The following is a 55,643-nucleotide window of genomic DNA, read 5'->3' as shown; positions in this document are numbered from 1 at the left end:
TGGGGTGAATCGGCCTGTTCTCGGGCCGTAGGGCGACTTCCACGTCCGAACCCGTCAGCTAACCCGGTAGGCGGCACATGGAAGCAAGGAGCCCCCCTTGAAAGGCAAGCAGAGCAAGCGGTCGCGCGTCCTCCGGCCCGGCCCCTGGGCCACGGTCACGCTGACAGGCCTCGCCGTCTTCGGCGTGACGGCGGCAGTGCCGACGACCTTGCAGCACGCGTCCACCGAGAACGTCGCCGCCGTCCAGACCGTGCCGCAGCAGCGGACCGCGGGGCAGCAGGCCGCGCCGCGGAAGGCGGCACCGCAGGAGCAGGTCAGGGCCCAGGCCGAGGTCCTGAAGGAGTTCAAGGCACCGGCGAAGGCCGAGCCGTCCACGAAGACCAAGACCAAGAAGCAGGCCGCCGAGCCCGTGCCGGACGAGCGGTCCAAGGTCATCAAGCGGGCGGAGACCTGGCATCCGCACTCCGACGAGCGGGTCCCCTACAGCCAGACGAGCACGCACAACGGCTACCGCACCGACTGCTCGGGCTTCGTGTCCATGGCGCTCGGCCTGCCCAAGCCCGGGACGAACACCGTCGGCCTCACCTCGTCGCGGTACACCGAGCGCATCGAGATGTCCGGGCTGAAGAAGGGCGACCTCGTCATGGACGCCCTCGGCAGCAACACCACGCGGCACGTCGTCATCTTCGAGAAGTGGGCCGACAAGGAGCACTCGTCGTACTGGGCCTACGAGCAGCGCGGCCGGTACGGAACCGACCACCGGACGCTCGACTACGGGCTGTCCTCGGACGACGAGTACAAGGCGTACCGGCCGACGTCCCTCAAGTAGGCCGGCGGGAGATGCCCGGCATCGGCTCATCGCCGGTGCCGGGCGGAACGGGCCGAGGAGCGGGACGGGTCAGACCGAGCGGACGGCCCGCAGGGACTCCTTCAGGGAACCGAGGGTCGAGAAGACGGCCGTGGGTTCGTAGCCGCAGTGGGCCATGCAGTTGGCGCAGCGGGAGTCGCGTCCCCGTCCGTAGGAGTCCCAGTCGGTCTCGTCCAGGAGTTCCTGGTAGGTCTGCGCGTAGCCGTCCGACATCAAATAGCAGGGACGCTGCCAGCCGAAGAGCGAGTAGGACGGGATCGCCCAGGCCGTGCAGGGGAAGTCGACCTTGCCTTCCAGGAAGTCCAGGAACAGGGGCGAGTGGTTGAAGCGCCACCGCTTGCGGTTGCCGCCCCCGAACGCCTTGCGGAACAGCTCCCGCGTCTCCTGGACGCCGAGGAAGTGGTCCTGGTCGGGCGCCTTGTCGTAGGCGTAGCCGGGCGAGATCATCATCTCGTCGACCCGGAGGTCGTCGTTGAGGTAGTTCATGACGTCGATGACGGTCTGCGGCGTGTCCGTATTGAAGATCGTCGTGTTGGTCGTGACGCGGAACCCGCGCCGCTTGCATTCCTTGACGGCCGCGACGGCCTCGTCGAACACTCCCTCCTTGCAGACGGACTCGTCGTGGCGTTCCCGCAGGCCGTCGATGTGCACCGCCCAGGCGAAGTACGGCGACGGCGTGAACTTGTCGAGCTTCTTGGGGATGAGCAAGGCGTTCGTGCACAGGAAGACGAACTTCTTGCGCCGGACGAGTTCCTTCACCAGCTCGTCGATCTGCGGGTGCATGAGCGGCTCGCCGCCCGCGATGGAGACCATCGGCGCCCCGCACTCCTCGATGGCGGCGAGGGCCTGCTCCACCGGCATGCGTTTCTTCAGCACGTCGTGCGGGTGCTGGATCTTCCCGCAGCCGGCGCAGGCGAGGTTGCAGGCGAACAGGGGCTCCAGCTCGACGATGAGCGGGAACTTCTCCCGGCCGCGCAGCTTGTTGCGCAGAATGTAGCCCCCGATGCGAAGGCTCTGGCGGAGCGGCATGCTCATGGTGTCCGGACCTCCTTGTGCAGGGTGGACCCGGCGGCCTTCACCGGACCGCGCGCCCGCCTCACGCCGCACCGTCCAGGTAGCGGCCGAGGGCGCTCACGGGGAAGACCAGCCGGTACAGGTGGTAGTTGATGTAGAAGTCGCCGGGGAAGCCGGTGCCGGTGAACAGGTCCTCGTCCCAGGTGCCGTCCGGCCGCTGGTGGTCGACGAGCCACCGCACGCCCGCCTCCACGGCCGGGGTGCGCTCGCCCGCGGCCAGCAGCGCCAGCAGCGCCCAGGCCGTCTGCGACGGGGTGGACTCTCCCCGCCCGATCCACGCGGGGTCGTCGTAGGAGCGCAGGTCCTCGCCCCAGCCGCCGTCCGGGTTCTGGTGGTCCTCCAGCCAGACGACGGCGCGCCGGATCGCGGGCTTGCCGGGGCCGACCCCGGCCGCGACGAGCGCGGGCACCACGCCGCCCGTCCCGTAGACGTGGTTCGCGCCCCAGCGCCCGAACCACGAGCCGTCCGCCTCCTGCGCCCTGAGCAGCCACACGACGGCGCGCCTGACCACGGCCGACTCCGCGAGGCCCTCCTTCGACAGCGCCTCGACGACATGGGCGGTGACGTCGGCGGACGGCGGGTCGATGACGGCGCCGAAGTCGCAGAAGGGCAGCTTCGTGCACAGCTCGCGGGTGTTGTCGGCGTCGAAGGCGCCGAAGCCCCCGTCGCGCGACGCCATCCCCTCCAGCCAGCGAACGGCCCGCCTGATCGGCTCCTCCGCCTCCGGTAAGGCGACCCTGCGCAGCGCGAGGATCGCCTCGGCGGTGTCGTCGGTGTCGGGGTAGACGTCATTGTCGAACTCGAACGCCCAGCCGCCCGGCGGGACGTCCGGCCGCTTCACCGCCCAGTCCCCCGGACCGCGGACCTCCTCGCCGGCGACCCATCCGGCCGCCCGCAGCAGGGCGGGGTGGTCGGCGGCCACGCCCGCGTCGGCGAGCGCGTTCATGGCGAGCACCGTGTCCCAGACGGGCGACTGGCACGCCTCGAGGCGCCGCCCCCTCCCGTCGCGGATCGTGAAGCGTTCGAGCCCGTCCAGGCCGCGCCTGATGACCGGATGGTCGAGGCCGTAGCCGAGCTCGTGCAGCGCCATCAGCGAGTACACCCACGGCGGCTGGATCCCGCCCCAGCAGCCGTCGGCCTCCTGCCTGGCGATGATCCAGTCGGCCGCCCGGCGCAGCGCCGCCCGGCGCAGCGGGCGCACCGGCCGCTTCTCGTACACGTGCAGGACCCGGTCGAGGGCGTTGAACGCGGCCCCCCAGCCCCGGGCGTCCCGGGCCGGCATGACGCCGCGGCGCAGTTCGGGCAGGTCGAACGGCAGCGCCCGGACGGGGCGCAGCGACCCGAGGATCGTCAGCGGGACGATCGTCTGCCGCGCCCAGCACGCCCAGTCGTAGACGTTCAGCGGGACGCGGCTCGGCAGGAGCACCAGCTCGGGCGGCATGACCGGCAGGTCGTCCCAGGACCACTGCCCGAACAGCGCCAGCCAGAAGCGGGTGAAGACGCGGCTGCCCTCGATCCCGCCCGCCTCCCGCACGTACGCGGCGGCCCTGCGCATGTGCCCGGCGTCCACCGGGTCGCCGGCGAACCGCAGCGCGACGTACGCCTCGATCGTCGTGGACAGGTCGGCCGGGCCGCCGTGGAAGTTGGCCCACGTACCGTCTGCGCGCTGCCGCGAGCGGATCCAGCGCGCCGCGTCCTTGGTGTCGGCGTCGGAGCGGATGCCGAGGAACTGGCGGAGCAGCAGGTCCTCGGCGTCCATGGTGACGTTGGTCTCCAGCTCGCCCTTCCACCAACCCTCGGGCGACTGCAGGCCGAGCAGGTGGTCGCGGGCGGCCTCGACCGCGGCGGCGGCCGCGCCCGTGAGCCCGGACACGTCGGTGGTGGTCATGCGGCGCTTCCCTTCTCCCCGGCGCGGCGGGGTCAGTGGTCCCGGGAGGTGACGAACAGCGCGATGTCGCGGAACTCGGCGGCCACGGGACCGTCCATGCCCGAGTCGTCGAGGTGGCGCCCGGCTGCGGCGACGCGGCGGTCGGCCTCGGCGGCGGCCCAGTCGCGCCCGCCCGCCGCCTCGACGAGCCGGGCCATCTCCCGCAGGGCGTCCTCGGACGGCGGCCCGGGGTCGGCGTACAGGGCGGCGAGCCGGCGCGACTCGGGACGCCCGGCGTTCAGCGCGTACACGACCGGCAGCGACTTCTTGCGCGCCCGCAGGTCGGCCAGGACGGGCTTGCCTGTCGTGTCCGGGCTCCCCCAGATGCCGAGCAGGTCGTCGACGAGCTGGAACGCCAGGCCCGTCTCGGCGCCGAACCCGGTGAGGCCGGCGACGAGGCGGGTGGGGCCCTCGGCCAGCATCGCCCCGATCGAGCAGGCGCAGGCGAGCAGCGCGCCCGTCTTGTCCGCCGCCATCGCCAGGCACTCGCCGAGGGCCACGTCGTCGCGCTGCTCGAACCCGATGTCGAGCGCCTGGCCCGTGATGAGCCGCTGCGTGGCGGCGGTCAGCGCGCGCGCCGCCCGGTGGGCGCCGCGCGTCCGCCGCTCCAGGAGCAGGTTCTCCGCCAGCGCCATCAGCGCGTCGCCGCCGAGGATGGCGGCGGACGGGCCGAACACCGTCCACGCGGCGGGGCGGTGCCGGCGGGTCCGGTCGCCGTCCATGATGTCGTCGTGCAGCAGCGAGAACGCGTGCACGAACTCGACGGCGACGGCGCCGGGCAGCGCCGTCTCCTCGGACGCGCCGGCGGCCCGCGCGGACAGCAGCGCCAGCGCGGGGCGCAGCGCCTTGCCGCCCGCGGCGGCGGGGTCGCCGTTCTCGTCGGTCCAGCCGAGGTGGTAGGCGACGACGCGGCGGGTCCACGGGTCGAGCCGGTCCGCGGAGGCGCGCATGGCCCGGTCGACCAGGGCGCGGCCGCCGGTGATCGAGGCCGGGACGGCGGTCATCGGCCGCTCACCTCGCCCGGGGCCGTCCGGTCCAGGTGGCGGCGGACGAGCCGGGCCGCGGTCAGCCCGCTGCGCACGGCTCCCTCCATCGTGTCGGGCCAGCCCGTGTCGGTCCACGCGCCGGCGAGGAACAGCCACGGCAGCCGGGTCGCGGACGCGGGACGCAGCGCGCCGCTGCCGGGGCTCTGACGGAACGTCGCGTGCCGTTCCCTCGTCACGAAGAAGTCGGTGACGCGGGCGCGGCGGGCGGCCGGGAACAGCCGCTCCAGTTCGGCGAGGTACACCGCGCGCAGCTCGGCGGTGGGAGCGCCGATCCAGCGGTCGGCCGCCGAGACCGACACCGCCAGGTACTGGCCGCCGCCGGTGAGGCCGCTCACCCCGGTGCGGTCGAACACCCACTGGACGGGTGAGCCGACCGCGGCGGCGAACGGCGGGGCCGCGCCGTCCACCCGCAGGACGGGGCGGTCGTAGACGACGTGGACGTTGACGATCGGGCTGGAGCCGAGGCCGCCCCAGCGCGCCCGGTCCGGGGCCGCCTCCGCGGGGACGAGCGCGGCCGCCGCCCGGTGGGGCACGGCGACGACGACGGCGTCGGCGCCGACCGGGGAGCCGTTCACGACGAGCTTCGGCCCGGCGTCGATCGCCGTCACCTTCGCGTTCAGGTGGATCCGGCCGCCGTCCCGTTCGATCCTGGCCGCCGGGAGCGTGCCGTGCAGGTCGCCGAGCGGGACCGCGGGCACGCCGATGTCGGCGGCGTCCGCGCGGCCGAGGAGCGCGGTCCGGCACACGAACGCGGCGGAACCCAGCGCGGCGCCGTCCAGCCGGGCGTTGAGCGCGGCCGTGACGAACAGCTCCCAGAGCGCCTCGCGCGCCCAGGGGCCCTGGCCGTGCTCGGCGAGCCAGGTGCCCATGCTGATCCGGTCGAGGGACGGGTCGGCCGGGTCAAGGCGGTCGAGCGCCAGCGCCGCGCCGACCGCCCGCAGCCGGTCGGACGGCGCGAGCAGCCGGTACCCGGCGAGCGCGGGCAGCAGGTGCAGCGGCCCCGGGGCCCTGACACGGCGGAGCCGTGCGGTGGACGCCGCGCGGCGGAGGCGTCCGGCGCGTCCGTCCGGGGCCAGGACGCGGACGTCGAAGCGGTCCTGGACGCGGACACTGTCGAGGGCGTCCAGCCGGGCGAGCAGCCCCCGGTAAGCCGAGCAGCACTTCAGGAAGATGTGCTGCCCGTTGTCGACCGTCAGCCCGTCCCGCGAGAACGAGTGGGTGGCGCCGCCGAGCCGTGGACGCGCCTCGTAGATCGTCGGGCGGACCCCGGCCTCCTGGAGCGCCAGTGCGGCGGTGACCCCGGCGAGGCCGCCGCCGACGATCGCGACCTCCGCCGGGCCGCCGTCGCGGGCGCTCACCGGTGGACCCCGGCCATCGCCAGGGCGGACACCGTCGCCTTCTCCCAGGCGGGCAGGGACGTCCGCGTCTCCAGGGCGGTCAGCGGGTCGGCCGTGATGCGCCGCAGCAGGTGCCGGTAGATGCCCGCCATCGCGCCCGCGCACGCGGCGCTGCGCCGGTCGAGCATGGGCAGCAGATTCAGGCCGTCGTCATACCACCGTCCCGCCCGGTCGGCCTGGAAGCGGATGAGGCTCGCTAAACGCTCGGGGTCGTCGGTCGTCCGTCCCGTCCCGTCGCGCTCCAGGGTGCACCCGAACCGGGCGAGGTCCTTGGCGGGGAGGTAGACGCGGCCGTTCAGCGCGTCCTCCCGGACGTCGCGGAGGATGTTGGTCAGCTGGAGCGCGACGCCGAGCGCGTCGGCGTGCGGTGCGGCCGCGGCGGGGTCGGCCGTCCCGAACACGCCGAGCGACAGGCGGCCGACGGAGCCGGCGACGCAGCGGCAGTACCAGAGGAGGTCGTCGAAGGTGTCGTAGGCCTCGCCGCGCACGTCGGCCTCGCAGCCGTCGATGAGCTCGCCGAACGCGCCGAGGGGGATCGGGTGGCGGCGGGCCGCGTCGGCCAGCGCGACCAGCACCGGGTCGCCGGCGTGGGCGCCGAGGTCGGCGAGCCGCGCGCGCTCGTCCGCGAGCGCGGCGAGCCGGTCCGCCACGGGCGCGCCGTGGTCGTCGCCGACGTCGTCGATCCGCCGGGCGAACGCGTACACGGCGCTGAGGGCTCGCCTTTTGGGCGGGGGAAGCAGCCGGATCCCGTAAGAGAAGTTGCGCGCCTGGGAGCGTACGACGCTCTCGCAGTGCCGGTAGGCGGTGGATGCGTCCATCTATGCTGCCCTTCTCCTTCCCATCGTCCGCGACCACTCGGCGAGCAGCCGCACTTTCCTCGGCCGCGGCGGGCCCGGCAGGACGTCGTAGGCGGCGCGCTCCAGCGCGTCGAGGGCGGCGAGCCCGCCCGCGACGTATCCGGCGACGGCGACCCGCGCGAATCCCCGGAGCCCTCCGGTGAGGGCGGCGCCCTCGTCGAGCATGCGCCGCGCCCGCCTCGCCTGGAGCGCCACGACGCCGCGCAGCCGGGTCGGGGTCGCCGGGGCGGTGAGATCGTCCTCGGTGCAGCCGAACCGCCGCAGGTCGTCCGCGGGGAGGTAGACGCGGCCGTTGCGGTGGTCCTCGCCGACGTCCTGGCAGTGCTCGATGATCTGCAGGGCGGTGCACACCCGGTCCGAGAGGCGCAGCCGGTCCGGTGTGGCGGCGCCGAACACGTGCAGGACGATGTGCCCGACCGGGTCGGCGGACAGCGCGCAGTAGCCGAGGAGGTCGTCGAACGTCGCGTACCGGGTGACGTCCTGGTCCTGGCGGTTCGCCTGGACCAGGCGGCGGAACGGCTCGGCGGGGACGCGGCGGGCCACGATCGTCCCGGCCAGGTCGCGCAGCACGGGCAGTTCCGGCCGCTCTCCCGCGTAGACGCGGTCGAGGTCGCGCTCGACGAGGTCGAGGAGCCCGGCCCGCTCGCCCGGCGTGGCCTCGTCGCCGATGTCGTCGACCAGCCGGGCGTAGCCGTACACGTTCAGCAGGTGCGCGCGGTGGCGTGCGGGAAGCAGCCGGGAGGCGACGGGGAAGTTCTCCCCGGACTGGAGTTCGGTCCTCGCCCGGCGTTCCTCGGTGGCGTTCCACAGACGCTCGCTGACGGACATGGCGTTCCCCCTGGGGCGGTGGCGGCGCGGGGGCGTACATCGATGCCCGTTAACCGGGTGACCGGCCGGTAAACATGGACGTCGACGGGGCCCATGATGCGTACGTCCCCGATCGGCCGCGCCGAGCCTCCCGAATTACCGTCCTTTATGAATATAGGCCGGAAGTGGTCATGCGGGAACAGGAAATCGGAGCGCCGAGTGATCAGCGGCGGAACGAGTGGCGGCTCAGTAGGTGGCGAGGATTTGCGCGAGCCGGTGCGGCGTCCGCTCGGGCGGTGCCGCCTCGGTCACCAGCGTGTTGAAAATGTGCCAGTGGTGTTCGATCTCGGCGCGCCGCGCCGGGTAGACGGCATTGTCGGGACGCTCCAGATAGACCATGTCCTGCAGGCCCTGCTGCGGGAACCGGACGAGGGTGAGCGACCCGTCGCCGGCGATCTGGCCGGAGATGCCGAGGGGCGCGATCTGGATGGTGACGTTCGGACGCCGGCACTGCTCGATGATGTGCAGGATCTGCATGCGCATCGTCGCGGGCGCGCAGACGGGACGCCACAGCGCCCCCTCGTCAAGCACGACCCAGAGGTTGAGCGGGCGCGGCCTGCGGCGCAGGACGCGCTGGCGCCGCATCCGGAACTCCACGCGCCGCTCGACCTCGGCCTCGTCCTCGGGCCTCAGGCCGCGGACCAGCTCGCGAGCGTAGTCCTCGGTCTGCAGCAGGCCGGGGACGAACTGGGCCTCGAACGTGCGGACCAGCTTGGCGGCCTGTTCGGCGCTGAGGTAGTCGCGGACCCAGCGCGGGACGATGTCGCCGTCGCCGTGCCACCAGGGCCGCGCGCCGGTCTGCTCGGCGAGGGCGAGCAGGGTCGCGCGCTCGTCGGGTTCGGCGCCGTAGCGGTCGAGCAGGCCGCCGACGTCGCCCGGCTTGGCGCGGGTGCGACCCAGCTCCAGCCGGGCGATCTTCGACTCGGAGGCGCCGACCGCCAGGCCCGCCCTGGGCCGCGACAGCCGGGCCGCCTCCCGCAGTTCCCGCAGCCGCTTGCCGAGCAGCATGCGCGGGACGAACGGGTCGCCCTGCGCGCGGGCCGCACCGGCCGGGGCGCTCCGCGCCGACGGCGGTTTCCTGCTGCCGGTGATCGTGACGGAGGCCAAGGGGGACTCCTCATCGGAAGACGGCATGGACGACCGCTCCGACTATAGTTCACGCTGCGCGTCGGAGATAAGACCGTATGTTACCTACCGTCCCGGCCACGCGGCCCGGACCCCGGAGGCGATTCCCGGCACGGCTCGTCAGGGTTTACGGGCCACCCCGCACCTGGTCGGGAGGCTCTCGCCCTCGATCGGCCCCACTTCGGGCCGCCACGCCCCGCTCGTCACCAGGCCCGGCTCCTCGATCTCCAGGCCGTCGAAGTAGCCGCGGATGAACTCGGGACTGCGCAGCCGGAACGGGATCGCGCCGGTCTCGTCGTAGGCGCGCTGCGCCGCGTTGAACCTCTCGTTCTCGTCGGTGGAGTCGTGCAGGATGAGGTAGCTGCCGGACGGCAGCGGGTCCATGAGCCCGCGGACGACGTCGTAGGCCTCGTCGGGGTCGACGATGTGCCCCAGCACACCGATGATCATCAGTCCGACGGGCCGGGACAGGTCCAGCAGCTCCGAGGCCCGGTCCATGATCGTCTTCGGGTCGTGCAGGTCGCAGTCGATGTAGGAGGTGCGGCCCTCGTTCATCAGGGCGCGGGCGTGCGCGAGGACGAGCGGGTCGTTGTCGACGTAGACGACCTTGGCGTCGGAGGCGGCGCGCCGGGCCATCTCGTGGGTGTTGTCGACGGTGGGCAGGCCGGTCCCGCAGTCCATGAACTGGCGGATCCCGCGCTCGCGGGCCAGGAACCGGATCGCCCGGTCCATGAAGTAGCGGCCCGCGCGGGCGATCTCCACGATGCCGGGGTAGAGCCCGACGTAGTGGTCGCCGGCAACCCGGTCGATCTCGTAGTTGTCGGTCCCCCCGAGCCAGTAGTTCCAGATCCGCGCCGACTGCGGAACGTTAGTGTTGATCTTGGCGTCCGCTCCCTTTCCCGGGCCCCGGGTGGTATCCGTCATGTCTGACGCTCCTTCCAGCAGGTACGGGCACCTCTCGCGGCAAACTTAGACCCCGCACCCCAAGAGCGGCCGGAAAAGTGGAATTCGGACCTGTCCACCGACCGATTCGGGACGATAATGAATACGCAGGGTGGTCAGAACGCGGAAATCGGCGTTGCGCGTGCGCCTGGTGTGACGAAGGTGATCAACCTGGGCCGGGCCGGCGACCGGAAATCCACTTTCCCGCTTTGCCGAGATTTCACCGAACCGAGCCGCCTTCATGAATGAAGGCGTTAAATGCCCCTAAGAGCGTGCATGTCAGGCGATTTGGAACGTGCCCGGCCGGGGAACGGTCCTCAGTGGCCCGCCCAGACGGCGATCGCGAGCGCCACCCGGTCGTCGAACCGCATCGGGTCGCGGCCCGTCAGCGACTCGATCCTGGACAGCCGGTGGCGCAGGGTGTTCGGATGCAGGAACAGGGCCCGCGACGTCGCCCCGACCGCGCCGCCCATGTCCAGGAAGGCGCGCAGCGTCTCGGTGAGGCGGGTGCCGTGCGCGGCGTCGTAGTCGCTCAGCGGCCGGGCGATCTGCTCGACGAACGGGGCCAGCTGGTGCTGCTCCAGGCGGCCCAGGAGGGCCTGGAAGGTGGCGAGGTCGGCGGCGTGCACGACCCCGCCGGTGCGGCGCGCGGTGTCCAGCGCGGTGAGGCTCTCGGCGAGCGAGACCGGCAGGTGCTCCAGCGGGCCCGGGCTGCCGACGCCGGCGGGCTCGCTCCAGGCGTGGGCGTCGTTGGTGACGAGCAGGGCCCTGTCGTCGTCCACGCCGAGGACGCCCGGCAGTTCGTCCTCGGCCGCGCCGTCCATCGCGATCACCAGCAGGGACGCGTGGTCGAGCCCGGCGTCGTCGATCCGGGGGCGCAGCGCCTCGGCGGACGCCAGACCGTCGCGCACCATGCGCAGCAGCCGCCCGGTCTCCTCCCGCTCGTGCCGCTCGTCGCCGGCGGAGGCGAGCCGCTCGGCGAACCACTCGGTGAACCCGAGGAACGGGACCTCCGGCGGCACCTCCAGCAGCGGGAGGCCGACGCGGTCGCAGGCGTCGCGCAGCTCTTCGGGGACGGCGTCGGTCACGTCGCCGACGCCGTAGCCGATCGCGCTCGCGCGGCCTGCCTTCACCGAGTCGACGAACGCGGCGCACGCGCCCGCGTCCCGCAGCGACGCGCCGACCGTCAGCACGACCTCGTGCCCGCGCAGGTAGGGGCCGGGGTCGGGCAGTTCGGTGGAGTGCGCCCAGCGGACCGGGCGGTCGAGGCCGTCCTGCCCGGCGACCAGGCGCAGCCGGAAGCGCGGCACCTCGAGGAGCTGCCGGACGGTGGGGTGCGGCAGCTCGGATTCGCTGGTCACAGCCTCACCCTCTCACCCCGTCCGGGCGCCGTCCCGTGCCCGTGACCGTGTTTTGGGCAAGTGCACGAAAGGTCGGGCGCGCCGTGGTGGGTTCGGCCAAGAAATCCCCATGACGCTTGTCACCAGCGGTTATGCCGGGTTTGCCTGGTGCTCTGCGACTGTTGCGAGGTGATCGGATGCGGGGACGGGTCGCGCTCGTCACCGGGGCGGCCGGCGGTGTCGGCTCCACGCTGGTGCGCGAGCTTGCGGGGCGCGGCTGGCGGACGGCGGGGATCGACCTGCGCCGGGCCCCGGACGCCGACCACTCGGTGAGCGTGGACGTGGCGGAACCCGCGCAGGTGCGCGCGGCGGTCCTGCGGATCGAGCGGGAGCTCGGCCCGATCGAGGCGGCGGTGTTCGCGGCCGGGCACCACGCGATCGTCCCGGTGTCCGACATCGCCTGGCCCGACTGGCGGCGGATGCTGCGGGTGCACCTCGGCGGCGTGGTCAACCTGTGCGCGGCCGTCGCGCCGGGGATGGCCGAGCGCGGCCGGGGCGCCGTGGTGGCGCTCGCCTCGCACCTCGCCGTCGGCGGCGCGAGCGCCGAGGCGCACTACTCGGCGGCCACCGGGGCGGTGATCGGGTTCGTCCGGTCGCTGGCCGCGGAGCTCGGGCCGTCCGGGGTCCGGGTGAACGCGGTGGCGCCCGGCCCGACCGACACGCCGATGCTCCCGCCCGACTCGCCCTGGCGCAGGCCGTCCTACCTGCAGGGCGCTCCCGCCGGCCGGCTGACGTCTCCGGAGGAGGTCGCGCTCGCCGTCGCCTACGTCATCGAGGACGCGACGTTCTGCACCGGCGAGGTCCTCTCCCCGAACGCCGGGACGGTGCTCTGATGACGATCGCGCTGATCACGGGGGCGGCCGGCGGGCTCGGCACGGCCGTGGCGCGCCGGCTCGCGGCCGGCGGCCGCCTGGTCGCCCTGAACGACCTTCCCGGGCGGGACGTGGCCGGGCTCGCCGCCGAGCTGAACGGCGTCGCCGCGCCGGCCGACGTCTCCGATCCGGACGCGGTGACGGCGATGGTGGCCGAGGTCGAGCGCCGCACGGGCGGGCAGATCGCGCTCCTCGTCACCTGCGCGAGCCGGCTGGAGATGGCCCCGTTCACCGGAGTGGAGGATCTCGAAGGCTGGTGGCGGACGGTCGACACCGATCTCGGCGGGACGTTCGCGTGCGCGCAGGCCGTCATGCCGGGCATGGTGGAGCGCGGCGGCGGCCGCATGGTGTTCACCGCGTCCGAGTGGGGCGTGATCGGGTGGCCGGACGCGAGCGCCTACTCGGCGTCCAAGGCGGGCGTCATCGCCCTGGCCAAGTCGCTCGGCCTCGAACTGGCCCCGCTCGGCATCGCGGTGAACGCCGTCGCGCCGGGCGCGATCGACACGCCGCTGCTGGAGGTGGACGCGGCGGCCGCGGGGGTGAGCATCGAGGAGATCCGCGCCCGGTACGCGGCGCGGGCGCCCCTCGGCCGGATCGCGACCCCCGAGGAGGTCGCCGCGGCGGTCGCGTTCCTGGCCGACGAGCGCCTCCCGACCCTCGTCGGCCAGATCCTCCACGTCGACGGCGGCACCACCCGCGCCCGCGCCTGACCGGCGTCACTCGCGGGCGCCGACCGCCTCGGCCGGACGGGGCGCCATGGCGAGGCGCGCGGCGGGGAAGGTCGCGGCCGCGGCGAGCAGGAGGCCCCAGGCGAGGACGCCCAGGTGCCCGAGCGGCGGGACGTACGGGGGGCCGTCCGTCATGCCCGCGCCGAACGCGGTGAGCGTGGCGAGGGCGATCGCGGAGCCGAGGACGGCGGCGATCACGGCGACGGCCAGCGTCTCCCACCCGAGCATCGCCATGACCTGGCGCCGGGTCGTCCCGACCAGGCGCAGCAGCGCGAACTCGCGGGAGCGGCCGGCGGTGGCCATCGCGAGGGTGTTCACCACGGCGATCGCGGTGAACGCGATGATCAGCCCCATGGCCACGTAGGCGACCTCCGCGTTCGCGGCCGGGCCGGCCTCGGCGAGCGCGCCCGGGTCCGCGACCGGCAGACCGCGAGGCGGGGTGCCCGCGATCAGCAGCGTGCCGCGGGGGTCGTCGACGTGGGCGGCCAGCAGGTCGCGGTCGACGGTGAGGTCGCCGAAGCCGAGGCCGCGCCCGTAGACCGCGATCACGGTGGGCGCGAACGGCGTGCCGTCGCCCAGGGTGAGCGGCAGCCGGTCCCCGGGCCGGACGCCGAGGCGCCGGGCGGCGGTGGTGCTGACCGCGACCCCGGAGGCGTCCAGGCGGTCGAGGGACCCGGCCCGGACGTCCAGGTCCATGGTGCGGCCGAGGCCCTCCGGCGTGACGCCCTGGACCCCGTAGTTCTCCAGGCCGACCCGGACGGTGCCGTGCAGGACCTCGGTCACGGCGGTCACGCCGGGCGTCCGGCGGATCCGCTCGGCGGTGCCGTGCGCGACCCTGGGACCGGCGGCGTGCGCGGCGACCGTGCCCTCGCGCGCCTGCCGTGTCGCGGCGTGACCGATCGTCGTCTGCACGAACAGGATCGTCGCGGTCAGCCCGATCATCAGCGTCAGCGGAGTGACCACGGACGCCAGCCGCCGCGCGGCGGCGGCGAGGTTGGCCGCCGCCAGGTGGCCGCCGCCCGGCAGGACCCGGAGCGGGACCGCGAGCACGGCGATCGCGGCCCGGACCACGGCGGGGCCGAGGAGCGCGACGGCCGCGGTCCATACGATCGCGGTCAGCATCGTCACCGGACTGGCCGCCGCCTCGGTGTCGAGGTGCGCCAGCAGCACCGTCAGCGCGGCGGCGCCCGCCGCGACGGCCGCACCTGCCGCGATCCGGACGGGGCCGAGCCGGGCGCGTCCCGTCGCCGCCTCGCCGAGGGCCTCGACCGGACGGACCCGGGCCGCCCCGCGGGCGGTGATCCGGGCGGCCGCCACGGCCGCCAGGACCGCAGCGAGCGCGGCGGCGAGCGGCGGGAACGGGCCGACGACCAGGTCCAGGTTCGGCGGGAGGGCGCCGAGGCCGCGGAACTCGTCCCGCAGCCGGAACGCCAGCGGCACGCCGGCCGCCGCGCCGAGCGGTCCCGCGAGGAGCCCGACCAGCAGCGCCTCGCCCCCGATCATCCGGCGGACCTGCCGCGGCGTCGCGGCGACCGCCCGCAGCAGCGCGATCTCCCGCTCCCGCTGCCGCACCGACAGGGCGAACGTCCCGGACACCACGAGGACGGCGACGAGCAGCGCCGTCCCGCCGAGGGCGCCGCCCATCGAGATGAGCTTGACGCGCGCCTTCTCCGCGCCGAGGAACTCCGCCCGGCCCCGGTCGCCGCCGGTGTGGACGACCGCCCCGGTGCCGCGCACGGCCGCCTCGACGGCCCCGGCGGGGCCGTGGGCGCCGACGGCGGTGACCATGCCGCCGCGTCCGGACAGGCGGGCCGCCTGAGCCGTCGAGAAGAAGACGGCGCTCTGATGCGCGAGCGCCTGCCGGGTCACGCCCACGACGCGGTAGGTGCCGGGTGCGGCGGACTCGACCCGCACCGCCGTGCCCGGGCGCAGGCGTTGGTCCCGCGCCGTCGCGGCGTCGACCACGATCTCGTCGTCCGCGGCCGGGGCGCGGCCCTCGCGGAGGGTGAACGGGGTGAGCGCGGCCGACTCCCACCCGTGGCCCCAGGACTCGCGACCGTCCTCGGGGGCGCCGATCCCGGCGGGGAACGTCACCTCGGTGACGACGCCCCGGACGCCGTCCGCCGCCCGGACCCTCGCGGCGACGGAGGCGGGCAGCCACACGCGCTCGGCGAGCGGCTTGGCCTTGTGCTTGCGCTTGCCCTTCTTCTTGACGATCACCTTGTGGACGGACTGGTCGCCGGTGACGACGACCGGCGCCCCCGCGTACCGCTCGGGCGCGACGGAGCCGCGCAGGCCGGTGTCGAGCAGGATGCCGCACGCGCAGACCAGGGCGGCCGCGCACAGCAGCGCGGCGAACGCCCCCGCGAAGCCCGCCTTGCGATGGCGCAGCGTGCCGAGCACGATTCCGAGCATCACTTCCACGCCCCCAGCCGGGTCATGCGGGCGGCGACCTTGTCGCTGGACGGGGCGTCCAGCGAGTCGACGATCCGTCCGTCCGCCAGGAACAGCACGGTGTCGGCGTAGGAGGCGGCGACCGGGTCGTGCGTGACCATCACCACCGTCTGGCCCATGCCGTCCACGGTCTCGCGCAGCAGCGTCAGCACGTCCCGCGCCGTCATCGTGTCGAGCGCGCCCGTGGGCTCGTCCCCGAACACGACGTCCGGGCGCGTCACCAGGGCACGCGCGATCGCGACCCGCTGCTGCTGCCCGCCGGACAACTGCCCGGGCCGGTGCCCGGTCCGGTCGGCCAGCCCGACACGGGCGACGACCTCGGTGAGCCACGCCTTGTCCGGGCGCGTGCGCGACAGGCGCAGCGGAAGGGTGATGTTCTGCTCCACGGTCAGCGACGGCACCAGGTTGAACGCCTGGAAGACGAAGCCGACGCGCCGCCTGCGCAGCTCGGTCAGCTTCGTCTCGTTCATGGAGGACAGCTCGGTGTCCCCGAGCCGGACCGTGCCGGACGTGGGTGTGTCGAGACCGGCGGCGCAGTGCAGGAACGTGCTCTTGCCCGAGCCGGACGGTCCCATCACCGCCGTGAGGCGGCCCCGCGGAAGGGACGCCGTCACCTCCCGCAGCGCCGCCACCGCTCCCCTGCCCCGTCCGTAGACCTTGCTCACCGCGTTCATGCGGACCGCGTCGTTCATGCAGATCAGTCTTGTGACCTGCGGTTCCGGCCACCAGAGAGGAGATCATCGGCCACCCGTGACCTCGTCATGGGTGCGGGCGTGACGCCGTCCCGGCGGCTGGTAGACATAGGCCGTGATCAGGGTGCTTCTCGCCGACGACCACCATGTGGTGCGCGGCGCTCTCGCCGCGCTGCTCGCGCTCGAACCCGACCTCGCGGTGGTCGCCGAGGTCGAGCGCGGGGACGAGGTGCTGGCCGCGGCCCGCTCGTCCCGTCCCGACGTCGCCGTGCTCGACATCGACATGCCGGGGCTGGACGGCCTCGCGGCCGCGGCGGAGCTGCGCGAGGCCGTCCCGGACATCGCGACGCTGGTGCTCACCGGGCACGGCAAGCCCGGTCACCTGCGCCGCGCCCTGACGGCGGGCGTCCGCGGGTTCCTGCTGAAGACGGCGCCGCCGGACGAGCTCGCCGCCGGGATCCGCAAGGTCGCCGCCGGGGAGCGCGTCCTCGACCCGAACCTCGCGCTCACCGCCTGGGACCTCGCCGACAACCCGCTCACCCCGCGCGAGACGGACGTGCTGCGGCTCGCGGCGGAGGGCGCGGAGGCCCCGGAGATCGCCGGGCGCCTCCACCTGTCGGCCGGGACGGTGCGCAACTACCTGACGGCCGCCGTCACCAAGCTCAACGCCCGCAACCGCACCGACGCCGCACGCATCGCACGCGAAGCGGGCTGGCTCTAGCCGATCCTCGCCTCAAGGCGGAAGCGTCCCTCGCCGTCGGCGCGGGCGGTCAGCGTTCCGCCTGCCGAGGCGAGCCGGGTGGTCAGGTTCCCGATCCCGGCGCCGGGAGCGGTCCGGGGAGCCGCCGGGTCGAGGCCGTCGTTCTCCACGACCAGCCAGACGGTGCCGCCGTCCCGTCCGGTCGTGATGGTGCAGCGGGTGGCGGCGCTGTGCCGGAGCACGTTGGTCACCGCCTCGCGCAGGACCGTGCCGAGCACCGCCGACACGGGCACGTCCAGGACCGGGTGCCCGAGGACGGTCTCGACCTCGACCCCGGCGGCCGCCAGCACCGACCGCGCCGACGCCGCCTCCCCGTCCAGCGCGAGATCGGCGTCCCCGCCGGTCGCGGTGCGCAGGTCCGCGCGGGCCTGCTCGGCCATGCCGACGACCTCGGCGAGCTCCGCGCGGGAGCGGTCCGGGTCCGCCTCGGCGAGCCGGCGGGCCAGCTCGCACTTGAGCAGGATCGCGGCCAGGCTGTGCCCGAGCAGGTCGTGCAGGTCGCGGGCGGCGCGCAGCCGCTCCTGGACGGTCGCCGCCCGCGCCAGCTCGTCCCCGGCCGCCCGCAGGTCCCGCACCAGCCGCGCCAGCCGGACGAGCCCGAACACCACCAGCCCCGTCACCAGCGTGCTGATCACGTAGTTGGCGACGGCCGCCGTGCCGAGCCCGAGCGCCCGCGCGGCGACGCCGGTCGCCGCCATGCACGCCGCCACCAGCGGGACGGCGGCCCAGGCCGGGAGCCCGACCAGGAACGTCCCGGCGAGGAACCCGGCGACGCCCAGCCACGCCTTCCCGAAGACGGCGAGGGGAGCGAAGCAGATCACCGCCAGGACCGGCGGCCACCACCGGGGCCGCCCGCGCCCGGCCCAGAGCAGCTGCACCGCCGAGATCAGCGCCAGCCCCGCGGCGGCGGCCGGCCACAGCGGCCCCCAGGGAACCAGCAGCAGCCCCTTCACGGAGAACCCCGCCAGGACCGCGGCCAGCAGCGCGAGCGAGAGCCGGTACGCCGTCCGGTCGGGCAGGCTCACCGCGCGCTCCCCAGCCGCGACGGCGGCCTCCACCGCGAACCGGCCGTCCCCGTCCAGCCCGGTCGCGAAGGTCCCGCCCGCCGCGCGCACCCGTCCGGCCGCCGCCTCCAGCCCGTCCGCGCCGCGCTCGGCCGTCCGGACGCCGTCGTTGACCACGCGCAGCCCGACGAGGCCGCCCCGCTCCGACGTCGCGATCAGGCAGGAGCGCGCGGAACCGGCGCGCACCACGTCCGTGACCGCCTCGCGCAGCACCGTCGCCAGCAGCGCCCCGGCCGGGCCGAGCGGCTCGCGGTGCCCCTCGCGCACCTCGGCCCGGACGTCCGCGGCCTCCAGCAGCGCCCGCGCCGCCGCCATCTCCGGGGCGAGCGACATGCTCCGCAGGCCGGCCGCGGCGGTGCGCGCCCTGTTCAGCGACTCCCTGGCCACCGCCAGCACGTCCGCGACGTCCTCCGGCCGGTCCAGCGCGCGGCGGCTGCCCGCCGAGATCGCCCGCAGGCCGTCGCCGAGCCCGCCGTCCAGCTCCGCCGCGATCCGGAGCCGCTCCCGTTCCACGGCCGCCACGGTGAGGGGCAGCCGGGCCGCCGCGACGTCGTCCGCCCGGTCCGCCAGCCGCACCAGCCCGTAGACCACGAGCCCGGTCAGCAGGCAGCTGATCGTGACGTCGACGCCGGCGCCGCCGCGCAGGGCGTCCGCGAGCGCCGCGCTCGCCAGGACGCACCCGGCGGCCGGCCAGGCGCCCGCGAGCAGCAGCGTCCCGACGACGAAGCCGAGGATCCCGGCCGACGTCCCGAACGCGAGGACGCCCGTGTAGGCGGCCGCCGCCTGCGCCGCCAGGCCCCAGCCACCGCGCCGCCTCCGCCACCGCGGCACGACCTGGACGAACTGGGCCAGCAGGACCACCACCACGAGGGCGGTCGCCGCCGCCGCCCGCGCGGCGCCCTCCGTCCGCGAGGGGGCCGCCAGCGCGTACACGCCCGCGAACGCGGCGAGCACCACCCCGACGATCACCCGTGCCGACCGCGGCCCCGGTACCGCCCCTGCCACCCGTCCCCCGCTTCCCGGCCCCCGTCTCCCGTTCTGAGGGCCGCCGTCCCCGCCGCCCGCGCCCGCGAGTCCGGGCCACGGCGGCGGGTGCCAGGGTACGAGCCGGTACGGGCGGTTTCGAACCCCGCGGGCGCCACCGCGGCGCATCTCGTCGCGGACGGCGCGCCAGCGGTGTTCGAGGACGCGGTCGCGCCCCGGCTGGTCGGCGCGCTCGCCGCCGAGATGATCGGCTACCACCGCACGCACGGCGACCACATCATCCTGCGAGCTCGTCCTGGACTAGGCGCTCCCGGACGGCCTGCGGGACGCCGTCCCGGCGCGCCTGTGGCGGCGGGACGACGCGCTGCGGCCGTTCGACTTCTTCCGGCTGGTCAGGGCGACCGTCACGGGATGACCGGCGATTTCGCCGATGCCCGGGAGCGTGGCCCGCGTCACAATGTGCGCGCCCGGAGCCGGCCACCCGGCTCCGCCCCGCTTCCGGAGCCGGGTGACCGGCTCCGCTCCCAGGAACAGGAGCGATCCACGTGTCCTCCCCCACCCCCCGCGCGGTGAAGACCGTGCTCGCCGCGGTGCTGACCGCGGCGGCCCTCACCGCCCCCCAGGCCGTGCAGAGCGCACAGGCCGCCGACAACCCCTACGAGCGCGGACCCGCACCGACGCAGCAGAGCATCGAGGCGGCGCGCGGCCCGTTCGCGACGGCCCAGACGAGCGTCCCGGCCTCGGCCGTCTCCGGCTTCGGCGGCGGGACGATCTACTACCCGACCAGCACCGCCGAGGGCACCTTCGGCGCGGTCGCGGTGGCGCCCGGCTTCACCGCCGACCAGAGCAGCATGGCCTGGTACGGCCCGCGGCTCGCCTCGCAGGGCTTCGTCATCTTCACGATCAACACCCTCAGCCGGTACGACCAGCCGGACAGCCGCGCCCGGCAGCTCGGGGCGGCGCTGGACTACCTCACGCAGAGCAGCGGCGTCCGGAGCCGGATCGACGCGACCCGGCTCGGCGTGATGGGGCACTCGATGGGCGGCGGCGGGTCGCTGGAGGCCTCCGAGGACCGCCCGCAGTTGCAGGCCGCGATCCCGCTGACGCCGTGGGACACCCAGAAGAACTTCTCGGACGTGCGCGTCCCCACCATGATCATCGGCGCGCAGTCCGACGCGGTCGCCCCGGTGTCCTCGCACGCCGAGCCGTTCTACGAGAGCATCCCGGCGTCGTCGGAGAAGGCGTACCTGGAGCTGGCGGGCGCCGGCCACACCGCCCCCAACAGCTCGAACACGACGATCGCGAAGTACAGCATCTCCTGGCTCAAGCGGTACATCGACAACGACACCCGCTACGACCAGTTCCTGTGCCCCGCGCCCCGCGCGTCCACCATCTCCGAGTACCGGGACACCTGCCCCAACTCCTGACCCCGCTCACCGGACGGGCCGCCCGCCTCCCCGCGCGGGCGGCCCCTCGGCGTGCGGGCCGGGCGCGCCGTCCCCGGAGCCGTGCAGCCGCAGCGCGCTCAGCGCGAGGACGAGCTCGACCAGGTCGCCGGGCCGGGCGAGGGTCCGCCCGGTGAGCCGCTCGATCCTGCGGAGCCGGTTGAGGACGGTGTTGCGGTGGCAGAACAGCCGGTCCGCCGCCCGGGCCGCGGAGCCGTCGCACTCCAGCCAGGTCTCCAGCGTCGTCAGCAGGGCGTCGCGGAACCCGGGGTCGACGCCGCCGAGCCCGCCGAGCGCGACCTCCCCGAGGCGCCCGGCGAGGCGCGGCTGCGACAGCACGAGGGCGTCGGGGAGGCGGCGGTCCAGGCGGGCGATCTGGTTGCCGGGGCCGCGGCAGGTCCGCAGCGCCAGCTCGGCGAACCAGCGGGCGCCGCCCAGTTCGGCGAGGCTGCCGACGACCGGGCTCACGCCCGCGTGCGACCGGGCGTACGGCCGGACGGCGTCGACGAGTTCGTCGAGCTCCGCGGCGCCGAGCGCGACCAGCGCGACCTGGGCGTCGGTGCGCAGCCGCCAGATGAACCGCATCCCGCCGGTGTCGCCGGGCCGCCGGTTCACGCCGTCCCCGAAGCCGCCCTCCGCGCCGAGCATCACCACGGCGTAGCGGCCGGTCGCGGGCAGCCCGAGGACGGACGTGGCGGTCGCGAGCAGCCCGCCGTCGGCGCCCTGCCCCTCCAGGAGCGCGTCCACGATCGCCTGGACCCGCTCCTCGCTGCGCCGCGCGAGGTCGAGCTCGGTGCGGTGGTAGGCGGCGGCCGCCGCCCCGGACTGCTGGTCGATCGTGTCCCAGGTGCGGGTCGCCTGCCGGATCAGCGCCGCGACGTTCTCCGGGTCGTGCCGGCCGACGACCTCGACGACGGCCTCCCAGAACACCCGCCCGGCGAGCCGGTAGGAGCGCAGCAGCTGGTCGAGCGGCTGCCCCTGGTGCGCGCGCCGCTGCCCGAGCCGCCGCGCCCATTCCAGGTCGGCGCGGCCACGGTCCGGGTCCAGGATCGTCTTGAAGCCGTGCCCGAGCCCGGTATGGCACATCTCCCACACGTCGTGGCGGAAGGCGTCGTCGCGGTCGCCGCGGTCACCGGACAGGATCTCGGCGGTGAGCCGGTCGGCGAGGTCGGGCAGCCGGTCCGCGAGCCGCAGCACCGCCTTGCGCATGATCGTGCGATCGGCGTCCACCTGGCCGACGTTCATCGCGGGCCACCTCCAGCACTGGCGCTCCCGCACAACGCGGGGGCCTCATGGTGCCACCCGCGGCGGCGCACGGGCCAACGAGGGACGGCGACACTGTGGCCGCTCACAACGGGCACCGGTCCGGATTGCGCCGCGTCCCCGAAACCGAAAGTCGCTCTGGACCCGTGCCGGGCGCCCGTGTTGACTCGGGGTCCCCTTCCCTTTTGAGATCCCGCCCGGCGGAGCCTCCCTCCCGCGGCTCCGGGCGAGGGAGGCTCCCCGCTTAGGAGGGACCGGCATGACGGACGAACAGCTGCACGGGCGCGAACGCGACCTCCGGACGGTCGAGGAGATCCTCGGCCGGGCCCGGGACGGGCACGGCGGAGCCCTGGTCGTCACCGGGGAGGCCGGCGCCGGCCGCACGGCCCTCCTGGAGGCCGCCGCACGCGGCGCGGGCACGGCCTTCTGCGTGCTCGGCACGACCGGCGTCCCCGGCGAGTCCGGCGTCGCCTACGCCGGGCTCCACCGGCTGCTGCGGCCGCTGGCCGAGCAGGTCGCGCGGTTGACGCCGGCGCACCGGGACGCCCTCGGAACGATCCTGCACGGCGCGCCCCGCGGCGACTCGTTCGTGCTGTCCACGGCGGTGTGCGAGCTCCTGGGCCGGGTCGCGCGCGACAGGCCCGTGCTGTGCTGGGCCGACGACGTCCACTGGCTCGACGCCAGGTCCCTGGAGGTGCTCGCCTTCGCGGCACGGCGGGTCGCGGACGAGCGCGCGGCCGTGCTCTTCGCCGCCCGCGACGGGGAACCGGACGCCGGCGCGCTCGCCGGCATCCGGCGGCTGCGGCTCGGCCCCCTCGCCGAGGACGCGGGCCGGCGGGTGCTGCGGGACGCCCTCGGCAGCGACCTGGACGGTTCGGCGGGCGGCGACCTGATCGAGGAGATCGTCGACCTGGCCTGCGGACGGCCCCTGGCGATCCGCGAGCTGGCCGCCGCGCTGACCCCCGGGCAGCTGTCGGGGGCCGCGCCGCCGCCGCGGGCGCTGCCCCCGTCCAGCTCCCTGCGCGCCCTGCACCGGCGCCGCTGCCTGGCGCTGCCCTCCGGGGCCCGGCGCCTCGTGCTGATGGCCGCGGCGGAGGAGTGGCTCGGCGCCGCGACGATGGCGCGGGCCGCCCGGGCGGACGGCGTCGGCGACGGCGACCTCGACGCCGCGCGCGAGTCGGGACTGCTGCGGTTCGAGGGCGACGGGGTCGCGGTCCGCGACCGGCTCGTCCGGTCCTCGCTGTGGGCGGACGCCTCGCGGGAGGAGCGGCAGGACGCCCACACGCTGCTCGCCGGCGCCCTCGTCCAGGAGTGGCAGCGGCCGCGGCGGCTCTGGCACCGCGCGGCCGTGGCGGGCGAACCCGACGACCGGCTCGCCGCCGAGCTGGCGGGGGCGGCGGACGCGGCCAGGAGGGCGGGCCGGTACGCCGACTCCTGGCGGATGTGGCAGCGTTCCGCGGCGCTGACCGTCGAGCACGGCGCGCGGACGGACCGGTACCTGGCCGCCGCCGGGGACGCCTGGGCGAGCGGGCGGTCGCGGCGGGCCCGCGCCATGCTCCGGCAGGTCCGCCCGCGCGCCTGCGACGGGCACCGCGCCGCTCGCGCCGCCGCCCTGCGCGGAGAGATCGACGCGGCGGCGGGCTCCCCCGCGACGGCGGTCCGGAGGCTGCGCGACGCGGCCGAGCGGCTCGCCGGGACCGACGCGCAGGCGGCGCTGGACGCGCTGATGTGGGCCGCCGAGGCCGCCGACGCCGCCGGCGACCGCCGCGCCCACCTGGAGATCGCCGAGCGCGCCGGCACGCTCGGCCTCGCCCTGACCGGCCCGCGCACCGAGCTGCTGCTCGGCCATCTCGCCGGGGTCGCGGCCACGATCCGCGGCCGGTACCGGGAGGCGGCCGAACGGCTCCACCACGCCCAGCGCCTCGGCACGGACGTGGCGGACCCGGTCGCGCAGGTGTGGGCGGCGCTCTCGGCCCTCTCGCTCGGGAACGCCCGCCGCACCCGCGCGCTGACGGCCGCGGCGGTCGCCTCGGCCCGGCGGGCGGGCGACGTGCCCGCCGAGTCGTTCGCGCTGGTGGCCGCCGGGCGCTGCGAGGTCCTCCTCGGGCATCCCCCCGCACCGATCGCCGCCTGCCACGACGGCCTGCGCCTCGCCCGGGCCACCCGCCTGCACGGGCACGCCACGGAGCAGCTCGCCACCCTGGCGCTCACCGCCTCCTTCAACGGAGACGAGGCCAGGACGCGCGAGCTGCTGGAGCAGCTCACCGGCACCGCCGACGAGCGCGGCCTCGCCCGCGCGGGCGCCCTCGGGTCCTGGGCGCCCGCGTGCCTCGACCTCGCCGCGGACCGGCCCGCCGACGCGGCCGCGCGGCTGCGGCTGCCGGGCGGCGCCGGGCTCGCGCATCCGCCGGCGCGGCTGCTCGCCGTCCCGCACCTGGTCGAGGCGCTGGTCCGCACCGGCGAGCACGACGCGGCGGCCGCGGCCCACGAGCACTTCCGCCGCTGGGTGGACGGGATCGGCTCACCTCCCGGACCGGAGGCGCTCGGCCGCCGCTGCCTGGCCCTGCTGGCCGGCTGCGACGGCGAGGCCGAGGAGCACTTCACCGAGGCCCTCCGCCTGCACGAGGCCGGAGACGCCGTGTTCGAGCTGGCCCGCACGGAGCTGCTGTTCGGGCACAGGCTGCGGCGCGGGCGGCGTCCCCGTGCCGCCCGCGAGCACCTGCGCGCCGCGCTGCGCGTCTTCGAGCGCTACGGCGCCGCCCCGTGGACGGCGCAGGCCCGCGCCGAGCTGCGCGCCGCCGGGGAGACCGCTCCGCGGGCGGCGAGCGGCTTCGGAAAGCTCACCGCCCAGCAGGCGCAGATCGCCCGGATGGCCGCCGAGGGGGCGACCAACCGGGAGATCGCTGCGCGCCTGCTGCTCAGCCCGCGGACGATCGACCACCATCTCCGCAACGTCTTCACCCGCCTCGGGATCCGCTCGCGCGTCGAGCTGGCCCGGCTGATCCGCTGACCGGCCGGCCGCCGGTCAGCGGGCCTCCTCGTACTCCTCCTCGCGGTCCTCGGACTTGGCGTTGCGGGAGGTGCCGGAGGAGGAGCTCCGGGTGCCCCGGCCGTTCCGGGAGGACCTGGCCTCCGAGTCCTTGGAGTCCTTCGCGTCCTTGGACTCCTTGGCGCTCTCCGAGCCCTTGTCCTTGGAGGTCGCGGAGCCGCCCTTGCCGGACTTCTCCTCTTCCTCCATGGCCTCCTCGTGCGTCCGGACGACCTCGCTGTCGCGGATCTCGCCGCGCCAGCCCTCGATCTCGTCCGCGCGGGTGAGCGAGTTCGTCATCACGTACCGGCGGAAGTGCTTCAGTTCGAGCCGGGCGCGGCGGCCCTGGGCGCGCCAGATGTTGCCGGTCCGCTCCATGAAGCCCTGCGGGTGGTACTCCAGGACGACCAGGACGCGGGTCAGGTTCGGCGACAGCTCGTGGAAGCTGACCGTCCCGTCCACGTGGCCCTTCGGGCCCTTCGAGCGCCACACGATGTGCTCGTCGGGGACCTGCTCGACGATCGTCGACTCCCACGTCCGCGCCGACCAGAAGATCTTGGCCTTCCAGTTCAGCTTGGTGTCGTCGGCCTGGTCGACGCTGATGACCTTCTTCATGAAGGACGGGTAGTCCTGGAACTGCGTCCACTGGTCGTAGACGAGGCGGGCGGGCGCACCGATGTCGGTGTGCTCGATGATGTTGGTGACCTTCACCTTCTTCCCGCCGCCCTTGCCGCCCTTGCCCTTGCCGCCGCCGGGCAGGATGTTCTTGAGCTTGCCGAAGATGCCCTTGCCCTTGCCGTCGGACTGCTCGTCCTTGGCGTCGTCCTTGGCGTCCTTGGCGTCCTTGGCGTCGTCCTTCTTGGCGTCGGCCTTGGCCTCGTCCTTGGCGCCGGCCTTGGCGTCCTTCTCGGTCTCGTCCTTGGCGCCGGAGGCCTTCGGCTGCTCCTGGTCGTCCTGGTCGGAGCCCTGCGCGCCGCGGTTGCCGGCGATGGCCCGGCTCGCCGCGACGGCCGCGCCCGCGCCGAGCAGGACGCCGCCGGCGGTGCCGATGGCCCTGCCGCCCGGGAGGGCCTTGGTGATGGCGCTCAGACCGGACGAGCGCTTGCGCCCGCCGATCGGCAGCCTCTTGGCGATCTGTCCGACGGGCAGCTTGCCCATCGGGTTTGCGCGTGCCATGTTCCGCTTCCTCACTTGGGGTTGGTGACGGTCTCGCCGTCGCGGATCTCGCCGCGCCAGCCCTCCACCTCGTCCGGGTGGAGGAGCGCCTGCGTCATCACGTGGCGGCGGAAATGCTTCAGTTCCAGCCGGGTCCGGCGGCCCTGGGCGCGCCAGAGGTTGCCCGTCCGCTCGAACAGGCCGACGGGGTGGTACTCCAGGACGAGCAGGACGCGGGTCAGGTCGGGCGTCACCTCGTGGAAGCTGACCGACCCGTGGGCGTAGCCCTTGGGGCCCTTCGAGCGCCACACGATGTGCTCGTCGGGGACCTGCTCCTTGATCGTCGACTCCCACGTCCGCGCCGACCAGAAGATCTTGGCCTTCCAGTTCAGCCTGGCCTCGTCGGCCTGGTCGACGCTGACGACCTTCTTCATGAAGGTCGGGTAGTCCTGGAACCGCGTCCACTGGTCGTAGACCAGCCGGCGCGGCGCACCCACGTCGATCTGCTCGACGATGTTGGTCAGCTTCCCCTTTCGCCCCCGCCCGAAGATGCCGGCGAGGGTCTCCTTCAGGGCCGTCCAGCCGAAGCTCAGCAGCGCGCGGAAGGGGGACTTGCCCTCCTGCAGCGCCTTCACCCCGGCCAGGGCGGCCTTGCCCAGCGGGCCGGCCTGCTCCGCTTTCGCGGTGAGGCTCCGGACCGCACGGTCGAGCCGCCGTTCGAGCCGGGTGACGAGCCCGGCCAAGGCACGGCGTGCCAGGCGCCGCGCCGAGAGCGCGGCCAGCGCCCCGCCGGCGCCGGCGGCCGCGCCCGCGATCGGGCCCGTCCGGAGTTTCATGTCCTGTCCACCTCATCGTCCAACTCGGGTACGGCGCCGGGTTACCCGGTCAAGCTGGGGCAAAACAGGACGCAGGCAAGATGACGGACATCTCAGTCGGCTGGCCGCATCAGGACGGCACCCCCGGCGGAGCCCGGAGCGAACGCACGGACGCTGCTGTCGGGCGACCAGACCAGCCCAGCGTGGGCACCGGACCAGATCGGTCGCTCCGAAACCTCGCATAACGGTTGAGATTCGTGCTTTACGGGCCCCTTGAACTGGTACGGACCAGTGTTTATCTTCTTCCCCACCACGCGCGTTTGTGCTCGGGGGGCGTTCACACCGCGCAGAATCTTTCATGCGCGAAAGCCGGAGAAGGCGGGGACAGATGAAACGGCACCTCATGGGCGTCGTCGCCGCGGGCCTGACCGTGGCACTCGGCGTCAGCGGCTGCGGCAAGGGCAGCTCGTCGGGAGGCGACTCCGACGGCAAGACCATCAAGTTCGTCGCCGCGATCTACGACGACAACACCAAGCCCTACTGGGACGCCCTGATCAAGGACTTCGAGGCGAAGAACTCGGGCTACAAGGTCAACCTGGAGATGGTCGACTGGACCCAGATGGACGCCAAGGTGAAGACCTACGTCCAGACCAAGCAGGTTCCGGACGTCCTCAACTACAACGCGTTCTCCGACTTCGCCCGCGACGGCCTCATCTACAAGGCCGACGAGGTGCTGTCGCCGGGCACGCTCGGCGACTTCACGCCGACCTTCGTCCAGCAGGCGCAGTACAACGGCGCGCAGTACGGCCTGCCGTTCATCTCCAGCGCCCGCCTGCTCTTCTACAACAAGGCCCTGTTCAAGAAGGCCGGCATCAGCGACCCGCCCGCCACCTGGGACGAGGTCAGGGCCGACGCGGAGAAGATCAAGAAGGCGGGCGCGACCGGGTACGGGCTGCCGCTCGGCCCCGAGGAGTCGCAGGCCGAGTTCTACTCCTGGGCGATGAACAACGGCGGCGGCTGGGTCGACGCGTCCGGCAAGTGGGCGATCAACCAGAAGGCCAACGTCGACACCCTCGCCTTCCTCAAGGACCTCAACAAGTCCGGGCTGACCCAGCCGAACCCGGAGACCACCGACCGCAAGACGGTGTTCAACCAGTTCGCGCAGGGCAAGATCGGCATGGCGATCGGCGGGCCGTTCACCAAGGCCGGATTCATCGACCCGGTGAACAAGGACCTGGACTTCGGCGTCGCGCCGCTGCCGAGCAAGGGCGGCACCGAGCACAACACGCTCGGCGTGATGGACGTCCTCGCCGCGTTCAAGAAGGACGGCGGCAAGAACAAGGAGGCCGTCAAGAAGTTCCTCGACTTCTTCTACCAGAAGGAGAACACCTCGAAGTTCCTCAAGACCGAGGGCTTCCTACCGGTGACGAAGTCGGCCGGTGACGCGCTCAGCGCCGACCCGTACATGAAGCAGTTCGTGGACGCGCTGCCGACGTCGAAGTTCGCGCCGACGTCCAACCCGGCGTGGTCGGCGGTCGCGGGCGCGGTCAAGCAGGACCTCGGCACCGCCGCCGCGAACGAAGACCCGAAGAAGGTCCTGGACAAGATCCAGGAGACGGCCGAGAAGGCCGGCTGAGTGCAGGATCTCAAGGCCGGGGAGCGGGGGGCCGCCGCCTCGACGGCCCCCCGCCCCTCCCTCCTCCGGCGGACCGGACGGGCCCTGGCGCCGCTGCCGTGGCTCGCCCCGTCCCTCGCGCTCATCGCGATCGTGGTGCTGTGGCCCGTCATCGAGATGGTCCGCACCTCGCTGCAGAAGATCAGCTCGTCCGGCGTCACGCTCGGCTACCGGGGCGGCGGCAACTACACCGACCTGTTCGGCGAGGACGACCTCGTCCCGGTCGTGCTGCGGACGCTGCTGTGGGTGGCCGGCGTCGTCGTCATCACGATGGTGCTCTCGCTCGCCCTCGGCCAGCTGCTGAACGCCCGCTTCCCCGGCCGCCGCGTCGTGCGCTGGGCCGTCATCGTCCCGTGGGCGGCGTCGGTGCTGATGACGGCGCTCATCTGGAAGTGGATGCTGGACAACTACTCCGGCCTGGTCAACCGCGTGCTGCTCGACCTGCACGTGATCGACGAGCCGGTGAACTGGCTGGCGCATCCGGGGCAGGCGATGCTGTGGATGATGTGGGTGGCGGTGTTCGTGTCGCTGCCGTTCACCTCGTTCGTCATCCTCGCCGGGCTCCAGACGATCCCCGCCGACGTGTACGAGGCGGCCCGCGTCGACGGCGCCGGGCACCTGCGCACCTATCTCGCCATCACGCTGCCGCTGCTGCGCCCCGCGATCCTCATCGCGTCCATCATCAACGTGATCAACGTGTTCAACTCGTTCCCGATCATCTGGGCGATGACGGGCGGCGGCCCCGGCAGCAAGACCGACACCACCACCACGTTCATGTACAAACTCGCCTTCTACGACCAGAACGTCGGCGAGTCCGGCGCGATGGCGGTCGTGAACTTCGCCCTGATCCTCGTGATGGTGCTGCTGTACCTGCGCGCCGCCCGCTGGCGGGAGGAGGTCCGATGACCGCAGCGAAGCGAGGATCATCGGACCTCCCGTCCCGGGGGCCCGGGGGTCGCCCCCCAGGAGGGAAGGGTCCGATGACCGCAGCGAAGCGAGGATCATCGGACCTCCCGTCCCGGGGGCCCGGGGGCCGCCCCCCAGGAGGGAAGGGTCCGATGACGCGCCGGATCGTCCTCACGGGCGTCGGCTGGCTGGTCGCCCTGGCGTTCCTGCTGCCCTACCTGCAGATGTTCGTCACCGCGCTCAAGCCCGAACGCGAGCTGACGAAGTCGCCGGGCACCTACCTGCCCACGCACTGGACGTGGTCGAACTTCGTGGACGTCTGGTCGGCCGCGCCCGTCTGGACCTACATGCGGGTCTCCCTCACCGTCGCGGCCGCCGCCACCCTCGTCACCCTCGCCTGCGCGATGCCCGCCGCGTACTACACGGCCCGCAACCGCTTCCGGGGGCGCGGGGCGTTCCTGCTGCTCGTCCTGGTCACGCAGATGTTCGCGCCGACCGCGCTGGTGATCGGCATCTACCGGGAGATGGTCGCGCTCGACCTCACCGACACGCTGCTGTCGCTCATCCTGGTGAACGCGGCGTTCAACCTGCCGTTCTGCATCTGGATCCTGCACGGCTACTTCTCCAGCATCCCGAAGGAACTGGAAGAGGCCGCCTTCCTGGACGGCGCGGGCCGCATCGGCGCCCTCACCCGCGTCACGCTGCCCATCTCCATGCCGGGCGTCGTGACCGCGATCGTCTACACGTTCATCGCGGCCTGGAACGAGTACATCGTGGCGCTGACGGTCACCGCGTCCCCGGACCGCCGCCCGCTCACCGTCGGCATCCCGTCCTTCGTGACCCAGTACCAGGCGCACTGGCAGTACCTGTTCGCCACCTCGCTGATCGCGATCATTCCGGTGGTCGTCCTGTTCGTCTTCATCGAGCGCTACCTCATCGGCGGCCTGACGGCGGGTTCGGTCAAGTGACCCTGATCGGCCTGGACGTGGGCGGCACGACGATGAAGGCCGCCCTGGTCGGCGAGGGTGCGCCGGCAGGCGGGGACGCGGGCGTCCTGGCGAGCGAGTCGCGGCCCACCGACCGGGCCGACCCGGTGGGCGGCGTCCTCGACTTCGCCGCCCACCTCGCCGCCCGCGCCGCGTCCCTCGGCTCCCCCGCCCGCGCCGCCGGCATCGCCCTGCCCGGCATCGTGGACGAGGCGGCGGGCACGGCCGTCCACTCCGCCAACCTCGGGTGGCGGGACGTGCCGTTCCTGCGCCTGGCCCGCGAGCGCCTCGGCGTCCCCGTCGCCATCGGCCACGACGTCCGCACCGGCGGCCTGGCCGAAGCCGTGCTGGGGGCGGGCCGCGACGCGGGCGACTTCGTCTTCATGGCCATCGGGACCGGCATCGCCGCCGCCCTCGTCCTGAACGGCGCCCCCTACCCGGGGACGGTCGGCTGGAGCGGCGAGATCGGCCATGTCGTCGTCCGTCCCGGCGGCGAGCCCTGCGCCTGCGGGAACCGGGGGTGCCTGGAGACCTACGCCTCCGCCTCCGCCGTCTCCCGCCGGCACGGCGGGGGCGTCCCCGCCGAAGAGGTGATCGCGCGGGCCGGGAGGGGCGAGGAGAGGGCGGGGCGGGTCTGGTCGGAGGCGCTCGACTGCCTGGCCGACGGCCTCGCCGCGGCGACGCTGCTGCTGGACCCGGGCCTCGTGGTCATGGGCGGCGGCCTCGCCCGCGCCGGGGACGCGCTGCTGGCCCCCCTCGAATCACGCCTGGCCGCCCGCCTGACGTTCCGCACCCCGCCCCGCGTGCTGCGCACGCGCCTGGACGACCAGGCCGCCGTCAAGGGCGCGACGATCCTCGCCCAACGTGCCCTGAACGGCGGCTAGGCCGTCTCGACGAGCCTGGCGAGGTTGTCCAGGGCCATTCGCGTGCCGGTCTCGTTGTCGGCGGCGGGCACGGTGTCGGGCATGCCCTCGTGCACGATGAGCACTTCGGTGCCGCCGTCGACCTCGGTGAGCGTCGTGGTCATCGTCATCTCGCCCTGCAGAGCGGGATCGCCGGTCTCGAACTCGAACACCTCGACCACGCGCTCGCCGGGCACGAGCTCCACGAACCGCCCGTGGTAGGTGTCGGTGTGCGCCGACGACTTGCCGGCGGCGGTCGGCGCGTCGTAGGTGAGCGAGATCCGGAACGCGCCGCCCTCGCGGCCGTCGAACTCGTGCACCTCACTGGTCATGCCGTCGGGGACCCGCCACTTCATGATCGCGTCCGCGTCGACGAGCGCCCGGTAGACGTCCGAGGGACGGGCCTTCACGTGCCGCGACACCCGCGTCGAGTACATGGCCCCACCCTACGGCGCACCTCCGACAACGCTCCCGCCCCGATCCCGAGGGCGCGCCTTGACAGCGCCGGTCTCCCCCAAGAACGATCACCCGCAGGGGTGGTCGCACGGAGGCCACCCGTGGAGCAATGAAAAGGAAACCGAGATATGTCCCACCAGGACAAGAACTACCACTACCAGAAGGACCTGTCGCCCGAGGCCAACGCCACCCTCGCCATCAACATGGCGGTCGATGAGTCGCCGACGAACGGTGGCACGGGCGTCGTCAACATCGTCGACGACAACGGCAAGGTCGCGCAGACGTCCCTCCACAACACCCCGGAGAACCTGGCACAGACCCTGAAGGACCAGGGCAAGCAGTAATCAGCGCCAGGCGACCTGAACGTAGGCGCCCCGGCGACGGCATCACAGCCGTCGCCGGGGCGCCGATTCGTGAGATCGCCCCGCGTAACTCGTCTGGGTGCAAGCCGCCTGGCATGGGCGTCCCAGCACGAGGCGTTCGCCCGCCCCACCCAGAACGATCGGCCGGCCGGTGGGCGGGCGGTCCGGCTTGTAGTGTTCTCGGCGTGTTCCTAGGGCGAGACCGCGAGCTCGACCACCTGGCCGGGCTGCTCGTGGACGCTCGCGCCGGGCGGAGCAGGACCGTGGTGGTCCGGGGCGAGGCGGGGATCGGCAAGACGGCCCTGGTCGAACAGATCGCGGCGGGCGCCGGGGACATGCGGATCATCCGCGGGACCGGCGTCGAGTCCGAGACCGAGCTGGCGTTCGGCGGGCTGCACCTCATGCTCCACCCGTACGGCGACCGCCTCGACGCGCTGCCCGGGCAGCAGGCGGCGGCGCTGCGGTCGGCGTTCGGCCTCGGCTCCGGCCCCGCGGGCGACCGCTTCCTGATCGGCGCGGCCACGCTCACGCTGCTGTCGGAGCTGGCCGCCGACCGCCCGCTGGTGTGCCTGGTGGACGACGCGCAATGGCTGGACACCGCGTCGCTGGACGCGCTGCTGTTCGCCGCCCGCAGGCTCGGCGCCGACCCCGTCTCCATGATCTTCACGGCGCGGGACGGCGCCCGCCCCTTCCCCGACCGCGGCCTGGAGGTGCTGCGGCTGACCGGCCTGGACCGCGCCGCCGCCGAGGACCTGGTGGCGGCGCGGACGCCGGGCCTGACCGTGCCGGTGCGGGAGCGCCTGCTGGACGAGGCGGCCGGCAACCCGCTCGCGCTCATCGAGCTGGGCGACGCCCTGCGGTCGCGGCCCGCCCGTCCCGCCGGTCCGCTGCCGGTCGGCGGCAGGGTGCAGGAGACGTTCCGGCGCCGGCTCGCCGAGCTGCCGGACGCCACCCGCCGGCTGCTCCTGGTCGTCGCCGCCGACGGCACCGCCGACCTCGGCATCGTGCTGCGCGCCGGGGACGCGCTCGGCCTGACGCCCGCCGACCTCGGGCCCGCCGAGGAGGCCGGGCTCGTGGTCCTGGACGGCGAGGAGGTGCGGTTCCGCCACCCGCTCATCCGCGCCGTCACCTACCAGGACGCGGCCCACCACCGGCGGATCGACGTCCACGGCGCCCTGGCGGGCGTCCTGCGCGGCGACGAGCACGCCGACCGGCGCGCCTGGCACCTGGCGGCGGCCGCGACCGGCCCCGACGAGGGCGTCGCCGCCGAGCTGGAGCGGGTCGCGCACCGCGCCGAGCTGCGCGGCGGGACGGCCGCCGTCGCCACCGCCTACGAGCGCGCCGCGCGGCTCAGCACCGAACCGGAGGGCAAGGCCCGGCGGCTCGTCCACGCGGCGCGGGCCTCCTACGACGCCGGCCGGCCCGACCAGGCCACCCGTCTCGCCGAGGAGGCCGAGCACCTCACCGCGCGGGACGGCGTCGTCGCCGAGGCCACCTTCATCCGCGCCCAGGTCGCCTACGAGCGCGTCTCGCCCGCGGCCGACGCCGAGCTGGCGCTGCGGGCAGCGGCGCTCATCGCCGGGAGCGATCCCGAGCAGGCGGTGTCCATGCTGACGGAGGCCGTCTGGTCCGCCCGCGACGCCGGCGCCCACGACCTGGTGCGGCGGGGCGTCGAGCTGCTCGGGCGGATCCGGCTGCCCGGAGGTTCGCCGAAGGCGTCGGTGACCGCCGCGCTGATCGCCTACGGGCGGCTGGGGGACGGCGCGGCGGCGGCCGTCCCCCGGATGCGGGCCCTGTTCGAGGCCGCGCGGAGCGGCGACGTCGAGGAGAGCGTCGAACTGATCATCGGCGGCTTCATGGGCCTGCTCGTGGCCGACGACCGGGGCGCGACCGGGCTGCTGGAGGACATGGCCGCGCAGGCCAGGGCCCGGGGCGCGCTCGGCTGGCTCCCCTACATCCTGGAGGCCCTCGCGATCGGGCGGGTGCTGCTCGGCGACCTGCGCGGCGCGGACGCCGCGGCGGCCGAGGGCATGTCGCTGGCCGCCGACATCGGCATGGACACGCAGGTGACCGCGCTGCGGTGCATCACGGTGCGGCTGGAGTCGGACGCCGCGCGGAGCCGGACCCTGGCGCCGGGCGTCCTCGAACACGCCGACCTGCACCCGACCAACACCGCGCTCGCGTCGTGGGGCCTCGGCCTGCTCGACCTCGCCGAGGGGAACGCCGGCGCCGCCCTGGACCGGCTGGACGCGGTGTGCTCCGGCCCGGCGCGGCACGACGTGCTGATCCGCGCCGTCCCGGACCACGCGGAGGCGGCGGTGCGCGCCGGGCGCCCGGAGCTGGCCCGCACCTACCTTCCCGCGTTCGAGACGTGGGCGGCGGCCACGTCGAGCACCGCCCTGGTCTCCCGCTGCCGCGCCCTCCTCGCCACCGGCGACGAGGCGGACGAGCACTACCGCACCGCCCTCAGCCTGCACGGCGACCGCGCGTACGACGCCGCGCGGACCCGCCTGCTGTACGGGGAACGGCTGCGCCGCCGGCGCCGCCGCACCGAGGCCCGGGAGGAGCTGACCGCCGCGCGGGAGACGTTCGCCCGGCTCGGCGCCGACTGCTGGGCCGAGCGTGCCCGCGCCGAGTTGGAGGTCCTCGGGGACCGGCCCGCCGCCCGCTCCGGGGACGCCGACCCGCTGAGGAGGCTGACCCCGCAGGAGCTCCAGGTCGTGCGGCTCGCCGCCGCCGGGCTCAGCAACCGGGAGATCGGCGCGCAGCTCTACCTCAGCCCCCGCACCGTCGGCCACCACCTCTACAAGGCGTACCCGAAGATCGGCGTCACCCGCCGCGTGGAGCTGGCCCGGCTGGTATCGGACACATGACTTAGCCCCGCCGCCGCACCCCCGGGCCCACCTCGCCCGCACCTCACCTTCCGGGCCCGTCCACCCCTGCCCACCTGCGCCGTTGAACATCCGTTCGATGACCGATGCGGGTCGTCCCGCCGCGCTCGTAGCGTCGTGGCCACCTCGAACGGAACGGAGAACCACGATGCTTCTCGAGAACAAGACCGCGGTTATCTACGGCGGTGGCGGCACCATCGGCGGCGCCATGGCGCGCGGCTTCGCGGCCGAGGGCGCGCGGGTCTTCCTCGCCGGCCGCACCCCCGCCACGCTCGACGCCGTCGCCGAGGAGGTCCGGGCCGCGGGCGGCCTCGCCGAGACGGCCCGCGTGGACGCCCTGGACGAGGACGCCGTGAACGGCTGGGTCGACTCGGTCGTGGAGACGGCCGGCAGCATCGACGTGTCGGTCAACCTCATCTCCCAGGACGCGCTGTTCCGGCCCATGATCGAGATGCCGGCCGCGGACTTCGGCCGCGCCATGGACAAGATCGCGCGCTCGTTCCTCGTGACCACCCGGGCCGCCGCGCGGCACATGGTCAAGCAGGGCTCGGGCGTCATCCTGCACTTCGGCGGGTCCGACAGCACCAACAGGATGCCCGGCATCGGGACGGTGCAGATCGGCTGCGACATGGTGGAGGCGATGCGCCGCCAGTGGGCGTGCGAGCTCGGGCCGCACTCGGTCCGCGTCCTGTCGATGCGCACCGGCGGCATCCCCGGCGACGCCCTGCCGGACCCGGTGAAGCAGCAGATGGTCGACGCCACCCTGCTCAAGCGCGCCGCGACGCTCACCGACGTCGGCCGCGTCGCCGCGTTCCTGGCCTCCGACCACGCCGCCAGCCTGACGTCCACCCAGGTCAACATCACGGCCGGTGCGCTGGTCGACTGACCGGACACGAACGGCGACGACGCCCCGCCCGCTCCGGCGGCTCCGGCCGGGCGGGGCGTCATCCCGGGCTCGCCCCCGGTCAGCCGCGACCGCCCGGCTTCGGCACGAAGGACGACGCCGTCAGTGCGCCCCAGCCCGTGATCTGGCCCCGCTTCAACGGCAGCAGGCCGGGCTCCCGGTGGTCCTTCACGGCGATCGCGCGAAAGCCCAGGTAGGCATAGGTCTTCGGGTCGATGAGGATCTCGCTGCGCAGGTAGCCGCTCTCGACGCGGTAGAGCGTGACCCCGCGGCGACGCCCTAGATCGGCGGCCGCGGGCTCGTAGCGCACGCCGGGGATCCGGGCGGCGGCGCCGTACAGCGCCGCCTCGATCTTCGAGGGGAGTACGGCGTCGCGCATGGAGCGGCTGACGAGTTCGAAGGCCATGGAGTCGCGCTCTTCGGCCGTCGGCGGCTTCGGCTTCGCCTTCTTCATCAGGGCGTACTTCTCGCGGGTCCGCTTCGGCAACCCCTCCGGGATCGGCTTGCCCCACGCGGCCAGGCTCCGGGCGTACTCCGCGTCGACCGTCTTGTAGATCCTCGCGAGCAGCGCGCGGGGATCGGTCGGCAGGGAGAGCAGCTCGGGGTAGGTGGGGGTGTACTTCGAGCCCTCGGCCACGCGCAGCCTCCCGTCCTCGATCACGGCGAACCGCCTGCCGTCCGTCCGGCGCCACAGCTCCTGGGTCCGGGTCTTCTCCGGGGTGCCGAACAGGGGCCGTCCGCCGCCTTCCCGGGTCTCGGCGTAGACCGTCTTCAGGTAGGCCCACTGCGTCGGGCCGATCTTCGGGACGGGTTTCGTCGCCGCGACCAAGGCGGCGTTGTGGGCCAGATCCTGGGGGCCGCCTACCGGACGCAGGGCGAGGGAGCCGGGCTCGTGTCGGCCTTGACCGCCGCCCGCGACGACGGCGGCGACGGCGACGGCCGCCGCCCCGGCCAGGGCGCCGGCCGCGAGGAAGCCCCTGCGGGGCAGCCGCCGCCCGGCCCGCGAGGCGGGCGCCTCAGCGCCGAGGCGGGCACGCAGGCGGGCCTTGGCCATGCGGTCGTACTCGGGGACGTCCGGCCGGCCCTCGCGGAACAGGGTGATCTCGTCGGTGGTCATGTCGCGTTCTCCTGGAGGGGATCGGTGCCGCCGAACGCGCGATGGAGCTTCTTGCGGATCCGGTGCAGGCGGGACTTGATCGTGCCGATGGGGACGCCGAGGGCCTGGGCCGCCTCGTCGTAGCTCAGTTCCGCCCAGGCGATGAGCAGGAGCAGGTCGCGGTCGGCGGCCGAGAGCCGGGCGAGCGCGGCGGCGAGTTCCGGCCGGAGCCGGCCGGCGGCCACCCGGGCGGCGCTGCGCTCGTCGAAGGACTCCTCCGGCCGGTCCGGCGCCGCGCGGGCCAGGGCCCGGTTGCGGCGGGCCTCCGCCCGGCGGTGCTCGCGCAGGGCGTGCGTGGCGATCCCGTAGAGCCACGGGCGCGCGTCCGCCCGGCCGAGGTCGTACCGTGCGCGTTTGCGGAAGGCGGTCAGGAACGTCTCCGCGACGACGTCCTCGGCCATGTCGGGGCCGAGACGGCGGGCGACGTAGCGGTGGATCTCGTCGCCGTGCCGGTCGAAGAGGTCCGCGAAGCGCTCGGGTTGCCGGAGCGACTCCCGCAGGACCGCGGCGTCCGTCACCTTGCCGGGCGGGACGTCTGACTCCGTCCCGGAAGGTACGGCCATCATGTGACTCGTCCGTTCACAGGGGTCCTTTCGGTGGGCTTTCACCCGGTACTCGACCGGTCGCCGCGAACGGGTTCCCTCTGCCTGCGAAGCGGGACGAGTGCACGCCCCGAGCGCCGGTCGCCGGTCAGGCGACCGGGCCTTGGGAGTCTTCGCGCAGGGCCTCGGCTATGGCGTCCTGCCAGGCGTCCAGGAATGCGGAGTATCCGTCGGCGAAACGGCGGAGGTGAACGGCTCCGTCGCTGGAGAGCGCGGTGAGTTCGTAACTGACGGTCACCTTGCTGTGGGCGCCGGCCTCGTCCAGGACGACGGAGACCGTTCCCGCGCTGACGCCCGGGGTGACGCGCGCGTAGCGGATGCGCCGCCCGGGGGTCGCGTCCACGACGATCCAGGTGGTGGTCCGGCCGTGGTCGTGGTCGGGGGTCTGGAAGACCGTCCCGGGCTCGGCGTCGTCTGCGGCGGGCGCGGGGAAGGACGGCTCCCAACGCGGCGCCCATCGCCGCTCGCCCTGCGCGGTGAACAGGTGGAACGCCTCGCCGGGAGGCAGCGCGACCGTCAGGCGGCCGGTGAGGCGGTGCCGGGCGCCGGTCATCGCGTCTCGTCCAGGGCGTGCGCGTCCGCCGCGGTCAGCGTCAGGCCGTAGACGTCCTTGAGCTGCTCGATCTTGGCGAGCGTCTCCGCCGAGAAGGGGGTCTTGCCCTCGAAGGCGTGCAGGGCGATGCCTTCCACGAGGTCGCCCAGGGACAGGTCGAGGTACTCGGCCAGAGCCTTGAGGACCTTGAGGACGTTCCGCTCGATCCGCACACCGGTCTGCACCCGCTCAACTTTTACCATGGTACCAAGTTACCAGTCCGCACGCTGGTCGCCCAGTGGAGCCGGACGGTGGCACGGGGTGGCCATACCGGGCGTTCCACCTCTACCTTGGACGACCACCTGATCTTCGGGCGTAGCAGACGAAAGGGGAGCGCCATGGGGAGGTCCCCGGCCGGGCCCGGCGGCACCGGCGAGGAACCGCGGTCGCACGACCGGCGGGACCGCGCGCGGCGGGCGGCCTGGCTCGCGGCGGGCTTCGCGGTCTCCTACGGGCTCGTCCTGACGGTCGTCAGCGACACCTTCTTCTGGGTCGCGATCCCCGGCATGCTCGGGCTCGGCACCGTGGTGCTCCTGGCGCTGCAAATGCTGCTCCACAGGCCGTTCGGCGGCGCCGTCCCCTACGCCACCGACGGCACCGACCGTCGAGGTCCGGTGAGGTACCACTACAAGGTCCTGGTCAGGCGCTACCTGCTGCTGGTGGCGGTCGGCGCGGCCATGGTGGCCGTGCCGCTCGTCGCCGACATCGGCTTCCTCTACCCGTTCGTCGGAGCGGGCCTGGTCGCGTTGCCGCTGGGGACGAGGTTCTGGCTCCCCCAGATCTTCTACCTGCGCAAATGCGACCGAGTGCTGAAGGTCTACGAGTTCGGGTTCCGCTCCCCCGTGCAGAAGTCCAACCTCCACGGCCGGGGAGTGCGTCTTCTGACCGTGGGCGACGGCGCTCCGCGCATGTCGGCCCGGGAGCCGCTGTTCTCCGACCGGTGGCCCCGGGGGATCGAGCACGGAGTGTGGTTCGCCGGGGACGACCCCTTCGGCGGGGTGATCCTCGTCCCGGGCACGGGTGAGCTGATGTGCATGCAGCCGGCGACCTGGCTCGCGCACGACAGGGACCGGCTTCAGGCTGGCCCGGAGCGCCGGGACAGGGCCGAGCGAGCCGGTCTCGCACGCAAGTCGATCTAGGGCGTGATGACGAGCTTGCCGCGCGTGTGCCCGCCGCGGCTGGCGTCGAACGCCTCGCCGACCTTCTCCAGCGGGAACGTCCCGGCGACCTCCACCGTGAGCGCGCCGCGGTCGGCCATGGCCGCGAGCTCCGCCAGCTTCGCGCCGCTCGGACGCACCCAGATCCACTGCCCGCCGTGCTCCTCGACCGTGTTGTCGGCCACCGACACGTGCCGCCCGCCCTCGGCCAGGACGGCGAGGGTCGCGTCGAGCTGGCCGCCCACGAAGTCGGCGACGGCGGTCACCCCGTCCGGCGCCAGGTTCCGGACGCGCTCGACCAGCCCGTCCCCGTAGGCGACGGGCTCGGCGCCGAGGCCGCGCAGGAAGGCGTGGTTGTTCTCGGACGCCGTGCCGATGACGCGGGCGCCGCGGTCCCGCGCGATCTGGACCGCCAGGCTCCCCACCCCGCCGGACGCCGCGTGGACGAGCAGGACGTCGCCCGGCCCGATCTCCAGGCGGTCGAGGGAGCGCTGCGCGGTCATCCCGACGAGCGGCAGCCCGCCCGCCTGGTTCCAGTCGAGCGACGCGGGCCTGCGCGCCACGTCGTCCGCCGCGACCGCGACGTACTGCGCGAACGTCCCGGCGCCGACGACGTCCTTGCGGGCGTAGGACATGACCTCGTCGCCGTCCGCGAACTCCGGGGTGTCGGGCCCCCTCCCCCGCACGACGCCGGCGACGTCCCAGCCGGGGATGACGGGGAACACCGCGTCCATCATCCCGTCCAGGCCGCCGGCCATGACCTTCCAGTCCACGGGGTTGACCCCCGCCGCGCGGACCTCGATCAGGACCTGCCCGGGACCGACCTTCGGGTCCGGGACATCCCCGGCCTTCAGGCGGGAGTTGTCGTCGGCATAAGAGTCGTAGGTGACGGCACGCATGCCCTCAACCTGCCACCCGACCGGCCCGGCAAACATGGCGGCCGATGTGTAGGAGCCCGCCTACGTTTGACAGGTAGGAGATCCCCTACATATCTTCGGGCGCATGAACATCACGCATGTGCGGCTGCTGACCGTGCCGGTCTCCGACCAGGACGCGGCGAAGGAGTTCTACGCGGGCAAGCTCGGCTTCGAAGTGGTGATGGACCGTTCTACGGGGCCGGTGCGCTGGCTCCAGCTGGCGCCGAAGGGCGCGGAGACGAACGTCGTCCTGGCGGACCACGTGCCCGGCGCCGCGCCCGGCAGCGTGCACGGGCTGATGCTGGAGACGTCCGACCTCGACGCCGACTGCGAGCACCTGCGCGGCGCGGGAGTGGAGGTCGAGGGCCCGCAGGACCTCCCGTGGGGAAGGCAGGCGACGCTGACCGACCCCGACGGCAACGGCATCGTGCTGGCCGCGCGGTGACGGTCGACGTCTTCGCGGCCCTGGCCAGCCCCGTCCGGCGGGAGCTCACCGCCCTCCTGCTGGACGGGCCGCGCCCGGTCAACGACCTCGCGGCGCACTTCGCGATGAGCCGCCCGAGCGTGTCGGAGCACCTCAAGGTGTTGCGCGACGCCGGGCTGGTCAGCGAGCGGCGCAGCGGCCGGCAGCGCCTCTACCGGCTGGAGCCCGCGCCCCTGCGGGAGCTCTCGCAGTGGCTCACCCCGTACGAGCGGTTCTGGCGGGAGAAGCTGTCCACCCTGCGCGACCTGCTGGACGAGGAGGACCTGTGACCCCCGTCGTCGAGGCGGCGATGACCGGGCGGGAGAACCTGGAGATGGTCGCGCGCCTGTTCGGCCAGAACCGCCGGACCGCCCGCGCGAGCGCCGCCGCGGTGCTCGCGCGGCTGTCCCTGGACGAGGTGGCCGACCGCCTCGCCGACCGCGTCGTGATCATCGACCGGGGCCGGGTGGCGGCCGAGGGCACCCCCGGGAGCTGAAGTCGCGGATCGGCGGCGACCTGGTCGAGGTCCACGTCCGCGACCGCGCCGCGCTGGCGCCCGCCGCCCGCCCTGGAGCCGCTCGCCCCCGTCCACACCGACCAGTCGTCCCTCCTGGTGACGATGCCCGCCCGCAACGGCCCCGACGACCTCCTGAAAGCCGTCCGGGCCCTGACCGACCACCACGTCCCCATCGAGGACATCACCCTGCGCCGCCCCACCCTCGACGAGGTCTTCCTAACCCTCACCACCACCCCGGACAAGGCCCCCACATGACCACCACGGCCGCACTGTGCAAGCCCCCCTCCAGGGCCGCCACCCGGCGGGCACGGCCAATACAGAGAACGGGCTCAAGTACGGCCTGCCCACCCATGCCGGAGGCCGTCACCCCACAGGGGCGCGGGAGCGGGCGGTGGCGTTGTGAGGGGGCATGGCGGTGACTTCGGTGGACGGTGGGGCGGGGTTCGCGGCGGCGGCGTGGGTGGTCGCTGTTCGTGGCGCTGGGGCTGCTGACCGCGAACCCGCAGGCGGCGCAGGGCGTGGGGTTCCTCGCACTGCCGCTGAGCTTCGTCTCCGGCGCCTACGTCCCGGTGGGGACGATGCCCGGATGGCTGCGGGGCTTCGCCGAGCACCAGCCGGTCACCGTCATGATGGACGCGGTGCGGGCGCTCACCCAGGGCGGCGCGGCGGGCCTCGGGCACGGCGCCGGGCACTACGTCTGGCGGGCGCTGGCATGGACCGCCGCCATCGTCCTGGTGTCGGGCGCCGTCGCCGTCGCCCGTTTCCGCAGGGTGTGACGTGGAGGAGGGGAACATGAGCGGTGAGCGGGCCTCGATCGAGGTGGACGAGTTCCTGCCGCATCCGCCCGCGAAGGTGTGGCGGGCGCTCACCGAGCCGGACCTGCTGGCCCGGTGGCTGATGCCGAACGACTTCGAGGCCGTCGTCGGGCACCGCTTCACGTTCACCGCCACGCCGATCCCGGCGATCGGCTTCGACGGGACGATCGCGTGCCGCGTCCTCGACGTCGAGGAGGTGAGCCTGCTGCGCATCAGCTGGCGCGGCGGCGGCCTCGACACGACGGTGACGTGGCGGCTCGTCCCCGAGGGGCACGGCACCCGCCTCTTCGTGGAGCACGCGGGCTTCGACCTGGACGACCCCGTCAACGCCCACGCCTTCCGCGGCATGGGCAGCGGCTGGCGCACCAACGTCCACCGCTCCCTCCACGACCTCCTCACCGCCCTCCCCTGACCCACCGCGGCCCGCCGAGATGGCAGGAGCCAGGCGCGAAGGGGTGACGGCGTTCGGGCCCGGTCACGTGGGGTTCGCGAGCGCGGCAGGGACATGCGGGCGCCCCCGCTTGGGTTTGGGGCGGGGGCGCGGGGGCTTGGGTGGGTCGGTCAGGCGACGGGCTCCAGGGGTGGGTCGTCGGCGAACTGGGTGCGGTAGAGGTCGGCGTAGCGGCCGTCCGCTGCGAGAAGCTCCTCGTGGGTGCCGCGTTCGATGATGCGGCCGCTCTCCACGACGAGGATCAGGTCGGCGGCGCGGACGGTGGAGAGGCGGTGCGCGATGACCACGGCGGTGCGGCCGTCGAGGGCCTCGGTCAGAGCCTCCTGGACGGCGGCCTCGGACGTGGAGTCGAGGTGCGCGGTGGCCTCGTCCAGGATCACGACGCGCTGGCGGGCGAGCAGGAGGCGGGCGATGGTGAGGCGCTGGCGCTCGCCGCCGGACAGGCGGTAGCCCCGCTCGCCGACGATGGTGTCGAGGCCGTCGGGCAGGCCCTCGATGAGGGTGTCGAGCCGGGCGCGGCGCAGGACGTCCCAGAGCTCCTCCTCAGGCGCCTCGGGGCGGGCCAGCAGGAGGTTCTCGCGGATCGACTCGTGGAACAGGTGCCCGTCCTGCGTCACCATGCCGAGCGTGTCGCGGATGGCCTGGAACGACAGGTCGCGGACGTCGACGCCGCCGAGCCGGACGGCGCCGGAGTCGACGTCGTAGAGGCGCGGCAGCAGCTGCGCGATGGTCGACTTGCCCGCGCCGGACGAGCCGACCAGGGCGACCATCTGGCCGGGCTCGGCGCGGAACGAGACGTCGTGCAGGACGTCGACGCCGCCGCGGGTGTCGAGAGTGGCGACCTCTTCGAGGGAGGCGAGGGAGACCTTGTCGGCGGACGGGTAGGCGAAGGTCACGTTGTCGAACTCGACCGCCACCGGGCCCTCGGGCACGTCACCGGGCTCGGGCTTCTCGGCGACGAGCGGCTCGAGGTCGAGCACCTCGAAGACCCGCTCGAAGCTGACGAGCGCGCTCATCACCTCGACGCGGGCGCTGGCCAGGGCGGTCAGCGGCGCGTAGAGGCGGGTGAGCAGCAGGGCGAGGGCGACGACGGCGCCGGCGTCGAGGTGGCCGCGCAGCGACAGGAACCCGCCGACGCCGTAGACGAGCGCGAGGGCGAGCGCCGAGACCGTGGTGAGCGCCGTGATGAAGACGGTCTGCACCATCGCGGTGCGGACGCCGATGTCGCGGACGCGGCGGGCCCGGGCGGCGAACTCGGCCGACTCGCGGGCCGGGCGCCCGAACAGCTTCACCAGCGTCGCGCCGGGCGCGGAGAACCGCTCGGTCATCTGCGTGCTCATCGCGGCGTCGTGCGCCGCGGCCTCGCGTTCGAGCTTCGCCAGGCGGCTGCCCATCCGGCGGGCCGGAAGGACGAAGACGGGCAGCAGGACCAGCGCGAGCAGGGTGATCTGCCAGGAGATGCGCACCATCACGGCGAAGGTGAGCAGCACCGTCACGAGGTTGCTGACCACTCCGGAGAGGGTGTCGCTGAACGCGCGCTGGGCGCCGATCACGTCGTTGTTGAGCCGGCTGACCAGGGCTCCGGTGCGGGTCCGGGTGAAGAACGCGACCGGCATGCGCTGGACGTGGTCGAACACGGAGGTGCGCAGGTCGAGGATCAGCCCCTCGCCGATGCGCGCCGAGAACCACCGGTTGACCAGCCCGAGGGAGCCCTCCGCCAGCGCCAGCGCCGCGATCACAATGGCCAGCCACACGACCGTGGACGTGGCGTCATGGTCGACGATCGCGTTGACGACCCATCCGGCGAGGACGGGCGTCGCGACGGCGATGACCGCCATCACCACGCTGAGCAGGAGGAACGCCGTGAGAATGCCCCGGTGGGGGCGGGCGAAGCGGCCGATGCGCCGCAGCGTCGCCCGGGAGAACGGCCTGCTGTCCCGCGCGTTCATGGCGTGGTGCAAAGACATCCACGCCGTGACTTCCATGTCCATGGACACCCCTGTGATCGTTAGCCTGGAACAGCAAGCATGCGACCTCAAGAACGGTTGAGGTCAAGCCGCCGCGGGACCCCAGGGTCTCGCGGGGGTACGACATTTCCGCGAGGGAAGGGCGCCTGTGGACATCGACGAACTCCGGTCCGACACCCCTGGCTGCGCGAAGGTGGCCCATCTCAACAACGCCGGGGCCGCGCTGCCGCCGCGTCCCGTCATCGACGCCGTCACCGGGCACTTCGAGATGGAGACACTGATCGGCGCGTACGAGGCGGCCGAACGCAACGAGGCGCTCATCGCGCGCTTCTACGACGCCGTCGCCGGGCTCCTCGGGGCCCGTCCCGACGAGATCGCCTTCGTGGAGAACGCCACCCGGGCGTGGGACATGGCGTTCTACGCGATCCCCTTCGCGGACGGCGACCGCATCCTGACGACGACGAGCGAGTACTCCAGCAACGCGATCGCCTACCAGCAGGTGGCGGCGGCCAAGGGCGCGCGCGTGGAAGTCGTCCCGGACGAGCCCGACGGCACCCTCTCACTGGACGCGCTGGAGGCCGAACTGGCCAAGGGCGACGTGCGGCTGGTGTCGCTGAACCACATTCCCACGCACAACGGGCTCATCAACCCGGCCGCCGAGGTCGGGCGGCTGTGCCGCGCGCACGGCGTCCTGTACCTCCTGGACGCGTGCCAGTCGGTGGGGCATCTCTCGGTGGACGTGGAAGAGATCGGCTGCGACATCCTGTCGGCGACGGGGCGCAAGTTCCTGCGCGGCCCGCGCGGCACGGGCTTCCTCTACGTCCGGCGCGAGATCCTGCGGACGCTCGTCCCGCCCTTCCTCGACCTCCAGGCCGCCGACTGGAAGGCGCCGGACGGGTTCGAGATGCGCGAGGACGCGCAGCGGTTCGAGACGTGGGAACGGCACGTCGCCGGTCAGATCGCTCTGGGCGTCGCCGCCGACTACGCGGCCGACCTGGGGATGGCGCGGATCGAGGAGCGCGTCCTGGGCCTCGCCGCCCGGCTCCGGGAGGAACTGGCCGCCCGGCCCGGGGTCACCGTCCTGGACAAGGGCGCGCGGCCGTCCGGCATCGTCACGTTCACCGTGGACGGACGCGAGCCGGCCGCCGTCAAGGCGGCGGCCAGGGAGCTGGACGTGAACATCAACGTGACCGACCCGCTCGCTCACGGATACGACCCGCACGCCCGTCCATCGGCCGTGCGGGCCTCCGTGCACTACTACAACACCGACGAGGAACTGGAGCGGCTCCTGTCGGTGCTGTAGGCCGGGCCGGTCGGGTGGGTGGCCGGTCGGGTGGGTGGCCGGTCAGGTGCTGGGCCGGTCAGGTGGTGGAACGGGCCGCGCCGATGTCGGCGAGCGCCGACGCCGCGTCCTCCCCGCTTGCCCCGCTCGCCAGGTCGCGGATGGACACGATGCCCACCGGACGGCCGTCCTCCAGGACGGGAAGCCGCCGCACCGACCGCTCGCGCATGATCTGCGCCGCCTTCTCGGTGGAGTCGTCCGGCCGCACCGTCGCGGTGACCTTGCTGGCGATCCCGCCGATCTTGACCTGGGCGGGGTCGCCGCCCGCGGCGAGCCCGCGCACCACCAGGTCGCGGTCGGTGACGACGCCCTTCAGGTCGTCGCCCTCGGCCACCAGGACCGCACCGATCTGCTCGTCGCGCATCGCACGCGCCACGGTCACGATGTCGAGCTCCGGCGACACCGACGTCGGCGAGCCGGTCATGATGTCGCGGACTTTCGTGGCCATCGCTCACACACTCCTTGCTCGTGGGTGGTAGCCGGGAACGATGCGGCCCCTACCCCTCAGAAGGGGGATCACTCATCGCGTCCGGAACGGCGCGAGCGCCCTCCGGGCGGCGGCCTCGTCCACCACGAGACGGTTCGGGTCCGAGGGCGCGGGACGGACCGGGATCGTGGCCGCGGCGACCCCGCCGCTCCCGTCGAACCCGCGCGCGAGCGTGCGCAGCGTCCCGGCGTCCAGCTTCGGTGTGCTCCCGAACGAGTCGGCCGCGACGGCGAGGAAGCGCGCGAACCTCACCGGGTCCTTCGCCATGACCGCCTTGGCCTGGCGCGCCAGCGACGCGAGGAACCGCTGCTGGCGCTTGACGCGGTCCAGGTCCGAGCCGTCCCCGAGGCCGTGCCTGACCCGGACGTAGGCGAGCGCCTGCGTCCCGTTCAGCCAGTGCCGCCCCGCGGGCAGGACCAGCCCCGACCTGGGATCGTTCACCGCCGTGGGCAGCGTCACCTCGACCCCGCCGAGCGCGTCCACCACCCGCTTGAACCCGCCGAAGTCGATCACCACGGTCTGGTCGATCCGGACGCCGGTCAGCGCCTCCACCGTCCTGCGCGTGCACGCGGCGCCGCCCAGCGGGAACGCCGTGTTGACCGTCGCCTGCCGTGCCGCGGTCCGGCCGCAGGCGGGGATCCGCACGAGCACGTCCCGCGGGATGCTCACCACCCGCGGTCTCTTCCGGTCGGCGGGGACGTGGACGAGCATCAGCGTGTCCGAGCGCGGCGGCCCGCCGTAGCGGGCGTCCAGCCCGATGACCAGCACGTTCAGCGCCCTGGCGGCGGCGGGCGCGGTCGAGCGGCCCGCCGCGGGCCCCGCGCCGCCGCCCCCGTGCAGCAGGACCGCCGGGACGAGGATCGCCGCGGCCGTCACCGCCGCGACCACGCCGAGCAGCGTCCAGCGCAGCGTTCCCGTCCACCGCAGCGTCGCCCTCCACCGGGTGCCGCGGCGGGTCTCGTCCAGCAGCCGGGTCCGCTGCCGGGCGAGGGACGGCGGCGGCTCGTGCTCCAGGTCGCGGCCGAGGTCGCGGATCAGGTCCAGGTCGTCCACGGTCACGCCTCCTCGCGCGTCGGGTCGGTGTCGCCGAGCGCCGCGCGCACCTTGCGCCGCGCCCGGTTGAGGCGGGAGCGGACCGTGCCGACCGGGATGCCGAGGGCCCGCGCCGCCTCCTCGTAGGACAGGTCGCCCCAGGCCACCAGCAGCAGGACGTCCAGGTCGCGGCGCGCCAGGCCGGACAGCGCCGCCGCCAGCGCGGGACGCGTCGCCGACGCGGTCACCCCCGCCGCGACGCGCTCGTCGGGCCCCTCCACCGGACCGTCCACGGGGCTGCGCCGCAGCGCCCGGTAACGCGCTGCCTCCGCCCGGTGGTGCCGCGCGACCAGCTTCGTCGCGATGCCGAAAAGCCACGGCCGCGCGTCCCGCTGCTCCAGGTCGTAGCGGTTCCGCTTGCTGAACGCGACCAGGAACGTCTCCCCGACGACGTCCTCCGCCGCCTCCGGTCCGAGCCTGCGGGAGACGTACCGGTAGAGCATCGCCGAGTAGCGGTCGAACAGCGCGGCGAACGCCTCGGGATCGGCGAGCGAGCTCTCGATGAGAGCGGCGTCGCACTCCCGGGCCGTCGGGGGAACGGTCATCGCGGCCACCATGGCATGCGCACCGGGCCTTCCCATGCGGGGGACGTTGTCAGCGATGTATCTCCGCAACCCGCGTCCTTGGTTCACGCGACACGGCGCGCGGATACGGATCCTGGCGAACCTTCCCGATAAAATGCGCATCCTCTAGATGCACGGGGTTGTCGGCAGGACCGCTCCGCCGCCTGTCGGGGACGAGCAGAGGGGGTCTGCACGTGGGCGACGACGCCGAGCTTGACGCGGAACCGGCGCGCAACAGAACCGCCGAGTTCAGCGTGCCGGTGAAGGTCAACCTGACCCGCCCGGACATCGCCGTCCGCCGTCCCGCCGAGCCGCAGGACGAGCCCGGCGAGGAGACCGGCGAGGAGACCGACGAGGCCGCCGCCGAGGAAGTCGTCGAGGAAATCGAGGAAGCCGCCGACGAGGTCGGCGACGAGGCGCCCGAGGAACCGGCGGGCCCCACCTGGTACGTCCAGTTCACGCCTCCTCCCCCGGACGAGGAGCCCGAGCAGAAGGCTCCTTCCGCCGCCGCTCCTCCGCCCCCGGAGACCGAGCCCTGGCGCCCCACGTCCCAGTCCGCCGAGGACGAGGAGCCCGCCCAGGAGGACGACGCCGCCTCCCCGGCGGAGGAGTCTCCCGAGGACGACCCCGCGCCGCCGCAACAGCAGGAGCGCACCAGCGAGGCGCGCACCGCCCAGGCAGCGCGCCACGCCGCGCCCCCGAAGCCCGGCAACGGCCCGCCACAGGCCACGACGCCCCGAAGCAGCGGCCGCCACGCGATACGCCCCGCGACCGAACACGCCCAGGGCGCGCCCGAGCCGGAGGCAGAGCAGGAACCCCCCGGCGACTTCTACGAATCGCGCGGCAAGCGGGCGCGGCCGGGGCCGCCCGACGCGGGACGTCCGCAAGACGCGCCCGCGCCGGCGGCGCAGCAGGACACGCCCGGCAACGTCCGGGAGGCCCGCGCCGCAGCGGCACCAGCGACTCCGTCACGGCAGGCGCCACGTCCCGAGAGGGAACGCCCCCCAAGGGCGCCCGCACAGCAGGAAACGCCGGGCGATGTCCACGAGGCGCGCGCCAACGCGGCCCCGCCCGGCCCCGCCCGGCGCACCGCACCTCCCGAGACGGGACGCCCCCAGGGCGCGGCCCCGCGCACCGCCTCCGCACCGCCGCAACACCAGGAACAGTCCCGCGACGTCCAGGAGACGCGGGCCGACCGGGCGCTGCCTGCCCCGCAGCGGCCGCCCGCGCAGCCCGAGGCCGAACGTCCCCAGGCCGCGGCCGCACCGGCCATGTGGCCGGAGGCGCCCGGCGACGTCCGCGGCGGCGCGCCATCGTCCGCCGGGCCTACGCGGGTCGAGCGGCTGCCGGATCTTTCGCAGGGCGGGCCCTGGGAGGCCTCGGTTCCGGCTCCGACCGCGCGGACGTCCGGGCAGTGGAGCGTGCCCTGGGACGGGACGGCCCCACCGACCCCACCGACCCCACCGGCTCAGCCGGTCCAGCCGACGCCTCCGGCCGCGCCCGCCGTAACGGAGAAGCGGAAGGGCAAGCGGCGCTGGCTCGTCGTCGTCGCGGCCATGCTGGTCCTCGTGGCCGGGGTCGTGGCCGGGCAGCTGCTGCGGCCGCCGCCCGACCCGACGGTGCGGCTGACGCTCGCGTCGAGCCACACCTTCCCCGGGCAGGCGCCCGCGCTGCCGTGGCCCGCGGTGGGCCAGGCGGTCCTCTACGTCGACGGGCTCGGCACGATGGGCTCGTCCGGCGGCGCGGTCCCGACGCCCACGGCGAGCGTCGCGAAGGTGATGACGGCCTACGTCTACCTGAGCGAGCATCCGCTGAAGACCGGCGAGGCGGGGCCGGTGCTGACGGTTTCGCCGCAGGCGGCGGCACAGATCCCGGCGCGCAAGCGGCGCGGCGAGTCGCTGCTCGGCGTGACGGCGAACCAGCGGCTGACGCAGCGCAAGGCGCTGGAGGCCCTGCTCATCATCTCGGCGAACGACGTGGCGCACGAGCTGGCGCGCTGGGACTCCGGGAGCGACCAGGCGTTCGTGGCGAAGATGAACGCCGCGGCGCAGCGGCTGGGCATGACCGCCACGCGCTACACCGACCCGAGCGGCTACCACTCGGGCACCGTCAGCACGGCCGCCGACCAGGTGAAGCTGCTGCGGGCGGCCATGGAGATCCCCACGTTCAGCGAGATCGTGAACAATCGGATGTACGTGCCGGACGGCGGCGGCTCCCCGCGCCAGGGCGGCAACTTCATCCTGGGCCGCAACGGCGTGGTCGGCGGCAAGACCGGGTACACGGACGCGGCGGGCGGCAACTTCGTGTTCGCCGCGCGCCGGAACGTCGGCGGCGCGCAGACCCTGATCGTGGGCGCGGTGATGGGCCAGCGCTCCCCCAGCGCGGCGGACGCCGTCAACACGGCGGAGGGCATCCTCGTCGCGGCCGAGCAGGCCATCGTCGCGGTGCCGCTGGCGCGCCCGGGGCAGACGGTCGCCTGGCTCGACGACGGCCTCGGCGGCCGGAAGGCGCTGACCGCCGAGTCGCCGGTGAACGTCGTCGGCTGGCCCGGCCTGACCGTGCGCGTCGGGTTCGACGGCGACCCGCCCGCCGAGCCCGAGCGCGGCACCAGGGCCGGTGTCGTGGACGCGGGCGCCGCGCGCGTCCCGGTGAAGGTCGGCACGGGACGGCCCCCGTCCATCGTCAAGCGCCTGACACGCCTCGGCTGAGGCGGGCGGCGCCCGCGTCGGGCGCGGGCGGCCAGCTGGTAGAAGTTCCGCCGGACCTAGGCCGGCACCGGCACCGGCACGCGCGGGACGGCACATGTGTGCCGCCCCGCGCATGTCCTGGCCGGGCCGGGTCATCCGCCGTCGAGCCGGCGGACGATCCAGACGTGGCCGAACGGGTCGCGGAGCCGGCCCATGCGGCCGTACGGGTGGTCCTCGACGGGGTAGATCACCGTCGCCCCTCCCGCCTCCATGCGGGAAGCGACCGCGTCGGGGTCGGGCACGTCGAGATTTATGATCACAGGTGAGCGGTCGAGGCCGAGAGCGGTCGGCCCGGCATCGACGGCGTCCTCGTCCTTGAGCGTGAGCTGGACGTCCCCGTGGACCAGCCGGACGTGGACGATCTTTTCGTCCGGTGTCTCGAAGCGTTCGGTCTCCTTGAGGCCGAGCACCGTCGTGTAGAACTCGACGGCCCGGCTCGCGTCGTCGACGACGAGTTTCGGGAAGAGGTTCATGACACCATCGTGCGGGCCGCCCACGTGCCCCGTATTGGACGAATTTCCCTCAGAGCGGCACGTGGTTGGGCTGGTCGGGGGAACGGGGACGGTACTCGGACGGCCGTAGCCCGGCGATGTCGCGGAAGTCGCGGATCAGATGCGACTGGTCGGCGTAACCGCAGGTGGACGCGAGCTCCGCCCAGTCGGCAGGCCGGTCGTACGGTATCCGCCGGAGCGTGCGCTGGAACCGCCGCACGCGGGAGAACCGCTTGGGCGTCAGGCCGACGCGGTCGTGGAAGAGCCCGATGAGGCGCTTGCGGGTGAAGCCGAGCCGATCGGTCACCTCGCCGACGGGGACGCCCCGGTCGAGCGCCGAGACCGCGGCCTCCAGAGCGGGGTCGGGGTGCAGGTCGCCCGCTTCGAGAAGGACCGACTCCAGCGTGTCCAGGATCTCGGCGGGGCCGCCTGCCTCCAGGAGCCGTTCCCGCACGACCGCCCCGGCGCGGCCCCAGAGATCCCCCAGGACGACCAGCCCGGGCTCCGGCGGGAAGAAGGGGAACGCGCCGCCGGGCTTGAACGCGACCCAGGCGATGGCGCGCTGGTCCTCCGTGTCGATCACGGAGGGCCGCGACGTCGCGCCGAGGACCGCGGCTCCACCGGCTCCGCCGGTGAACGCGTCGGCGTACAGGTTGACGAACAGTTGGGCGCAACCGGTCGGGATGGACTGCTCGCGAACGACGGGGCCGCGCGACTCGGAATAGCCGAGGCCCGCGACGAACGGATCGAGGGCCGGATGGAGAGGCCCGCGATGAATCAGCACACCCCCAGCCTACGGCTCAGGCGTACAGGGCCGACAGGAAGCGGATCAGGAGGGCCTCGCGGGTGGTGGGCGGCAGGGCGTCCAGGATGGCGTTGACCATGGCCATCTCGGGTTCCGCGCCGCCCGCGAGGTCGACGCCGACCGACGCGAGCAGGCCCGCGAAGCCGGCGTCGTCGAGGCTGTCGAGGTCGAGGCCGGCGAGCGCGTCCACCAGGCCGGACGGGACGTCCGGCGGTCCGGCCTCGCGGGCGGCCTTCACCGCGTCGGCGAGCGCAGCCAGGAGCGCCTCGACGTCACTGACGCCGGTCAGCGTGAAGTGCAGGTTCGGCGGGATGCCCTGGTAGGACAGCTGCGGCTGGAAGAACCAGCCGCGGGCGCGGGCCTCGTCGGCGACGACGAACACGTCCAGCGCCGGGTCGGTCGAGGCGACGGCGACGAGCGGGGCGGCGGGGTCGCCGAGCACCCGCAGGCCCGGGATCTCGGCGACGCCGGCGGCCAGCCGCTCGGCCGCCTTCATCGCGGACTCGGCGAGGTCGCGGTAGCCGCGCGCGCCGACCGCCATGAGGGTCGCCCACGCCGCGCCCAGCGGCCCGGCGCTCTTGCTGCTCTGCACGCCCGCGTTGATGACGGTGTACCCGGGCCATTCCGCGGACGCGAAGTAGGCGCGCCTGCGGAGCGACTCGTCCGCGAACAGCACGACCGAGGCCCCCTTGGGCGAGTAGCCGTACTTGTGCAGGTCGCAGGAGAGGGACGTGACGCCGGGCACGGACAGGTCGAACGGCGGGACGTCCCGTCCGGCGTCGCGCAGCCAGGGCAGCACCCAGCCGCCGACGCAGGCGTCCACGTGGCACGGCACCCCGGCGGACTCGGCGATGGCGGCGATCTCCGGGACGGGGTCCATGACGCCCTGCGGGTAGGACGGCGCCGAGGCCACGACCAGCACCGTACGGGGCGTGAGCGCGGCGGCGGTCGCGGCCGGGTCGGCGCGGAAGGCGTCGTCGACGGGGACGTGCACGACCTCGAGGCCGAGGTAGTGCGCGGCCTTGTGGAACGCGGGGTGCGCGGTCGCCGGGAGGACGATCTGGGGCGTGCCGTCGACCGGGCGGGCGTCCCGCGCCGCCTTCACCGCCAGCATGATCGACTCGGTGCCGCCGCTGGTGAAGATGCCGGTGCCGCCGCCGAGCTTGTCCGCGACCCACCCGACGATCCGCCGTTCGAGGGCGACGATGCTCGGGAACGCCGTCGGGTCCAGGCAGTTGACCTCCAGCATCTCCTGGTAGGCGGTGGCGGCGAGGTCGTGCACGGCCTCCCGCCCGGTGTCGTAGACGTAGGCGGTGACCTGGCCGCCGCGCACGGGCAGGTCGGCGCCGCGCAGCCGGGCGAGTTCGGCGAGGAGATCGGCGCCGGGGCGGCCGGTTTCGGGAAGGCGTTCAGACGGCATGTTCCGGTGTTCCCTCGATCGGGCGGTGGACGGCGGCCCGCCGGCGGTAGGCCAGCAGGAGGGGGAGGCTGAGCAGCAGCAGCGCGGCCGGGACGAGCGTGAACCCGGCGGTCAGCCCGGTGAGGGCCGACTCGGGCTGGACGACGGGGGTGTCCAGGTCGGAGGACTGGAACGACGAGGCGGCCAGGATCAGCGCGAAGACGCCGGGGCCGAGGGCGAGCGCGCCCGTCTCCGCCGCCGTCCACAGCCCGGTGAAGGCGCCGGACTGCGCGTGCCCGGTCCGCCCGGCGTCCGCGTGGACCGTCTCGGGCATCAGCGACAGCGGAAGCAGCTGCACGGCCGCGTAGCAGACGCCGACCAGGGCGCTGAGGGCCAGGACCCCGGCGGTGGAGGTGATGAGGGGGTAGGCCGCGGCGCCGGTCGCGGCGAACACCACCAGCGCCGCCGCGTAGCAGCCGACCTCCCCGTACCGGCGCGCGAGCCACCGCCACAGCGGGACCGCGAACGCGCTCGGCGCGACCATGCAGACGAACATCGCCGAGGTGAGCCCGTAGTCGTCCAGCCGGTACGTCGCGACGTACGGCGCGCCCGCCAGCATGATCGCGACAGCGAGGGTGTTCCCGACGTGCGCGCCGAGGAGCAGGAAGAACGGCCGGTTGCCGCGCGCGGTGCGCAGCGCGGCGACGAGGCCGAGCGGGTGCGGCCCCGGGCGGGAGGGGATCCAGCGGGTGGCGAGGGTGCTCGCCACCATCGCCGCGCCCATGATGAGCCCGATCACGCCGCCCATCAGGGCGTATCCCCCGCGCCCGCCGCCGGCGGAATCGGTCAGGAGGGGGGCGAGGCCGCCCGCGACCAGGATGCCGACCGTCAGGCAGACGACCCGCCACGCCATCGCCCGGCCGCGCTCGGACGGCTCGCCGGAGATCTCCGCGGGCAGCGCAACGTACGGCACCTGGAAACACGCGAACGCGCTGGCGGCCAGCAGGAACGTCACCCCGGCCCAGGTCGCGGCGAACCCCGGGGAGTCGACCGGGACGGCGAACATCGCGGCGAACAGGACCGGCAGGGTCAGCGCGCCCAGCAAAAGGAAGCGGGTGCGGCGCCCCGTGCGGACGGCCTCGCGGTCGCTGGCGGCGCCGACGATCGGGTTGAGCAGCACGTCCCACGCCTTGGGGACGACGAGGACGACCCCCGCGATCGCCGCGGACACGCCGAGGACGTCGGTGAGGTAGTACAGGAGCAGGAGCCCGGGGACCGAGGAGAAGACGCCGGTGCCGATCGAGCCGACGCCGTAGCCGAGGAGCCGCCGCCGGGGCAGCCCGGCGGTCATCCGGCGCGCCCGGCGGGCGCGCCGATCGCCGTCGCGACCGTCCGGCGCATGTGGGCGCGGAACCGGGCGACCGCCTGCGGGTCGTCGAGTTTCCGGCGTTTCCCGTGCTGGTCGAGGACGCCGCCCGAGCCGAACCCGTGCGTGCACCAGACGACCGTCCACACGAGGAAGTCGAGGTCGACCTCGTCGCCGACGACCCCGCGGGCGGCCTGGCTGACCATCTCCATCAGCGGCCGGACGTACTCGTCGTCGAGATGCGCGACGTCGGCGGCGTCCGACAGCCACCGGTGCATCCACAGCGCGGGGATCTCGGGCCGCGTCACGCAGAGTTCGACGTACCGGTCGACGAGGGTGAGGAGCCCCTCCACGTCCGGGGTCATCTCGGCGAGGGCCTTCTCCAGCACCTGCCGCTCGGCCTGGTGGGCGCGTTCCATGACGGCGAGGTAGAGGTCGCGCTTGCCGCCGACGTGGTAGGCCACGGTGGCGACGTTCAGCCCGGCTGCCTCGGCGATCATCCGGGTGGACGTCCCGTCGTAGCCGAGGGCGGCGAACAGCCGGGTGGCGGCCTCGATGATCCGGTCACGTCCGGTATCGCTGCTGCTCATCCGCCCAAGCTAGGGGCTCGCCCGCGCCCGGTCAATCGTTTGATTGAGACGCGGGCGCGGCGGGGGGCGCGGTGAGCCAGACGGTCAGCACCATCTCCAGCTCCAGCCGCAGCTCCGGCTCGTACATCCGCTCGCCGAACAGCTCCTCCAGCTGGTGCAGCCGGTACCGGACGGTCTGCGGGTGGACGTGCAGCCGGCTCGCGACCTCGGTGGCGTTGAACCCGTTCTGCAGGCAGGCCAGCAGCGTCCGCACGAGCCGCTCGCGATGCCGGGGCCGGA

53 protein-coding genes and 1 riboswitch (2 of these 54 running past the window's edge) are annotated in these 55,643 nt (G+C 74.1%); of the genes, 22 read left to right on the top strand and 31 right to left on the bottom strand.

Features of this window, described 5'->3' with window-relative positions:
• A riboswitch (cyclic di-AMP (ydaO/yuaA leader) is annotated at positions 1-88 on the top strand; it begins 53 nt to the left of the window's first position.
• A 9-nt stretch (positions 89-97) separates the two neighbouring features.
• Positions 98-829, top strand: coding sequence for a hypothetical protein (locus AB0C84_RS16650; RefSeq protein ID WP_361066550.1), 732 nt, complete (start codon positions 98-100; stop codon positions 827-829).
• A 69-nt stretch (positions 830-898) separates the two neighbouring features.
• On the opposite strand, the gene hpnH is transcribed toward AB0C84_RS16650, so the two are convergent.
• The 9 genes from hpnH to AB0C84_RS16605 form a co-directional block, all read right to left on the bottom strand.
• Entirely contained in the window at positions 899-1,903 is a 1,005-nt protein-coding gene (gene hpnH, locus AB0C84_RS16645; RefSeq protein ID WP_361066547.1) for an adenosyl-hopene transferase HpnH, read from the bottom strand.
• 61 nt (positions 1,904-1,964) lie between these two features.
• Positions 1,965-3,830, bottom strand: a complete 1,866-nt coding sequence (gene shc, locus AB0C84_RS16640) for a squalene--hopene cyclase (RefSeq protein WP_361066544.1) — start codon at positions 3,828-3,830, stop codon at positions 1,965-1,967.
• Between the two features lie 32 nt (positions 3,831-3,862).
• Positions 3,863-4,873, bottom strand: coding sequence for a polyprenyl synthetase family protein (locus AB0C84_RS16635; RefSeq protein WP_361066541.1), 1,011 nt, complete (start codon positions 4,871-4,873; stop codon positions 3,863-3,865).
• On the bottom strand, positions 4,870-6,273 hold the full coding sequence (gene hpnE / locus AB0C84_RS16630) for a hydroxysqualene dehydroxylase HpnE (RefSeq protein WP_361066538.1): 1,404 nt from the start codon (positions 6,271-6,273) through the stop codon (positions 4,870-4,872). The genes AB0C84_RS16635 and hpnE overlap by 4 nt, the downstream gene beginning before the upstream one ends.
• Positions 6,270-7,130 carry a presqualene diphosphate synthase HpnD gene (gene hpnD / locus AB0C84_RS16625; protein ID WP_361066536.1) on the bottom strand — a complete coding sequence of 287 codons (861 nt, stop codon included), beginning with the start codon at positions 7,128-7,130 and terminating at the stop codon, positions 6,270-6,272. Before hpnD ends, hpnE begins: the two co-directional genes overlap by 4 nt.
• The gene (gene hpnC / locus AB0C84_RS16620) at positions 7,131-7,997 is read right to left on the bottom strand and encodes a squalene synthase HpnC (RefSeq protein WP_361066533.1); all 867 of its coding nucleotides are present in this window, start codon (positions 7,995-7,997) and stop codon (positions 7,131-7,133) included. It abuts the gene before it with no gap.
• 225 nt (positions 7,998-8,222) lie between these two features.
• Positions 8,223-9,143: a helix-turn-helix transcriptional regulator gene (locus AB0C84_RS16615; RefSeq protein WP_361066530.1), complete on the bottom strand. Its 921-nt coding sequence runs from the start codon at positions 9,141-9,143 to the stop codon at positions 8,223-8,225.
• A 138-nt stretch (positions 9,144-9,281) separates the two neighbouring features.
• The gene (locus tag AB0C84_RS16610) at positions 9,282-10,085 is read right to left on the bottom strand and encodes an SAM-dependent methyltransferase (protein ID WP_361066527.1); all 804 of its coding nucleotides are present in this window, start codon (positions 10,083-10,085) and stop codon (positions 9,282-9,284) included.
• Between the two features lie 335 nt (positions 10,086-10,420).
• Positions 10,421-11,464, bottom strand: a complete 1,044-nt coding sequence (locus AB0C84_RS16605) for a PucR family transcriptional regulator (RefSeq protein WP_361066524.1) — start codon at positions 11,462-11,464, stop codon at positions 10,421-10,423.
• Between the two features lie 176 nt (positions 11,465-11,640).
• Between AB0C84_RS16605 and AB0C84_RS16600 the strand changes: the two genes are divergently transcribed.
• Together AB0C84_RS16600 and AB0C84_RS16595 are read left to right on the top strand one after the other, a co-directional pair.
• Complete coding sequence (locus AB0C84_RS16600; protein ID WP_361066521.1) at positions 11,641-12,336, top strand: SDR family oxidoreductase; 696 nt, start codon at positions 11,641-11,643, stop codon at positions 12,334-12,336.
• The gene (locus AB0C84_RS16595; protein ID WP_361066518.1) at positions 12,336-13,085 is read left to right on the top strand and encodes an SDR family oxidoreductase; all 750 of its coding nucleotides are present in this window, start codon (positions 12,336-12,338) and stop codon (positions 13,083-13,085) included. Before AB0C84_RS16600 ends, AB0C84_RS16595 begins: the two co-directional genes overlap by 1 nt.
• 6 nt (positions 13,086-13,091) lie before the next feature.
• Here the strand turns inward: AB0C84_RS16595 and AB0C84_RS16590 are convergent, their stop codons facing one another.
• On the bottom strand, positions 13,092-15,518 hold the full coding sequence (locus tag AB0C84_RS16590; protein WP_361066515.1) for an FtsX-like permease family protein: 2,427 nt from the start codon (positions 15,516-15,518) through the stop codon (positions 13,092-13,094).
• Entirely contained in the window at positions 15,518-16,249 is a 732-nt protein-coding gene (locus tag AB0C84_RS16585) for an ABC transporter ATP-binding protein (RefSeq protein ID WP_361066512.1), read from the bottom strand. Before AB0C84_RS16585 ends, AB0C84_RS16590 begins: the two co-directional genes overlap by 1 nt.
• A gap of 115 nt (positions 16,250-16,364) precedes the next feature.
• Here AB0C84_RS16585 and AB0C84_RS16580 point away from each other — a divergent pair, with 115 nt between their 5' ends.
• Positions 16,365-16,970 carry a response regulator transcription factor gene (locus AB0C84_RS16580; protein WP_361066509.1) on the top strand — a complete coding sequence of 202 codons (606 nt, stop codon included), beginning with the start codon at positions 16,365-16,367 and terminating at the stop codon, positions 16,968-16,970.
• Here AB0C84_RS16580 and AB0C84_RS16575 read toward each other — a convergent pair.
• Positions 16,967-19,324 carry a histidine kinase gene (locus AB0C84_RS16575; RefSeq protein ID WP_361066506.1) on the bottom strand — a complete coding sequence of 786 codons (2,358 nt, stop codon included), beginning with the start codon at positions 19,322-19,324 and terminating at the stop codon, positions 16,967-16,969. The two genes, AB0C84_RS16580 and AB0C84_RS16575, sit on opposite strands and share 4 nt — an antisense overlap.
• A 323-nt stretch (positions 19,325-19,647) precedes the next feature.
• Here AB0C84_RS16575 and AB0C84_RS16570 point away from each other — a divergent pair, with 323 nt between their 5' ends.
• Complete coding sequence (locus AB0C84_RS16570) at positions 19,648-20,484, top strand: dienelactone hydrolase family protein (protein ID WP_361066661.1); 837 nt, start codon at positions 19,648-19,650, stop codon at positions 20,482-20,484.
• A 6-nt stretch (positions 20,485-20,490) separates the two neighbouring features.
• On the opposite strand, the gene AB0C84_RS16565 is transcribed toward AB0C84_RS16570, so the two are convergent.
• A complete protein-coding gene (locus AB0C84_RS16565) occupies positions 20,491-21,747 on the bottom strand; it encodes a helix-turn-helix domain-containing protein (protein WP_258942135.1) in 1,257 nt (418 codons plus the stop codon).
• 277 nt (positions 21,748-22,024) lie between these two features.
• On the opposite strand from AB0C84_RS16565, the gene AB0C84_RS16560 reads away from it, so the two are divergent.
• Positions 22,025-24,775 carry an AAA family ATPase gene (locus AB0C84_RS16560; protein ID WP_361066502.1) on the top strand — a complete coding sequence of 917 codons (2,751 nt, stop codon included), beginning with the start codon at positions 22,025-22,027 and terminating at the stop codon, positions 24,773-24,775.
• A gap of 15 nt (positions 24,776-24,790) precedes the next feature.
• Here the strand turns inward: AB0C84_RS16560 and AB0C84_RS16555 are convergent, their stop codons facing one another.
• Both AB0C84_RS16555 and AB0C84_RS16550 read right to left on the bottom strand, forming a co-directional pair.
• Positions 24,791-25,969, bottom strand: coding sequence for an SRPBCC family protein (locus AB0C84_RS16555; RefSeq protein WP_361066499.1), 1,179 nt, complete (start codon positions 25,967-25,969; stop codon positions 24,791-24,793).
• Positions 25,970-25,980: 11 nt separating this feature from the next.
• Entirely contained in the window at positions 25,981-26,784 is an 804-nt protein-coding gene (locus AB0C84_RS16550; protein ID WP_361066496.1) for an SRPBCC family protein, read from the bottom strand.
• A 367-nt stretch (positions 26,785-27,151) separates the two neighbouring features.
• Between AB0C84_RS16550 and AB0C84_RS16545 the strand changes: the two genes are divergently transcribed.
• The 4 genes from AB0C84_RS16545 (at position 27,152) to AB0C84_RS16530 (ending at position 31,214) form a co-directional block, all read left to right on the top strand.
• Positions 27,152-28,399 carry an extracellular solute-binding protein gene (locus tag AB0C84_RS16545; protein ID WP_179846343.1) on the top strand — a complete coding sequence of 416 codons (1,248 nt, stop codon included), beginning with the start codon at positions 27,152-27,154 and terminating at the stop codon, positions 28,397-28,399.
• Positions 28,400-29,344 carry a sugar ABC transporter permease gene (locus AB0C84_RS16540; protein WP_258942131.1) on the top strand — a complete coding sequence of 315 codons (945 nt, stop codon included), beginning with the start codon at positions 28,400-28,402 and terminating at the stop codon, positions 29,342-29,344.
• A gap of 152 nt (positions 29,345-29,496) precedes the next feature.
• Positions 29,497-30,312 (top strand): carbohydrate ABC transporter permease, encoded by an 816-nt coding sequence (locus tag AB0C84_RS16535; protein WP_179846342.1) that lies wholly within the window; start codon positions 29,497-29,499, stop codon positions 30,310-30,312.
• Positions 30,309-31,214, top strand: coding sequence for an ROK family protein (locus AB0C84_RS16530; RefSeq protein ID WP_361066491.1), 906 nt, complete (start codon positions 30,309-30,311; stop codon positions 31,212-31,214). Before AB0C84_RS16535 ends, AB0C84_RS16530 begins: the two co-directional genes overlap by 4 nt.
• On the opposite strand, the gene AB0C84_RS16525 is transcribed toward AB0C84_RS16530, so the two are convergent.
• Complete coding sequence (locus AB0C84_RS16525) at positions 31,211-31,669, bottom strand: SRPBCC family protein (RefSeq protein ID WP_361066488.1); 459 nt, start codon at positions 31,667-31,669, stop codon at positions 31,211-31,213. The genes AB0C84_RS16530 and AB0C84_RS16525 overlap by 4 nt on opposite strands.
• A gap of 147 nt (positions 31,670-31,816) precedes the next feature.
• On the opposite strand from AB0C84_RS16525, the gene AB0C84_RS16520 reads away from it, so the two are divergent.
• The 3 genes from AB0C84_RS16520 to AB0C84_RS16510 all read left to right on the top strand — a co-directional run bounded on the left by AB0C84_RS16520 (position 31,817) and on the right by AB0C84_RS16510 (position 35,827).
• Complete coding sequence (locus AB0C84_RS16520; protein ID WP_361066485.1) at positions 31,817-32,032, top strand: hypothetical protein; 216 nt, start codon at positions 31,817-31,819, stop codon at positions 32,030-32,032.
• Between the two features lie 203 nt (positions 32,033-32,235).
• Complete coding sequence (locus tag AB0C84_RS16515; RefSeq protein WP_361066482.1) at positions 32,236-34,923, top strand: AAA family ATPase; 2,688 nt, start codon at positions 32,236-32,238, stop codon at positions 34,921-34,923.
• Between the two features lie 166 nt (positions 34,924-35,089).
• A complete protein-coding gene (locus AB0C84_RS16510) occupies positions 35,090-35,827 on the top strand; it encodes an SDR family oxidoreductase (RefSeq protein WP_361066479.1) in 738 nt (245 codons plus the stop codon).
• A gap of 79 nt (positions 35,828-35,906) precedes the next feature.
• On the opposite strand, the gene AB0C84_RS16505 is transcribed toward AB0C84_RS16510, so the two are convergent.
• From AB0C84_RS16505 to AB0C84_RS16490, 4 genes are all read right to left on the bottom strand, one after another.
• A complete protein-coding gene (locus AB0C84_RS16505) occupies positions 35,907-36,962 on the bottom strand; it encodes a CU044_5270 family protein (protein ID WP_361066476.1) in 1,056 nt (351 codons plus the stop codon).
• Positions 36,959-37,567, bottom strand: a complete 609-nt coding sequence (locus AB0C84_RS16500; protein ID WP_361066473.1) for an RNA polymerase sigma factor — start codon at positions 37,565-37,567, stop codon at positions 36,959-36,961. Before AB0C84_RS16500 ends, AB0C84_RS16505 begins: the two co-directional genes overlap by 4 nt.
• A 124-nt stretch (positions 37,568-37,691) precedes the next feature.
• Positions 37,692-38,156, bottom strand: coding sequence for an SRPBCC family protein (locus tag AB0C84_RS16495; protein WP_361066470.1), 465 nt, complete (start codon positions 38,154-38,156; stop codon positions 37,692-37,694).
• Positions 38,153-38,398: a hypothetical protein gene (locus AB0C84_RS16490; protein WP_361066467.1), complete on the bottom strand. Its 246-nt coding sequence runs from the start codon at positions 38,396-38,398 to the stop codon at positions 38,153-38,155. Before AB0C84_RS16490 ends, AB0C84_RS16495 begins: the two co-directional genes overlap by 4 nt.
• Positions 38,399-38,533: 135 nt before the next feature.
• Between AB0C84_RS16490 and AB0C84_RS16485 the strand changes: the two genes are divergently transcribed.
• Complete coding sequence (locus AB0C84_RS16485; protein ID WP_361066464.1) at positions 38,534-39,334, top strand: hypothetical protein; 801 nt, start codon at positions 38,534-38,536, stop codon at positions 39,332-39,334.
• Here the strand turns inward: AB0C84_RS16485 and AB0C84_RS16480 are convergent.
• Entirely contained in the window at positions 39,331-40,251 is a 921-nt protein-coding gene (locus AB0C84_RS16480; RefSeq protein ID WP_361066461.1) for an NADP-dependent oxidoreductase, read from the bottom strand. The two genes, AB0C84_RS16485 and AB0C84_RS16480, sit on opposite strands and share 4 nt — an antisense overlap.
• Before the next feature lie 103 nt (positions 40,252-40,354).
• On the opposite strand from AB0C84_RS16480, the gene AB0C84_RS16475 reads away from it, so the two are divergent.
• From AB0C84_RS16475 to AB0C84_RS16450, 6 genes are all read left to right on the top strand, one after another.
• Positions 40,355-40,714 carry a VOC family protein gene (locus AB0C84_RS16475; protein ID WP_339155279.1) on the top strand — a complete coding sequence of 120 codons (360 nt, stop codon included), beginning with the start codon at positions 40,355-40,357 and terminating at the stop codon, positions 40,712-40,714.
• A complete protein-coding gene (locus AB0C84_RS16470) occupies positions 40,711-41,022 on the top strand; it encodes a metalloregulator ArsR/SmtB family transcription factor (RefSeq protein WP_179846331.1) in 312 nt (103 codons plus the stop codon). Before AB0C84_RS16475 ends, AB0C84_RS16470 begins: the two co-directional genes overlap by 4 nt.
• The gene (locus AB0C84_RS16465; protein ID WP_361066456.1) at positions 41,019-41,228 is read left to right on the top strand and encodes a hypothetical protein; all 210 of its coding nucleotides are present in this window, start codon (positions 41,019-41,021) and stop codon (positions 41,226-41,228) included. Before AB0C84_RS16470 ends, AB0C84_RS16465 begins: the two co-directional genes overlap by 4 nt.
• Positions 41,229-41,351: 123 nt before the next feature.
• Positions 41,352-41,504, top strand: coding sequence for a hypothetical protein (locus AB0C84_RS16460; RefSeq protein ID WP_361066453.1), 153 nt, complete (start codon positions 41,352-41,354; stop codon positions 41,502-41,504).
• A 218-nt stretch (positions 41,505-41,722) separates the two neighbouring features.
• Complete coding sequence (locus AB0C84_RS16455; protein WP_361066450.1) at positions 41,723-42,025, top strand: ABC transporter permease; 303 nt, start codon at positions 41,723-41,725, stop codon at positions 42,023-42,025.
• 16 nt (positions 42,026-42,041) lie between these two features.
• Positions 42,042-42,476 carry an SRPBCC domain-containing protein gene (locus AB0C84_RS16450; protein ID WP_361066447.1) on the top strand — a complete coding sequence of 145 codons (435 nt, stop codon included), beginning with the start codon at positions 42,042-42,044 and terminating at the stop codon, positions 42,474-42,476.
• Positions 42,477-42,625: 149 nt separating this feature from the next.
• Here the strand turns inward: AB0C84_RS16450 and AB0C84_RS16445 are convergent, their stop codons facing one another.
• On the bottom strand, positions 42,626-44,506 hold the full coding sequence (locus tag AB0C84_RS16445; protein ID WP_361066444.1) for an ABC transporter ATP-binding protein: 1,881 nt from the start codon (positions 44,504-44,506) through the stop codon (positions 42,626-42,628).
• Positions 44,507-44,630: 124 nt separating this feature from the next.
• Here AB0C84_RS16445 and AB0C84_RS16440 point away from each other — a divergent pair, with 124 nt between their 5' ends.
• Positions 44,631-45,785 (top strand): aminotransferase class V-fold PLP-dependent enzyme, encoded by a 1,155-nt coding sequence (locus AB0C84_RS16440; RefSeq protein WP_361066441.1) that lies wholly within the window; start codon positions 44,631-44,633, stop codon positions 45,783-45,785.
• 58 nt (positions 45,786-45,843) lie between these two features.
• Here the strand turns inward: AB0C84_RS16440 and AB0C84_RS16435 are convergent, their stop codons facing one another.
• The 3 genes from AB0C84_RS16435 to AB0C84_RS16425 all read right to left on the bottom strand — a co-directional run bounded on the left by AB0C84_RS16435 (position 45,844) and on the right by AB0C84_RS16425 (position 47,948).
• Positions 45,844-46,272: a CBS domain-containing protein gene (locus AB0C84_RS16435; protein ID WP_361066438.1), complete on the bottom strand. Its 429-nt coding sequence runs from the start codon at positions 46,270-46,272 to the stop codon at positions 45,844-45,846.
• A gap of 72 nt (positions 46,273-46,344) precedes the next feature.
• Entirely contained in the window at positions 46,345-47,370 is a 1,026-nt protein-coding gene (locus AB0C84_RS16430) for an LCP family protein (protein WP_361066435.1), read from the bottom strand.
• The gene (locus AB0C84_RS16425; RefSeq protein ID WP_258942113.1) at positions 47,367-47,948 is read right to left on the bottom strand and encodes an RNA polymerase sigma factor; all 582 of its coding nucleotides are present in this window, start codon (positions 47,946-47,948) and stop codon (positions 47,367-47,369) included. Before AB0C84_RS16425 ends, AB0C84_RS16430 begins: the two co-directional genes overlap by 4 nt.
• Positions 47,949-48,160: 212 nt before the next feature.
• Between AB0C84_RS16425 and AB0C84_RS16420 the strand changes: the two genes are divergently transcribed.
• Positions 48,161-50,674, top strand: coding sequence for a hypothetical protein (locus AB0C84_RS16420; RefSeq protein WP_361066432.1), 2,514 nt, complete (start codon positions 48,161-48,163; stop codon positions 50,672-50,674).
• Between the two features lie 131 nt (positions 50,675-50,805).
• On the opposite strand, the gene AB0C84_RS16415 is transcribed toward AB0C84_RS16420, so the two are convergent.
• The 6 genes in view from AB0C84_RS16415 to AB0C84_RS16390 are tightly spaced (at most 49 nt apart) and all read right to left on the bottom strand, a layout consistent with a single transcriptional unit that may run on beyond the window.
• On the bottom strand, positions 50,806-51,186 hold the full coding sequence (locus AB0C84_RS16415) for a VOC family protein (RefSeq protein WP_361066428.1): 381 nt from the start codon (positions 51,184-51,186) through the stop codon (positions 50,806-50,808).
• 49 nt (positions 51,187-51,235) lie between these two features.
• Positions 51,236-51,988, bottom strand: a complete 753-nt coding sequence (locus AB0C84_RS16410; RefSeq protein WP_361066425.1) for a helix-turn-helix domain-containing protein — start codon at positions 51,986-51,988, stop codon at positions 51,236-51,238.
• A 16-nt stretch (positions 51,989-52,004) separates the two neighbouring features.
• Positions 52,005-53,429, bottom strand: coding sequence for an aspartate aminotransferase family protein (locus tag AB0C84_RS16405; protein ID WP_361066422.1), 1,425 nt, complete (start codon positions 53,427-53,429; stop codon positions 52,005-52,007).
• Positions 53,419-54,759 carry an MFS transporter gene (locus AB0C84_RS16400; RefSeq protein ID WP_361066419.1) on the bottom strand — a complete coding sequence of 447 codons (1,341 nt, stop codon included), beginning with the start codon at positions 54,757-54,759 and terminating at the stop codon, positions 53,419-53,421. Before AB0C84_RS16400 ends, AB0C84_RS16405 begins: the two co-directional genes overlap by 11 nt.
• Positions 54,756-55,364: a TetR family transcriptional regulator gene (locus AB0C84_RS16395; protein ID WP_361066416.1), complete on the bottom strand. Its 609-nt coding sequence runs from the start codon at positions 55,362-55,364 to the stop codon at positions 54,756-54,758. The genes AB0C84_RS16400 and AB0C84_RS16395 overlap by 4 nt, the downstream gene beginning before the upstream one ends.
• Positions 55,365-55,395: 31 nt before the next feature.
• Positions 55,396-55,643, bottom strand: partial view of a helix-turn-helix domain-containing protein gene (locus AB0C84_RS16390; protein ID WP_361066413.1) — the 3' portion only. The gene runs 982 nt beyond the window's last position; the window shows 248 of its 1,230 coding nt (coding positions 983-1,230); its start codon lies off the right edge, out of view; the stop codon is at positions 55,396-55,398.

Origin of the sequence: Actinomadura sp. NPDC048955, assembly GCF_040649435.1 — a bacterium.
Lineage (GTDB): Bacteria > Actinomycetota > Actinomycetes > Streptosporangiales > Streptosporangiaceae > Spirillospora > Spirillospora luteofluorescens.
Note: the sequence above shows the minus strand (reverse complement) of the source record. Positions and strands in the feature narration are given on the sequence as shown.

Bases quoted from the DNA above. Each gene is read 5' to 3' on its own strand.
- hpnH (WP_361066547.1), bottom strand. From the start codon at position 1,903: ATGAGCATGCCGCTCCGCCAGAGCCTTCGCATCGGGGGCTACATTCTG.
- shc (WP_361066544.1), bottom strand. From the start codon at position 3,830: ATGACCACCACCGACGTGTCCGGGCTCACGGGCGCGGCCGCCGCCGCG.
- AB0C84_RS16635 (WP_361066541.1), bottom strand. From the start codon at position 4,873: ATGACCGCCGTCCCGGCCTCGATCACCGGCGGCCGCGCCCTGGTCGAC.
- hpnD (WP_361066536.1), bottom strand. From the start codon at position 7,130: ATGGACGCATCCACCGCCTACCGGCACTGCGAGAGCGTCGTACGCTCC.
- hpnC (WP_361066533.1), bottom strand. From the start codon at position 7,997: ATGTCCGTCAGCGAGCGTCTGTGGAACGCCACCGAGGAACGCCGGGCG.
- AB0C84_RS16610 (WP_361066527.1), bottom strand. From the start codon at position 10,085: ATGACGGATACCACCCGGGGCCCGGGAAAGGGAGCGGACGCCAAGATC.
- AB0C84_RS16600 (WP_361066521.1), top strand. From the start codon at position 11,641: ATGCGGGGACGGGTCGCGCTCGTCACCGGGGCGGCCGGCGGTGTCGGC.
- AB0C84_RS16595 (WP_361066518.1), top strand. From the start codon at position 12,336: ATGACGATCGCGCTGATCACGGGGGCGGCCGGCGGGCTCGGCACGGCC.
- AB0C84_RS16590 (WP_361066515.1), bottom strand. From the start codon at position 15,518: ATGCTCGGAATCGTGCTCGGCACGCTGCGCCATCGCAAGGCGGGCTTC.
- AB0C84_RS16585 (WP_361066512.1), bottom strand. From the start codon at position 16,249: ATGAACGACGCGGTCCGCATGAACGCGGTGAGCAAGGTCTACGGACGG.
- AB0C84_RS16565 (WP_258942135.1), bottom strand. From the start codon at position 21,747: ATGAACGTCGGCCAGGTGGACGCCGATCGCACGATCATGCGCAAGGCG.
- AB0C84_RS16560 (WP_361066502.1), top strand. From the start codon at position 22,025: ATGACGGACGAACAGCTGCACGGGCGCGAACGCGACCTCCGGACGGTC.
- AB0C84_RS16555 (WP_361066499.1), bottom strand. From the start codon at position 25,969: ATGGCACGCGCAAACCCGATGGGCAAGCTGCCCGTCGGACAGATCGCC.
- AB0C84_RS16550 (WP_361066496.1), bottom strand. From the start codon at position 26,784: ATGAAACTCCGGACGGGCCCGATCGCGGGCGCGGCCGCCGGCGCCGGC.
- AB0C84_RS16545 (WP_179846343.1), top strand. From the start codon at position 27,152: ATGAAACGGCACCTCATGGGCGTCGTCGCCGCGGGCCTGACCGTGGCA.
- AB0C84_RS16535 (WP_179846342.1), top strand. From the start codon at position 29,497: ATGACGCGCCGGATCGTCCTCACGGGCGTCGGCTGGCTGGTCGCCCTG.
- AB0C84_RS16525 (WP_361066488.1), bottom strand. From the start codon at position 31,669: ATGTACTCGACGCGGGTGTCGCGGCACGTGAAGGCCCGTCCCTCGGAC.
- AB0C84_RS16520 (WP_361066485.1), top strand. From the start codon at position 31,817: ATGTCCCACCAGGACAAGAACTACCACTACCAGAAGGACCTGTCGCCC.
- AB0C84_RS16510 (WP_361066479.1), top strand. From the start codon at position 35,090: ATGCTTCTCGAGAACAAGACCGCGGTTATCTACGGCGGTGGCGGCACC.
- AB0C84_RS16505 (WP_361066476.1), bottom strand. From the start codon at position 36,962: ATGACCACCGACGAGATCACCCTGTTCCGCGAGGGCCGGCCGGACGTC.
- AB0C84_RS16500 (WP_361066473.1), bottom strand. From the start codon at position 37,567: ATGATGGCCGTACCTTCCGGGACGGAGTCAGACGTCCCGCCCGGCAAG.
- AB0C84_RS16495 (WP_361066470.1), bottom strand. From the start codon at position 38,156: ATGACCGGCGCCCGGCACCGCCTCACCGGCCGCCTGACGGTCGCGCTG.
- AB0C84_RS16490 (WP_361066467.1), bottom strand. From the start codon at position 38,398: ATGGTAAAAGTTGAGCGGGTGCAGACCGGTGTGCGGATCGAGCGGAAC.
- AB0C84_RS16485 (WP_361066464.1), top strand. From the start codon at position 38,534: ATGGGGAGGTCCCCGGCCGGGCCCGGCGGCACCGGCGAGGAACCGCGG.
- AB0C84_RS16480 (WP_361066461.1), bottom strand. From the start codon at position 40,251: ATGCGTGCCGTCACCTACGACTCTTATGCCGACGACAACTCCCGCCTG.
- AB0C84_RS16475 (WP_339155279.1), top strand. From the start codon at position 40,355: ATGAACATCACGCATGTGCGGCTGCTGACCGTGCCGGTCTCCGACCAG.
- AB0C84_RS16460 (WP_361066453.1), top strand. From the start codon at position 41,352: ATGCCCGCCCGCAACGGCCCCGACGACCTCCTGAAAGCCGTCCGGGCC.
- AB0C84_RS16450 (WP_361066447.1), top strand. From the start codon at position 42,042: ATGAGCGGTGAGCGGGCCTCGATCGAGGTGGACGAGTTCCTGCCGCAT.
- AB0C84_RS16445 (WP_361066444.1), bottom strand. From the start codon at position 44,506: ATGGACATGGAAGTCACGGCGTGGATGTCTTTGCACCACGCCATGAAC.
- AB0C84_RS16435 (WP_361066438.1), bottom strand. From the start codon at position 46,272: ATGGCCACGAAAGTCCGCGACATCATGACCGGCTCGCCGACGTCGGTG.
- AB0C84_RS16425 (WP_258942113.1), bottom strand. From the start codon at position 47,948: ATGACCGTTCCCCCGACGGCCCGGGAGTGCGACGCCGCTCTCATCGAG.
- AB0C84_RS16415 (WP_361066428.1), bottom strand. From the start codon at position 51,186: ATGAACCTCTTCCCGAAACTCGTCGTCGACGACGCGAGCCGGGCCGTC.
- AB0C84_RS16405 (WP_361066422.1), bottom strand. From the start codon at position 53,429: ATGCCGTCTGAACGCCTTCCCGAAACCGGCCGCCCCGGCGCCGATCTC.
- AB0C84_RS16400 (WP_361066419.1), bottom strand. From the start codon at position 54,759: ATGACCGCCGGGCTGCCCCGGCGGCGGCTCCTCGGCTACGGCGTCGGC.
- AB0C84_RS16395 (WP_361066416.1), bottom strand. From the start codon at position 55,364: ATGAGCAGCAGCGATACCGGACGTGACCGGATCATCGAGGCCGCCACC.